Origin of the sequence: Bacillus sp. Au-Bac7, assembly GCF_021341655.1 — a bacterium.
Taxonomy (GTDB): domain Bacteria; phylum Bacillota; class Bacilli; order Bacillales; family Cytobacillaceae; genus Niallia.
Genome location: NZ_JAJTTG010000003.1, coordinates 461,372 through 519,042, shown reverse-complemented (window position 1 = coordinate 519,042; position 57,671 = coordinate 461,372). Strand labels below are relative to the sequence as shown.

The 57,671-nt window shown below is 38.3% G+C and carries 47 protein-coding genes, 2 pseudogenes and 3 riboswitches (2 of these 52 running past the window's edge); of the genes and pseudogenes, 34 read left to right on the top strand and 15 right to left on the bottom strand.

Annotation, left to right across the window (positions count from 1 at the left end; genetic code table 11):
- Positions 1-125, bottom strand: the beginning of a protein-coding gene (locus LXM54_RS15560; RefSeq protein WP_192486404.1) for an IclR family transcriptional regulator. Its footprint begins 637 nt before the window's first position; only the first 125 of its 762 coding nucleotides appear in the window; its start codon is at positions 123-125; the stop codon falls past the left edge of the window.
- 360 nt (positions 126-485) lie between these two features.
- Here LXM54_RS15560 and LXM54_RS15555 point away from each other — a divergent pair, with 360 nt between their 5' ends.
- The 4 genes and pseudogenes from LXM54_RS15555 to LXM54_RS15540 all read left to right on the top strand — a co-directional run bounded on the left by LXM54_RS15555 (position 486) and on the right by LXM54_RS15540 (position 6,614).
- Positions 486-1,868 carry an MFS transporter gene (locus LXM54_RS15555; protein WP_233316110.1) on the top strand — a complete coding sequence of 461 codons (1,383 nt, stop codon included), beginning with the start codon at positions 486-488 and terminating at the stop codon, positions 1,866-1,868.
- 5 nt (positions 1,869-1,873) lie between these two features.
- Positions 1,874-3,478: pseudogene (locus LXM54_RS15550) on the top strand (glycoside hydrolase family 43 protein).
- Positions 3,479-3,671: 193 nt separating this feature from the next.
- Positions 3,672-5,654, top strand: coding sequence for a YjhG/YagF family D-xylonate dehydratase (locus tag LXM54_RS15545; RefSeq protein ID WP_192486407.1), 1,983 nt, complete (start codon positions 3,672-3,674; stop codon positions 5,652-5,654).
- A gap of 51 nt (positions 5,655-5,705) precedes the next feature.
- Positions 5,706-6,614, top strand: a complete 909-nt coding sequence (locus LXM54_RS15540) for a dihydrodipicolinate synthase family protein (protein WP_192486408.1) — start codon at positions 5,706-5,708, stop codon at positions 6,612-6,614.
- A 200-nt stretch (positions 6,615-6,814) separates the two neighbouring features.
- Here the strand turns inward: LXM54_RS15540 and LXM54_RS15535 are convergent, their stop codons facing one another.
- Positions 6,815-7,300 carry a hypothetical protein gene (locus LXM54_RS15535; protein ID WP_192486409.1) on the bottom strand — a complete coding sequence of 162 codons (486 nt, stop codon included), beginning with the start codon at positions 7,298-7,300 and terminating at the stop codon, positions 6,815-6,817.
- Positions 7,301-7,551: 251 nt separating this feature from the next.
- On the opposite strand from LXM54_RS15535, the gene LXM54_RS15530 reads away from it, so the two are divergent.
- Together LXM54_RS15530 and LXM54_RS15525 are read left to right on the top strand one after the other, a co-directional pair.
- Entirely contained in the window at positions 7,552-8,430 is an 879-nt protein-coding gene (locus LXM54_RS15530) for a radical SAM/SPASM domain-containing protein (protein WP_233316168.1), read from the top strand.
- 168 nt (positions 8,431-8,598) lie between these two features.
- Entirely contained in the window at positions 8,599-9,420 is an 822-nt protein-coding gene (locus LXM54_RS15525; protein ID WP_233316109.1) for an alpha/beta fold hydrolase, read from the top strand.
- A 57-nt stretch (positions 9,421-9,477) separates the two neighbouring features.
- Here the strand turns inward: LXM54_RS15525 and LXM54_RS15520 are convergent, their stop codons facing one another.
- The 3 genes from LXM54_RS15520 to adhP form a co-directional block, all read right to left on the bottom strand.
- Positions 9,478-10,617, bottom strand: a complete 1,140-nt coding sequence (locus tag LXM54_RS15520) for an MGDG synthase family glycosyltransferase (RefSeq protein ID WP_192486412.1) — start codon at positions 10,615-10,617, stop codon at positions 9,478-9,480.
- 4 nt (positions 10,618-10,621) lie between these two features.
- Entirely contained in the window at positions 10,622-11,617 is a 996-nt protein-coding gene (locus tag LXM54_RS15515; RefSeq protein ID WP_233316107.1) for a metal-dependent hydrolase, read from the bottom strand.
- Between the two features lie 336 nt (positions 11,618-11,953).
- Positions 11,954-12,976: an alcohol dehydrogenase AdhP gene (gene adhP / locus LXM54_RS15510; RefSeq protein WP_233316106.1), complete on the bottom strand. Its 1,023-nt coding sequence runs from the start codon at positions 12,974-12,976 to the stop codon at positions 11,954-11,956.
- Between the two features lie 206 nt (positions 12,977-13,182).
- On the opposite strand from adhP, the gene LXM54_RS15505 reads away from it, so the two are divergent.
- From LXM54_RS15505 to LXM54_RS15490, 4 genes are all read left to right on the top strand, one after another.
- The gene (locus tag LXM54_RS15505; protein ID WP_233316105.1) at positions 13,183-14,145 is read left to right on the top strand and encodes a DUF4822 domain-containing protein; all 963 of its coding nucleotides are present in this window, start codon (positions 13,183-13,185) and stop codon (positions 14,143-14,145) included.
- Positions 14,146-14,189: 44 nt separating this feature from the next.
- Complete coding sequence (locus LXM54_RS15500) at positions 14,190-15,641, top strand: sensor histidine kinase (RefSeq protein WP_233316104.1); 1,452 nt, start codon at positions 14,190-14,192, stop codon at positions 15,639-15,641.
- Positions 15,642-15,656: 15 nt separating this feature from the next.
- The gene (locus LXM54_RS15495) at positions 15,657-16,352 is read left to right on the top strand and encodes a response regulator transcription factor (protein ID WP_233316102.1); all 696 of its coding nucleotides are present in this window, start codon (positions 15,657-15,659) and stop codon (positions 16,350-16,352) included.
- Positions 16,353-16,572: 220 nt separating this feature from the next.
- Complete coding sequence (locus LXM54_RS15490) at positions 16,573-17,979, top strand: PQQ-dependent sugar dehydrogenase (RefSeq protein ID WP_233316101.1); 1,407 nt, start codon at positions 16,573-16,575, stop codon at positions 17,977-17,979.
- Positions 17,980-17,988: 9 nt separating this feature from the next.
- Here LXM54_RS15490 and LXM54_RS15485 read toward each other — a convergent pair whose 3' ends face one another.
- Positions 17,989-18,549, bottom strand: a complete 561-nt coding sequence (locus LXM54_RS15485) for a hypothetical protein (RefSeq protein WP_233316100.1) — start codon at positions 18,547-18,549, stop codon at positions 17,989-17,991.
- Between the two features lie 219 nt (positions 18,550-18,768).
- Between LXM54_RS15485 and LXM54_RS15480 the strand changes: the two genes are divergently transcribed.
- Entirely contained in the window at positions 18,769-19,485 is a 717-nt protein-coding gene (locus tag LXM54_RS15480) for a VCBS repeat-containing protein (protein ID WP_233316099.1), read from the top strand.
- Between the two features lie 286 nt (positions 19,486-19,771).
- Here LXM54_RS15480 and LXM54_RS15475 read toward each other — a convergent pair whose 3' ends face one another.
- Positions 19,772-20,413, bottom strand: a complete 642-nt coding sequence (locus LXM54_RS15475) for a GntR family transcriptional regulator (RefSeq protein WP_233316098.1) — start codon at positions 20,411-20,413, stop codon at positions 19,772-19,774.
- A gap of 274 nt (positions 20,414-20,687) precedes the next feature.
- Here LXM54_RS15475 and LXM54_RS15470 point away from each other — a divergent pair, with 274 nt between their 5' ends.
- From LXM54_RS15470 to LXM54_RS15435, 8 genes are all read left to right on the top strand, one after another.
- Positions 20,688-21,605, top strand: a complete 918-nt coding sequence (locus LXM54_RS15470) for a phosphate/phosphite/phosphonate ABC transporter substrate-binding protein (RefSeq protein ID WP_233316097.1) — start codon at positions 20,688-20,690, stop codon at positions 21,603-21,605.
- Between the two features lie 12 nt (positions 21,606-21,617).
- Entirely contained in the window at positions 21,618-22,415 is a 798-nt protein-coding gene (phnE, locus tag LXM54_RS15465) for a phosphonate ABC transporter, permease protein PhnE (protein ID WP_233316095.1), read from the top strand.
- Position 22,416: 1 nt separating this feature from the next.
- Positions 22,417-23,262, top strand: a complete 846-nt coding sequence (locus LXM54_RS15460; protein ID WP_233316093.1) for a PhnE/PtxC family ABC transporter permease — start codon at positions 22,417-22,419, stop codon at positions 23,260-23,262.
- A gap of 10 nt (positions 23,263-23,272) precedes the next feature.
- Positions 23,273-24,046 (top strand): phosphonate ABC transporter ATP-binding protein, encoded by a 774-nt coding sequence (gene phnC / locus LXM54_RS15455; RefSeq protein ID WP_233316167.1) that lies wholly within the window; start codon positions 23,273-23,275, stop codon positions 24,044-24,046.
- Positions 24,047-24,071: 25 nt separating this feature from the next.
- Positions 24,072-24,866: a tyrosine-protein phosphatase gene (locus LXM54_RS15450; RefSeq protein WP_233316092.1), complete on the top strand. Its 795-nt coding sequence runs from the start codon at positions 24,072-24,074 to the stop codon at positions 24,864-24,866.
- A 193-nt stretch (positions 24,867-25,059) separates the two neighbouring features.
- Positions 25,060-26,865, top strand: a complete 1,806-nt coding sequence (cstA, locus tag LXM54_RS15445; protein WP_233316091.1) for a carbon starvation CstA family protein — start codon at positions 25,060-25,062, stop codon at positions 26,863-26,865.
- A gap of 223 nt (positions 26,866-27,088) precedes the next feature.
- Complete coding sequence (locus tag LXM54_RS15440) at positions 27,089-27,823, top strand: SDR family NAD(P)-dependent oxidoreductase (protein WP_233316090.1); 735 nt, start codon at positions 27,089-27,091, stop codon at positions 27,821-27,823.
- Positions 27,824-27,894: 71 nt separating this feature from the next.
- The gene (locus tag LXM54_RS15435; protein ID WP_233316165.1) at positions 27,895-28,317 is read left to right on the top strand and encodes a MarR family winged helix-turn-helix transcriptional regulator; all 423 of its coding nucleotides are present in this window, start codon (positions 27,895-27,897) and stop codon (positions 28,315-28,317) included.
- A gap of 66 nt (positions 28,318-28,383) precedes the next feature.
- Here the strand turns inward: LXM54_RS15435 and LXM54_RS28540 are convergent, their stop codons facing one another.
- Positions 28,384-28,998 (bottom strand): methyl-accepting chemotaxis protein, encoded by a 615-nt coding sequence (locus LXM54_RS28540; RefSeq protein WP_442780494.1) that lies wholly within the window; start codon positions 28,996-28,998, stop codon positions 28,384-28,386.
- A gap of 159 nt (positions 28,999-29,157) precedes the next feature.
- Positions 29,158-29,682, bottom strand: a pseudogene (locus tag LXM54_RS28535) (protoglobin domain-containing protein); the annotation flags it as partial.
- A gap of 208 nt (positions 29,683-29,890) precedes the next feature.
- On the opposite strand from LXM54_RS28535, the gene LXM54_RS15425 reads away from it, so the two are divergent.
- The 3 genes from LXM54_RS15425 to LXM54_RS15415 all read left to right on the top strand — a co-directional run bounded on the left by LXM54_RS15425 (position 29,891) and on the right by LXM54_RS15415 (position 33,079).
- Positions 29,891-30,298, top strand: coding sequence for a hypothetical protein (locus LXM54_RS15425; RefSeq protein WP_233316088.1), 408 nt, complete (start codon positions 29,891-29,893; stop codon positions 30,296-30,298).
- Position 30,299: 1 nt separating this feature from the next.
- Positions 30,300-30,953 (top strand): PspA/IM30 family protein, encoded by a 654-nt coding sequence (locus LXM54_RS15420; RefSeq protein ID WP_233316087.1) that lies wholly within the window; start codon positions 30,300-30,302, stop codon positions 30,951-30,953.
- Positions 30,954-31,153: 200 nt separating this feature from the next.
- Positions 31,154-33,079 (top strand): FUSC family protein, encoded by a 1,926-nt coding sequence (locus LXM54_RS15415; protein ID WP_233316086.1) that lies wholly within the window; start codon positions 31,154-31,156, stop codon positions 33,077-33,079.
- A gap of 38 nt (positions 33,080-33,117) precedes the next feature.
- On the opposite strand, the gene LXM54_RS15410 is transcribed toward LXM54_RS15415, so the two are convergent.
- Complete coding sequence (locus LXM54_RS15410) at positions 33,118-33,516, bottom strand: DoxX family protein (RefSeq protein ID WP_233316164.1); 399 nt, start codon at positions 33,514-33,516, stop codon at positions 33,118-33,120.
- 416 nt (positions 33,517-33,932) lie between these two features.
- Here LXM54_RS15410 and LXM54_RS15405 point away from each other — a divergent pair, with 416 nt between their 5' ends.
- From LXM54_RS15405 to LXM54_RS15395, 3 genes are all read left to right on the top strand, one after another.
- Positions 33,933-34,961: a polysaccharide pyruvyl transferase family protein gene (locus LXM54_RS15405; protein WP_233316085.1), complete on the top strand. Its 1,029-nt coding sequence runs from the start codon at positions 33,933-33,935 to the stop codon at positions 34,959-34,961.
- Positions 34,962-35,143: 182 nt separating this feature from the next.
- Entirely contained in the window at positions 35,144-36,607 is a 1,464-nt protein-coding gene (locus tag LXM54_RS15400) for a protein adenylyltransferase SelO (RefSeq protein ID WP_233316084.1), read from the top strand.
- Between the two features lie 109 nt (positions 36,608-36,716).
- Positions 36,717-37,397 (top strand): YdeI/OmpD-associated family protein, encoded by a 681-nt coding sequence (locus LXM54_RS15395; protein ID WP_233316083.1) that lies wholly within the window; start codon positions 36,717-36,719, stop codon positions 37,395-37,397.
- Between the two features lie 29 nt (positions 37,398-37,426).
- On the opposite strand, the gene LXM54_RS15390 is transcribed toward LXM54_RS15395, so the two are convergent.
- Positions 37,427-38,131 (bottom strand): DUF421 domain-containing protein, encoded by a 705-nt coding sequence (locus LXM54_RS15390; RefSeq protein WP_233316082.1) that lies wholly within the window; start codon positions 38,129-38,131, stop codon positions 37,427-37,429.
- 162 nt (positions 38,132-38,293) lie between these two features.
- On the opposite strand from LXM54_RS15390, the gene LXM54_RS15385 reads away from it, so the two are divergent.
- The 3 genes from LXM54_RS15385 to LXM54_RS15375 all read left to right on the top strand — a co-directional run bounded on the left by LXM54_RS15385 (position 38,294) and on the right by LXM54_RS15375 (position 41,874).
- Complete coding sequence (locus LXM54_RS15385; protein ID WP_233316081.1) at positions 38,294-39,556, top strand: ATP-binding protein; 1,263 nt, start codon at positions 38,294-38,296, stop codon at positions 39,554-39,556.
- Positions 39,557-39,566: 10 nt separating this feature from the next.
- Positions 39,567-40,460 (top strand): response regulator, encoded by an 894-nt coding sequence (locus LXM54_RS15380; RefSeq protein ID WP_233316163.1) that lies wholly within the window; start codon positions 39,567-39,569, stop codon positions 40,458-40,460.
- 139 nt (positions 40,461-40,599) lie between these two features.
- On the top strand, positions 40,600-41,874 hold the full coding sequence (locus tag LXM54_RS15375; RefSeq protein WP_233316080.1) for a cation:dicarboxylate symporter family transporter: 1,275 nt from the start codon (positions 40,600-40,602) through the stop codon (positions 41,872-41,874).
- Positions 41,875-41,929: 55 nt separating this feature from the next.
- Here the strand turns inward: LXM54_RS15375 and LXM54_RS15370 are convergent, their stop codons facing one another.
- Positions 41,930-43,072, bottom strand: coding sequence for a 5-methyltetrahydropteroyltriglutamate--homocysteine S-methyltransferase (locus LXM54_RS15370; protein ID WP_233316079.1), 1,143 nt, complete (start codon positions 43,070-43,072; stop codon positions 41,930-41,932).
- A gap of 140 nt (positions 43,073-43,212) precedes the next feature.
- A riboswitch (SAM riboswitch) is annotated at positions 43,213-43,312 on the bottom strand.
- Positions 43,313-43,463: 151 nt separating this feature from the next.
- Entirely contained in the window at positions 43,464-44,222 is a 759-nt protein-coding gene (locus tag LXM54_RS15365) for an SDR family NAD(P)-dependent oxidoreductase (RefSeq protein WP_233316077.1), read from the bottom strand.
- A 129-nt stretch (positions 44,223-44,351) separates the two neighbouring features.
- Between LXM54_RS15365 and LXM54_RS28300 the strand changes: the two genes are divergently transcribed.
- The 5 genes from LXM54_RS28300 (at position 44,352) to LXM54_RS15340 (ending at position 53,781) form a co-directional block, all read left to right on the top strand.
- Complete coding sequence (locus LXM54_RS28300; protein WP_282581410.1) at positions 44,352-45,176, top strand: methyl-accepting chemotaxis protein; 825 nt, start codon at positions 44,352-44,354, stop codon at positions 45,174-45,176.
- Positions 45,177-45,338: 162 nt separating this feature from the next.
- Positions 45,339-45,438: riboswitch (cyclic di-GMP riboswitch) on the top strand.
- An 84-nt stretch (positions 45,439-45,522) separates the two neighbouring features.
- Positions 45,523-50,925 (top strand): OmpL47-type beta-barrel domain-containing protein, encoded by a 5,403-nt coding sequence (locus LXM54_RS15355; RefSeq protein ID WP_233316076.1) that lies wholly within the window; start codon positions 45,523-45,525, stop codon positions 50,923-50,925.
- A gap of 165 nt (positions 50,926-51,090) precedes the next feature.
- A riboswitch (Lysine riboswitch) is annotated at positions 51,091-51,275 on the top strand.
- 104 nt (positions 51,276-51,379) lie between these two features.
- Positions 51,380-52,213 (top strand): transporter substrate-binding domain-containing protein, encoded by an 834-nt coding sequence (locus LXM54_RS15350; RefSeq protein WP_233316075.1) that lies wholly within the window; start codon positions 51,380-51,382, stop codon positions 52,211-52,213.
- Positions 52,214-52,277: 64 nt separating this feature from the next.
- Entirely contained in the window at positions 52,278-53,024 is a 747-nt protein-coding gene (locus LXM54_RS15345; RefSeq protein ID WP_233316074.1) for an amino acid ABC transporter permease, read from the top strand.
- 16 nt (positions 53,025-53,040) lie between these two features.
- A complete protein-coding gene (locus LXM54_RS15340; RefSeq protein WP_233316073.1) occupies positions 53,041-53,781 on the top strand; it encodes an amino acid ABC transporter ATP-binding protein in 741 nt (246 codons plus the stop codon).
- 46 nt (positions 53,782-53,827) lie between these two features.
- Here the strand turns inward: LXM54_RS15340 and acsA are convergent, their stop codons facing one another.
- Entirely contained in the window at positions 53,828-55,537 is a 1,710-nt protein-coding gene (acsA, locus tag LXM54_RS15335; protein WP_233316072.1) for an acetate--CoA ligase, read from the bottom strand.
- Positions 55,538-55,769: 232 nt separating this feature from the next.
- Here acsA and LXM54_RS15330 point away from each other — a divergent pair, with 232 nt between their 5' ends.
- On the top strand, positions 55,770-56,765 hold the full coding sequence (locus tag LXM54_RS15330; RefSeq protein WP_233316071.1) for a DUF3231 family protein: 996 nt from the start codon (positions 55,770-55,772) through the stop codon (positions 56,763-56,765).
- Positions 56,766-56,796: 31 nt separating this feature from the next.
- On the opposite strand, the gene LXM54_RS15325 is transcribed toward LXM54_RS15330, so the two are convergent.
- Positions 56,797-57,671, bottom strand: the 3' portion of a protein-coding gene (locus LXM54_RS15325; RefSeq protein WP_233316070.1) for a Gfo/Idh/MocA family protein. Its footprint extends 28 nt past the window's final position; 875 of the gene's 903 nt are visible here — the last part of the coding sequence; its start codon lies off the right edge, out of view; its stop codon occupies positions 56,797-56,799.

Here is a 57,671-nt window from a genome sequence, read left to right as displayed (position 1 = left end):
GAATGAAGAGTACTTTTATGAAGACCCGTTCGTTCACTTATTTCCGTAATTTTCAGTTCTGTTGTATGTTCATTGAATAAATCTAGTATCTTAAGTGCCCGTTGGACCGATTGAATAAGGGGCATAGTCAACCCTCCTTTTAGTTTTATAATATAAAACAAAGTATCGTTATTATAAAAGTAAATTATATATTAAGCAAATATTTAACTAAAAATTCAGAAATGAAATGGCTTTCTTTTTAAGAAGGTGTTATAATTTGGACGAATAATCTAAATAATAAAATGCTGTTTTATAATATAAAACAAAATAAAGCTGTTTGAACATAGCTTAGAATGGAACAGTATTTTACAAGAAAGAGGGGAACAGCAAAAGAAGTAATCATTTTGTAAACTTAGTTCGTCTAATAAACGAACTAAGTAGATTTACCTCATGTACCTAAATGTTATTTGCTTCAAGTAAAAATAAGGTTTATAAGGGGGATTAGGATGAATACAAGTCTTGCTGAGAAAATACCAGCAGTACCTAAGGGAAAAATTAAAATGAAGGAAAAGGTTGGTTATGCAACCGGAGATTTAGCTTGCAACTTCATTTATCAAACAGTAAGCAGTTACTTGTTATTTTTCTATACGGATGTTTTTGGGATTACTGCTGCAGCAGCTGGATTAATGTTCCTCATTGTTCGTATGATTGATGCAATTGCAGACCCACTTATTGGAATTTTTGTGGATAAAACGAATACGAAATATGGAAGATTTCGTCCCTACCTTTTATACGGAGCTTTTCCATTTGCAGGTGTAGCCATCCTTTGTTTCACAACTCCAGGGTTTTCTGACCCTATGAAGTTAGTGTATGCCTATATAACATATACACTATTATCAATCACGTATTCTGTAATAAACATTCCTTATGCAGCACTTACTTCAGCAATTACTCAAGACAATAAAGAAGTTGTCAGTTTAACGTCTATTAGAATGCTATTTTCAAATACTGGTGGATTAATTGTCTCCTTTGGAGTACCTCTCTTGGCTGGGATTTTTACTACTATGACTGGGAAAACAAGCAGTGGCTGGCAAATTACAATGTCACTCATGGGTATTTTAGGAGCTTTACTGCTAATTTATAGCTTCAAGAATACAAAAGAACGAGTTCCAATAAATCACTCGAAAGAAGCAAAGGTTAATGTGAAAGATATTTTTCTTCAACTAAAGGTAAATCGTCCGCTACTAATTGTTTGCTTTTTCTTTATTTTAAATTTTGGTGTTAACTCAATTGTCAATTCAGTTGGAATTTACTATGTCACTTATAATGTTGCAAGACCAGATTTAGTAAAGTGGTACGGTTTAATGGGAACGCTTCCAGCTCTTGTTCTAATGCCATTAATGCCAATGCTATACAAATGGATGGGAAAGAAAAAGTTGCTATTCACTGCTCTAGCTTTGAAGGCAGTTGGCTTAATTGCCTTATTCATGATTCCTGCAACAATGGTTCCACTTGTGTTTGCAGGGCGTTTAGTATCGGCATTAGGTACCATAACAGCAGGTGCATTTACTTGGGCATTAATTCCGGAAACCATTGATTATGGGGAGTATAAAACAGGTAAACGGGCGAGTGGTGTCATTTATGCATTGGTTGGATTTTTCTTCAAGTTTGGTATGGCAATAGGAGGAATTGTTCCGGGCTTAATCTTATCAAAGTTTGGTTATGTCGCTAATCAAGCTCAAACTTCAACAGCATTAAACGGTATTTTAATAACAATGACTGTGATACCTGCAGTGTTTGTTATCATCGAGCTTGTTGCAATTTTCTTCTATAAGTTAGATGAAAAAGAACACAAAAGAGTGCTTGCTGAATTAAATAAGAGAGGATGATGAACATGACAACGATAAAGAATCCAGTATTAAAAGGCTTCAATCCAGATCCAAGTATTTGTAGGGTTGACGAGGACTATTATATTGCAGTATCAACATTTGAATGGTTTCCTGGAGTACAAATCTATCATTCAAAGGATTTAGTCAACTGGCATATTATTTCGCGCCCGTTAAATCGAGTTTCATTAATTGATATGAAAGGAAATCCAAATTCAGGCGGCGTATGGGCACCGTGCTTAACTTTTGCCGACGGGAAATTCTGGCTTATTTACTCTGATGTAAAAATGCATTCAGGTGCATGGAAAGATACCCATAATTATTTAACAACCTGTGAAACAATTGATGGTGAGTGGGCAGACCCGATTTATTTAAATAGTTCAGGCTTTGATCCTTCTCTTTTCCATAATATAGATGGAAGAAAATATATTGTTAATATGCTTTGGGATCAGAGGACCTATAAACACTCATTTGGCGGTATTGTTATGCAAGAATACTCCCCTGAGAAAAAACGTTTAATTGGGAAGTCACAGGTGATTTTTGAAGGTACAGACATCAAGCTGACAGAAGGACCGCATTTATACTACATTGACGGTTATTACTATTTACTAACAGCAGAAGGTGGAACAAGATATGCGCATACTGCAACTCTAGCCAGGTCTAAAAATATTGATGGACCATATGAACTGCATCCAGATCACCCGTTTCTTACTTCTTGGCACGACCCATGAAACCTATTGCAAAAATGTGGTCATGCTTCAATTGTACAAACACATACAAATGAATGGTATTTAGCCCACCTGACTGGTAGACCACTGCCACATGATGATAAACCTGTGTTGGATTTTCGTGGGTTTTGCCCACTTGGAAGAGAAACGGCTATTCAAAAACTGGAATGGAGAGACGGTTGGCCATATGTTGTTGGTGGAAAACAAGGCTCAAATGACGTAGAAGCACCAAAAATGGAGGAAGTAAAGTGGGAGCAGGATTTTAAACCAATTGACCACTTTGATAGCACTACCCTTAATCATCACTTTCAGTCACTACGGATTCCTTTAACAGAAGATATAATGTCCTTGACAGATAAACCAGGAAATCTACGACTTTATGGTAAAGAATCGTTAACGTCCTGCTTTACGCAAGCAATGGTTGCCCGTCGCTGGCAGTCGCTTCACTTCAATGCGAGTACAGCAGTTTCTTTCCAACCTACTACTTACCAGCAGGCTGCAGGTTTAGTTTGTTATTACAATACCGAGAACTGGACATCTATACAAATCACTTGGAATGAAGAAAAGGGAAGAATTCTTGATATTGTTAGATGCGATAACTTTATTTTCTCACAACCGCTTGAAGGTACAGAAATTCAAGTTCCAGATACGGTTGAGTATGTTCATTTAAGAGTAAAAGTTAGGGTGCATACCTACCATTTTTCCTACTCTTTTGACAACAAAACTTGGACGGATATTCCTGCAATCTTTGAGTCTTATAAGTTGTCAGATGATTATGTCAGACTTAATGGATTTACTGGAGCATTTGTTGGTTTACACTGTCAGGACACGAGCGGGGGAAGTGTACCTGCTGATTTTGATTATTTTGTCTATGAAGAATTATAGTAGTTAGCTGGTCATTTAGGTAGAAGAAGTGATTTATCTTATCATTCTAAATATCTTAAAAAAGCAAACGAAATAAAAAATCCAATAATAGTGGTTGATTATAAAAATGCTGATTACAAAAGGTAATATAGTCATTTTTAAATCAGCATTCTCTGTTACGTTCATTAAATAAAAAAATCAGAGGAGGTTTACTATGGCGATAGATTCTATTTTCGGTACTAATAAAGCAATTTATAAAATAAGGACACATGCAGCTGGACCAGAGGGTTCCTTACCATTAACTCCTGAAATGTTAAGAGAACGTCCGAGCGGAGATATTTTTGGGATGACTATGAATGCTGGTATGGGGTGGGACCCTGCCAAATTACTTGGAAAAGAAGTATTGATCATAGGAACATTGGGTGGCATTCGTGATCAAGACGGCACACCGATTGCTTTAGGCTTCCACACCGGTAATTACGAATTAGGACTTCAAATGAGGGCTGCTGCTGAAGAAATTTCTAAGTTGGGCGGGGTGCCTTTTGCATCCTTCGTAAGTGACCCATGTGATGGTCGGTCTCAAGGAACACCAGGAATGTTTGACTCGCTTCCTTACCGTAATGATGCAGCTATCGTAATGAGACGGTTAATTCGCTCCCTCCCAACTGGACGTACTGTAATAGGTGTTGCTACTTGTGACAAGGGCTTGCCGGCGACAATGATGGCGCTCGCTTCCATGCATAACCGTACAACTATCCTTGTTCCAGGTGGTTCTACTCTCCCTCCTACAAAAGGAGAGGATGCTGGACAAGTTCAAACAATTGGTGCGAGATTTGCAAATAATGAGCTTTCATTGGAGGAGGCTGCAAGACTTGGTTGTGTAGCATGCGGATCTTCTGGAGGAGGATGTCAATTCTTAGGAACAGCAGGAACAGCCCAAGTTGTTGCAGAAGCACTGGGATTGGCATTGCCCCACTCTGCTTTGGCACCTTCTGGTCAGCAGGTCTGGGAAGAAATTGCAAAACAGTCAGCAAGAGCGGCATTGGAAATGGAAAAGAAAAGAGTTACTACGAAGGATATTATTACAGATAATGCAATTGAAAATGCGATGGTTATTCACGCTGCCTTTGGAGGATCTACAAACTTGTTGCTGCATCTCCCAGCTATTGCACATGCAGCTGGATGTAAAGTACCGACAGTCGATGATTGGGAAAGAATTAATAAAAAAGTTCCTCGTTTAGTTAGTGTATTGCCAAATGGGCCAACTAATCACCCAACTGTTCGGGTTTTCTTAGCTGGAGGGGTACCTGAGGTTATGCTTCAACTAAGAAAATTAGGACTCCTTCACGAAGGGGTTCTTACAGTGACGGGAGAAACGCTTAGAGCAAATCTTGATTGGTGGGAAACATCTGAACGCCGTCAAATATTTAGAAACCTATTATTCGAACATGATGGAGTTCAACCGGATGATGTCATCATGAGTCCCGTTCAGGCTAAAAACAGGGGCTTAACTTCAACGGTAACGTTCCCAAAAGGAAACTTAGTACCAGAGGGTTCTGTTATAAAGTCAACATCTATTGATCCAACTGTAGTTGGGGAAGATGGCGTATATCGCCATACAGGACCAGCTAAAGTTTTTACCACTGAAAAATCTGCTATAAGAGCAATTAAGTTAGGTGAAATTGAAGCTGGGGACATTATGGTTGTGATGGGTGGGGGCCCATTAGGAACAGGGATGGAAGAAACGTATCAATTAACATCTGCTTTAAAGCACTTGTCTTATGGAAAGCATGTTTCCTTGATAACAGATGCACGATTTTCTGGTGTTTCAACAGGGGCATGCATTGGTCATGTTGGACCAGAGGCCCTAGCAGGGGGGCCGATAGGTAAGTTACGCCATGGGGATATGATTGAGATTATTGTAGATCGGGAAAATTTAGTTGGATCTGTTAACTTCGTTGGAACAAAAGACAAAAGTTTGAATAATGAAGAGGCAGAAAGTCTTTTAGAAGCACGTAAGCTGCATCCAGACCTTAAACCGAATCCTGGTTTGCCAGATGACACACGTTTATGGGCTGCGCTTCAAGCGGCTAGCGGAGGTACTTGGAAGGGTAGTGTTTACGATACGAATCGAATCATCGAAGTTTTAAATGCTGGTATGAAAGCTTTAAATGAAAAGATTGAGAAAGAAGTATAAAAAATAGATGTTAGGAGTTATGGGGTTAAGAATAAGAAAAAGGAGAGACCTATGAAAAAAGCTCAGTTTTTAACACCTGTAGTTACTGCTTTTGATGCTGAAGGGAATTTGGATCATCAGGCGAACAAAAGTATTTATGATTTCTTAATTAACGGGGGAATAGACGGCTTAGTTATTATGGGGAGTACCGGGGAATTTTTCTCTATGCAGTACAATCAAAGGGTTGAACTAATTGACCTAGTGGTTAACCATGTAAGGCATCAAACAAAAGTATATATAGGAACTACTTGTATGTGCTTGGAAGAAACGATTGCTCTTTCTAATTATGCAATAGATGCTGGTGCGGATGGAGTCATGATTATTAGCCCATACTATTTTGCACTCTCAGATGAAAGTATTGAATATTATTATGATCAAGTTGCAAATGCAGTAAAAGGTGACATTTATTTATATAATTTCCCTGTAAGAACTGGTCATGATTTGTCCCCAGAGGTTACTCTTAGTCTCCTACGGAAGCATGAAAATATTAAAGGATACAAAGATACAGTTACAGAGATGGCCCATACGAGAAAGTTAATTCAAACAGTACGAAATGAATTTCCTGACTTTATCATTTATTCTGGTTTTGATGAGAATTTTGCCCACAATATTCTCAGTGGAGGAAATGGATGCATCGGTGGACTTTCAAATGTATATCCAGAAATCTTTTCAAAATGGGTAAAGGCAGTTGACGCGAATAATTTTGAAAAAATAGCCTTTATACAAAAGATCGTTAATAAAATGATGGAGCTATACGATATTGGTAATCCATTTATCCCTATTACAAAAAAGGCGATGATGATTAGAGGTATCTCCTTACAAGAATTTTGTCAGAAGCCATTAATTAGTCCTAATCAAAAACAGACAGAAGTAATTGAATCTCTAATAAAAGAAATAGATGGATTGATTACTATAGAATAAATTGTAAGTCGAATTTATAAGCCAAATTGATTATTATCAGTTTGGCTTATTTTTAACTAGTTTAGAGCCATTAGCTGTTGAAAATTATTTATTCTAAATATATTTCAATACTCAAATTAAGCATTTATTAAACAAATGGAAATCGTTTAGAGAATTAAGAGTTCAAAATCCATTTTTAAAATGTGACACTAAGTCAGTTCTTAATCATCTACACGTTTTGCTCTAGACCGTTTAAACCCGCCGTCCTGCCACAGTTGAAACAAATAGATGATTAACGAAAAACCGACCATCATAGCGACAACAGCTATTGTAGGCAAACTCGATTTACTTGAAACCATTCCTAGCCGTTGCCATATTGGGTAAACTATGTACATAAATCCCCCGTCCAAAAGGATATTAACAATCAAATATATCCAAAACTTCTCATAAGTAAAATGAAATACCCAGATAACAATCACTAAATAGGCTCCATATACCCAAGGAACCGGAATGATTTTATCCCATCCGAACAGACTAGAACCTGTCTCATTCCACCATCCATAATGATGAGCCGCTTGATAGGCCAAGGTATGAATAACGGTCATAAAAAGAGCGACCGGCATGTATCTGCGGACAGTATCCATTTTCAAAAAAAACAAGGAAAGCCAAGGCACTATCAAGAGTGACCAGAGGATGATCTGTTTCATGTTTATTTAATACCTCACACAATAGTTTTATGATTAGTGTTGCTCTCGGTTCTTATATTTATTCGGATGCATCCTTTAAAAGTAACTAAAATATAATTGTGATTCCATATATAATGGAATCTATACATAACAAAAATAATAACGCTAGTTTCCATGAATAAGTATGTTTCTATTTATGAACAAATATGCTCTAATAGGGATAGATAATAGTTCATACAGATGTGAGTAGTTAAAGAAGTGAGGAATTAATGGTGAAAAAATTCAAGAAGTTTTACTTAGAGATTACAAGTGTATGTAATCTTGCATGCAGCTTTTGTCCGCCAACAGAACGACAGAAGCAATTCATTTCTGTGGAGGATTTTTCTAAGCGATTAGACCAAATTAAACCGCACACAGACTATATTTATTTACACGTAAAGGGTGAGCCGCTGCTTCATCCTAAAATAGGCGATTTGTTAGACGTAAGCCATGAAAAAGGGTTTAAAGTTAATATTACAACAAATGGAACATTAATTAATAAAAAGAGAGAAAAATTACTAAATAAGCCTGCGCTAAGACAAATGAATTTCTCACTCCATAGCTTTGATGGCCATATTGGTTCTAAAGATAAGGAAGGGTATGTGAGAAGTATTCTTTCCTTTATTAAAGAAGCTACGAGCCAATCTGATATGATAGTTTCCCTGAGATTATGGAATCTCACTCAAGATAATACGACGAATTTGGAAAGAAAACGAAACAGAGAGTTGCTTGAAATTATCGAGAAAGAATTTGAGTTAGACTTCAAAATTGAAGAGAAGGTCACACCAGGAAGTGGTGTTAAACTAGCGGAACGCATCTTTATTAATCAAGATTACGAGTTTCAGTGGCCTGCATTACATGAGGAAGAAGATGATGGAAAGGGCTTTTGCTATGGTATGCGTAATCAAGCAGGTATTTTAGCAAACGGAACGGTTATTCCTTGTTGTTTAGATGGTGAGGGAGTTATTAACCTTGGTAACATTAATGATAATTCATTTTCTGATATTATCGAAATGGATAGAGCAAAAAATCTTGTAGAGGGTTTTTCACGAAGAGTGGCAGTAGAGGAACTCTGCAGAAAATGCGGATATCGTAAAAGATTTGGAAAATAGAGAGGCAATTGAGCAGGAGGTAGTGAGTTAGTTAGATAACTCACTACCTCCTTTAGATTTTATAGACTAAAAACAGGTGAATATATTTGGAAAAAATAATGTTTCCTGTATCCTCCAGCTCCAATTGATTAATAATAAAATCAATTGGAGCTGGAGGAGTGGAACACAATGACTGTCAGTGGATTAAAACAAACCTATCTTAAAGTATCTGGTATCAACTTATACTGTGAATACATATTGAATGATAAACCACCAATTCTTTTGATCCACGGCTTTGCATCCTCAACTTATACGTTTCGACGCATTGTACCTTTATTGCAAGAGCATTATTCTGTCGTTGCTGTTGACCTCCCTGGATTTGGGAAAAGCGAGAAATCGACTTCGTTTATATACAGTTTTCAAAATTATGCGAAGCTAATGTTAGAATGCATGGAACAGTTTGGATACTCTAATGCTCATATTGTTGCTCATTCGATGGGAGGTCAAATAGCGCTTTATATGGCCATGATGGCTCCTGAGAAAGTTAATAAATTAGTTTTATTATGTAGTTCTGGATATTTGAAACGGGCGAAAAAACCGCTCGTTTTCACTTCATATTTACCTTACTTTGAGAAGCTTGTTTATCATTATATTCAAAGAAGGGGTGTCATACATCATTTGAAAAATGTCTTTTTTGACCAAACATTAATCAATGATGAAATGATTCGAGAATTCGGTAAACCGCTGGATGATATGGGATTTTATAAGGCTTTAATCCGACTCCTGCGACATCGTGAGGGAGATTTACTGCCAAAACAGCTGAATGGTATACAAGTGCCAACATTATTGATATGGGGCGAGGAAGACCGTGTTGTTCCAGTGGGGGTAGGAAAACGCCTTGTTAGTGATTTACCCGATGCACAGTTAATTACCTATGAAAAGACAGGACATTTAATTACAGAGGAACGTCCAGAGCTTGTTTTTAAGAATATCATGATGCATATAAACTGATAAAGGCAAGTTAATGTAAAAAAGGTGCTTGATTAAGCACCTTTTTTGTTAATTCATTTAAGATAGTTTTTCTTTGGCTGCTTCATAGTAAGGGTCGCCAACCTCTAGAATAAATTGCAGAATGTCTTCTGCTGCTTTTGTATTGATAAAATTGCGTTGACTAACAATCATTTCATTTAGTTTCTCACCATTATTTTCAAGTAAACTTGTTAACGTATATTTAATTTCCTTTGGTTTTTTACAGACTACGCCTAAATTAAAGTTCTCTGCAAAGGTTGGATTATCCTCTTCCTGACCTGGCAATGCTCCCGTAATAATAAGTGGCGTATTGGTAGCTATTGCTTCAAACATGACGTTAGGACTTCCTCTAGTAAAGGCAATATCTGCTGAAAGCATGAGATCCTGGATGTTTTTCGTGAAACCATAAATCTCTACTCGATCACCATATTTGGCCTTAAGGGACATTTCCAGCTTGGTTTTTAGATTGAGATTTTTTCCAGCTACTATTTTAACGTTACAATCAAAATGGTTCAGTAAATTTTCAGCTATTTTCTTCATATTACCAACACCTTCACCACCGCTCATAATTAAGCATGTTAAAGATTGGCCTTTTTTATAAAATTTACGATGATTATAACTTTTAGGGAAAAATCGGGATCGGACAGGAAAACCGGAAACCTTTATTTTTTCATCTGGAATCCCAAATTCAATGCATTTATTTTGAGCTTCAGAGGTAGGGCTGATAATATAGTGTGCTCTTTTGTCTGCCCAAAGAGGAAAAATATTCACAAGATCAGCAATGAGAGTAAAGAAAGGAATATGAATATCCTGCTTTTCTAAAATATTTAAGATAGAACCATTAAAGTTAGGATGAACCGATAAAATCATGTCTGGTTTTACATCTTCCAGTAATTTTAGAAAATTATCTCTAATTAGTGATTCAATAAAATTGTCTACTAGATGGGGCTTCAATGCAGATAGTTTCCAAATCATTTTCCAAAGATTTTCAGAGTTTCTTGTGATAGGGCCATAGGATTGACCAATTTTTAAAAGCAACCGTTTACCGAGAGAAAATCCATCTACTACAAAAATTTTCACATCATTATGAGATTGAACTTTTTCACACAATGATTCTGTGATGCTTTTATGCCCATGTCCTGTAATATCAGAGGAGATTATCAGTAATGTCTTTTCCATAGAATCAGCCCTTCTTTAAGATTGCTGTATTTTTTAATTGTTTTATAACTTGCTTATATTGTTTCAAGGAGTACAGTGTACCGATAAAACAGTCTCTAATCTTGTGATCGGATGATACAGAAAGGATGGCAAGAATGGGAAAAAACTTATTGGTACGAAAACGCAGATCCTTCCAATAGACCAAATATCCATTCTTTCTTTTAAGAACAAATGGGTATGCATATTGGGTGCTAGAAAGAAAATCGGAAATAAGCGGGTGGCTTTTACTGTCTGTGACTATTTTTGGATATTCTATTTTCTTTACAAGAGAGTGATCGACCTTAAGACTGCCATTTGAGTAAACTCCAAATAAAAAGTCTTCTTTCGTCTCAATGATAACGTCCCAATGAAACAAGGAAATACGTGGGATTAATTTAATTCGAATAGAGTGATGAAAATGCAGATGCAACGTTCTCTTAATTAAAACGGTCGACAGAGTTCGAAAAGCAAGATATAGAATAATAAAGATATAAATAATTAAAAACACTTTGCCCATTTCATAAAACGGCAGCAGGCAAAAGCCCAGCAAATGTACGAATAGGATAGTAGGATCTACTAATGGAATGGAGTCAAAGGCAATCCATTTTTTCGAGAAGGGCAGTAAAACTTGAGTTCCATGAACATTGAATAAATCAAAAAGCACATGCAAAATAACAGCTAAAAATGTCCATAAAAGTAAATGAAGAAAGGAAGATTCCGGGAAAAAGGCATAAATAATACCTGAAACAGCGAGACTCCATAATGGCAATGCTGGGAGAGAATGGGATAAGGAACGGTGATTTCGGATATAACTTCCTTTGCCCTTCATACGATAGATGAAGTCAAAGTCAGGAGCATTTGAACCAATTACTGTTCCAAACATAACAGCTTGTGACAGGGCAGGTTGATTAGCAATAACAGGATCAATATGAGCAAGGGCAGCTAATCCAAAACCCATAATAATGTGAGAACTTGTATCCATATAATCACTCCTTATCATTTTTCAATATAAACCACTTTGTATATAGGTAAGTCCTCTTCATTATATTTGGTATGTGTTCCTTCATTCGTGATTTAATGTAAAGATTATGTAGAGATTCTGTATGAAAAATGGCTTTTTAAAGATTGATAGAAAGTAAGGATAGTATTTCAAACGGTGAGTCTATGATTTTGAATTGATAAAAGGAGTTAAATAGGGGAAGGCAGAGGTTACAATCTTTTTACTTGTAAACCGCCTGCCTTTTTTGTTGATAAATATTAGGAATATCTAACCTAAGCTTATGTCAGAATGCACGTATTCATGGTTTCAGCAATCACACTAGCACTGTTTAAAATCAATCACCATCCGTCCTTGAATCTTACCATGCGCCATTTCCTCAAAGACATCCTGTACTTCCTCTAAGCAGCGAGATTGCACAATTGGAACTACCTTTCCTTCTGCTCCGAATTGGAACGCTTCTTCTAAATCTCTGCGTGTGCCAACTAATGATCCGACTACTTCTATCCCATCAAGTACAAGGCGTGGAATATTTAAGTCCATCGTCTCTGATGGCAGGCCGACTGCGACAACTTTACCACAGGCGCGGACTGCGTTGACGGCAGAGTTAAATGCTGTTTTTGAAACAGCTGTTACAACTGCTGCATATGCTCCACCGAGTTGTGCTTGAATGATTTTATCAGCATCCCCCTGTGTGACAGGATTGATTGTCATATCTGCTCCTATTTCTTTAGCTAATGTTAATTTATCATCATTAATATCTACTGCAATAACTTTTGCGTTAAATACATGTTTAGCATATTGGATAGCAAGATTTCCTAATCCGCCACAGCCATATATTACAATCCACTGACCAGCTTTTATGTCGGAAACTTTAATCGCTTTGTAGGTAGTAACACCTGCGCACGTGATGCTGCTAGCTTGTGCAGGGTCTAGTCCTTCAGGCACTTTAACTGCGTAATCGGCTGTTACGATGCACTGTTCAGCCATCCCTCCATCGACACTGTAGCCAGCGTTTTGGACGTTGCGGCAAAATGTTTCTCTGCCTGTTGTGCAGTATTCACATCTGCCGCAGGCTTGGAACATCCAGGCAATACTGACTCTATCGCCAATCTTTAAGCCAGTGACGTCATCTGCAATTTTTGATACAACTCCAATCCCTTCATGTCCAAGGATCCTGCCTTCCACATTACCAAAATCACCAGCAGCCACGTGCAGGTCAGTATGACATACTCCGCAGTATTCAACATCTACCAAGGCTTCACCAGATTTTAGCGGTCGCAATTCCTTTTCAATAATCTCAATGTTTGCTTTAGATTTTGGATTAACTACTACTGCTTTCATAAATGTGATTCACTCCTTTAGTGATTAAGAATATTACTAGTTTCCTTTAACCTTATTACGGGTTCATCATAACACGGAAATCCACCATAAAATTGTGAAATATTGAACAATTTATGAATTTATATTTTGTTTATATTTGCGATATAAGGAGTTTAGTATTGGTCTCTAAAATAAAGGTAAGCAAATGATAAAGGAGAGGAATAAATATGGAGAAAAAATTTAAATTGGCAGCAGCAGCTTTTTTAAGCTCAATTACTATTCTTGCGGCATGCAGTGATACAACAAATAATGAAGCGAAATCAGACTCTGCAAAGACTCAGCAGACAGAACAGGAAAGTGTGGTCCAACAAACAAAAGGTCAAGAGATGGCCGATATACTAGGCAGCACAAATTGGCAGGGTACTCGTGTTTATGATAAAGATAATAATGATCTTACAAAGGAGAATGCTAACTTTATTGGCTTAGCAAAGTATGATTCAGTGACTGGACATTATGAATTTTTTAATGCCGAAACTGGTGAGACACGCGGTGATGAAGGCACGTTCTTTATGACAAATGATGGTGCAAAGCGTATACTTATTTCCAGTACAATGAATTATCAGGCAGTTGTTGATATAACAGAATTGGAAGCGGATATCTTTACTTATAAACGCATGGGGAAAGATGCGGATAACAATGATATAGAAGTTTTTGTTGAGCATATACCGTATGATGAAAATAAGCTAACCTTCACAACACCAGCGCGAAATTTAACGGCTTCTACAGGGGATATTGTTACAGAGGAAGATGGAGATAATATTCTTGGCAGTACGTTATGGCAAGGTACAAAGGCTGTTGATGAAGAAGGCAATGATGTTACTTTGTATAATGAAAACTTTATCAGCTTAGCAAAGTTTGATAAATATACAAATCAATATGAATTTTTTAATCTGGAAACAGGGGAAAGCCGCGGCGATTTTGGTTACTTTGATGTAACCAATGATAATAAAATCCGTGCACATGTTTCAATCGGTGAAAATAAATATGGTGCAGCGTTAGAGCTTACTGAGTTGAATGAAAATAGATTTACTTATAAACGTGTCGGGAAGGATGCTGAAGGAAAAGACATTACCATTTTTGTAGAGCATGAACCATATAAAGGAGAATCAAAACCGTCCTTTAGCTTTTAAGAAAGCATTGACTATCTCCTTTATAAATGGAGAAGGGAATCAAGATGACCATTAAAAATCGGTTTTTAATTTCATATATTGGCGGTATTGTGATTGCGAGTATCTCTATTCTCGCAATCCTATGTATTTTGTTTTATGTAACGACAGGTACTGTTCCGACACCGAAAACATGGTATCAAACCTTTACGAAGCAGCGCTCCTTGAGTCCGGAAGAGGAGCTTGCTTACGTTGAGCTGCGCAATATTGCAAAAACAGATCCAGACCAGCTTTTAGTAGAAGATGTGCAAACAAATTTCCAAGATATTGAGAAAAAGTCACTCGGTGTTGTCATACGCCATGATAAGGATATTTTGTATTATTCCAAAGGCTTAGTTGAAAAATCGCTAGTTGTTCATTTTCCAGTTTTTGATGCAAATAATATTGAAACAAAAGGAACAATAGATAACGCAGGAAGATTATATCGTTTTATTAAGTTTGATTTTTATTATAGTGATCAGACAAAGGGAAGTATTCTCGTGTTAAAAAAGGAAAATAATCTATTAGAGTTTTTTACTAAATGGGGAATTGCTATTATTATCATTATCCTACTTGCATCATTTGGAGCTGTGCTGTTTTTGAATCAGCTATTACGCAGGACTATTATTAAGCCTTTAGAAAATTTAGGACAGTTCATGTCTGAGCTGCGCGAGGAAAACTTAATAATTGAAACACCAGCCTTACCGGAGAGTACTGCAAAGGAAGTGCAGCAGCTGAAAGAAAATTTTGAGAGTATGCGCGCAACACTTTTAGCCTCTAAAAAGGAAAAGCAAGGTCTTGAAAATAATCGAAAAGAATTAATTGCGAGTATATCTCATGATTTAAAAACTCCAATTACATCTATTATCGGTTATATAGAAGGCTTGCGAGAGGGGGTTGCTGATACTCCTGAAAAGCAGGAAAAGTATTTGAGAACAATTCATTCTAAATCACTTGCTTTGAATCAGTTAATAGAAGAGCTCTTTCTGTACTCCAAGCTTGATGCAGAAGCAGTTCCTTTCCAATTTGAACGTATTCAGCTTTCCGATTTTCTTGTGCATATGGCAGAAGAGTTTCAATTATACAACCAAGATGTTAAGTTCCAGATAAATGCGGCTGATGAGGTATATGTTTCTATTGACCGTATGCAAATGAATCGGGCATTTAATAATCTATTTGAAAACAGCTTAAAGTTTAAGAAGCTAGCAGAGCCATTATCTATAACAATAGAAGCATTGGCAGCTGCTGATAATGTTGAGGTATATGTCACAGATAATGGACAGGGAATTGCAGATTTTCAGCTTCCTTATGTATTCAACCATTTTTACCGTGGAGAAGCAGCGCGTACAACGACGACAGGAGGCAGCGGCTTAGGGCTTGCTATCGTTAAGCAAATCGTCGATAAACACCATGGAAAAGTGCAGATTCAAAGTAAGTTGCAATTAGGCACGACTGTAACAATAATATTGGCAAGGGCTTAAAGGGAGGTGTCTATCATGCTGTCACCAAGAGTATTAATTATTGAAGATGATATTAGTATTGCTGAGCTGCAAAGAGATTATTTAGAGATACATCAAATGGAGGCTGAGATTGTAGTAGATGGTTTAGAAGGTGTAAATCGGGCATTAAATGAACCCTTTGACTTAATTGTTATTGACTTGATGCTGCCTTCTTTGGATGGTTTTGAAATCTGCCGGCGGATTCGTGAAAAGAAAAATATTCCTCTTATGATTGTTTCGGCGAAAAAGGAAGATATTGATAAAATAAGGGGACTCGGCTTAGGTGCAGATGATTATATGACCAAACCATTCAGCCCGAGTGAGCTCGTTGCACGTGTACAGGCCCATATAAAACGGTTTAAGCAGCTGACAGGTGCTGGATATTCACAGGATATTCTAGAAATGAAGGATATTCTAGTCGATAAAGGTGCACGTAAAGTATTTATTTTAGGGCAGGAGTTTATTTTTCCTACGAAGGAATTTGATTTACTTGTGTTCTTTATGGAGCATCCAAACCGCGTATGGACAAAGGAGCAGCTTTTCAGGCAAGTTTGGTATATGGATAATTTAGATGGTGATGTATTTACAGTTGTAGTTCATGTTGGGCGTATTCGAGAAAAGTTAAAAAAAGGGAAATTATCAGAGTTGCCGATAGAGACTATTTGGGGAAGTGGTTATCGCTTTAATAGCTAGCAGAAATGTTTCACATGAAACATTTTAACTTCTATTATTGCTTAGTTTCATTAGACAGCTTGGTTAAAATGAGTTCGGTATATATCGAACTCATTTTTTTTGTTTAGAGGAGGTAGCTAAGTGCGATCCTTTTTCTCATAAAATCTCTCATCTTAATTTAGTACTTATAAAACAGCTCAAAACATATTCTTATAAAAGAAAATGGGGGAGGTCAAAGCAGTTGAAAAAAGTTAAAGTTGGTTTACGCCCGATTGTAAGTAAGATAAATTTGCCCACTGTAATGAAAACAGCTGTACTTCCAGGTGATTCTGTTGAAAGTTTATTTATTGCAACCCAGGTAGGAGAAATCTTTTATGTGGGTAACGGGAGGATTAACACTTTTTTAGATATTCGCCCGCTCATCATACAATTAGGCACTAGTGGCGGATATGATGAAAGAGGATTGCTTGGGCTAGCTTTTCATCCTAATTTTAGGTATAACGGTTTGTTTTACCTTCATTATTCTGCAGCTGGAACACAGGGGCCAGGTGTTCAACTAGAAGATTTTAAACCTGACCCATGCAAGCCTGAAACTTTAAAGTTAAGGTGGACGAATCGAGAATCTCAGTATGACCATATAGATAAGGTAGAAGAATGGGGTTTACAATCTAGTGGCCAACCTAAAAAAAGACGGACACTGCTTAACTTAAGAAGGCCTTTTTCAAATCATAATGGTGTCAACAGCTTAAACTTTTCACCTGAAACAGGCAAACTTATTTTAACAACTGGGGATGGTGGATCAGGTTATGACCCATATAATTTAAGTCAAGATGATATGGAAATCGCCGGTAAAATTATTGAAGTGGATATAAATAAGTATACATCTACCAATAATCAACCTGTCGTTACTCGTTTTCATGAACTGCCTTCAGACATTCAGGAGATGCTCACTGTTATGGCAAAAGGAGTTCGAAATATAACAGGTATTTCATTTCAAAGTTATTATCAACAGTTTATTAAATATGCAGGAAATGTCGGACAAGATTTGGTAGAGTCTATTTTTGCATTTGTCCATTATAAGCCAATAGCGGTTACTCAGCTTGTTAAAGCTTATGATAGAAATATCAAATCAAGCCAAAAAGGACTGATAAAATTCGGCTGGCGGGGTTGGGAAGGAGATTTTCCTACATCCATTATAAGAGATTGTACGATTAACCCAGAAACTAAGGAGCAAATATGGAGCTTTTATAAGGAAGCTGTGACACTCTCAGGGAGTCGACTTCCGCCTTTAACCAGTTACTTTCATCAAGACCCTAGACCGGATAAATTTAGTGGAACAGCACTAACTGGAGTTCAGCCATACTTAGGAAATGAAATTCCTAGTTTAACGGGAAGAGTTATCTTTACTGATGTTATGCGGAAGAACTCTGCACGAAAAAGAGGTGCTTTAGCATATACAAGTGCAAGACCAGATGGGAAACAAAATGACTTTCACGTGATTGATATTAATTATGACTTTGGGCCGCAGTCAGCATACTATGTTAGCTTAGGATCAAATCTAAATCAAACTACCTTATATTTAGGAGTATATGGGTCTATGAAGGTAGCTGATTATAACCAAGGCACTGTTTTTGAAATAATTCCATAACCTTTATAGCTAGCTAGCAAACACTTTTAATCGTTTAAAAATAATTAAGGCAATTTCGACCCATATCCAGCTGTAAAGGAAGCAACAGAAAAAAATAAGGCCAATAGTAAGATAGGAAAGGGAGTTTGAGAAGGCTGGCCCTAGAATAGGATAGTGCAGTAAAAACAACAGAGTGCTTATGCCTAGCATTAAAGACAAAGTTCCAGCAGCAATAATACTTAATCTGTGTTTAAAGAAGTAAAAGGCTGCCCCAATGCCAAGCCCTAATAATCCTGTTGTAAAAGGAAATACAATCAGTTCTGTTGGCTGAAGGATGAATAGCAATAAAATTGTTTGAAAATAAGCCAGAATTCCAAATGGAGTAGAAAGCATCGAATATAACAGAATAGGTGCTGTGGCAAGGGGGCTTAAAAGATAGCCTATTCCGGGAATAAAGCCGCCCGCAGATTGGAGAACAGCTGCTATACAAGCAAAAATCGCTCCTAAAATAAGCTTTTTCGTCTTTTTATAGGTTTTAAATGTTTTTTGAGCTAAACGAACTTCATTAGAAACAGGTTTGAAATGGTACACAAATTCACCTCATTTTATATTCGTCTATACATTATATAGAAGAGGTGAATTTAATATTAATAAACGAAACTAAAAGGAGACATTTGCCTCCTTTTAGTTTCGTTATTTTAGGAGATATATTTTATCGTACAGACTCTATTGTCATCAAACACCATAGACTGTAGGAACGAAGTAAAAACGGGATATATAAGGAATCGCCAAGCTGAAAAGAGGGATAGTATGTATCATTATTATAGGACTGGGGTTAATCAGCCGGAAGTTGTTTCCTTTGCACGTGGTGATGTTAATGGGGATGGAATGCCTGATAATGTCTATTTAACTGGAACGAAGACAGCAGACAGTCCATTTATTCAAAATATTACGCTTCATGTTCAAGATGGAAGAACTGGCCATGTAATAAGTGTTTCCCTACGTGAAAATGCAGGCTACAATCCTGTGTTATTTTTAGGAGATTTCACTGGAGATGGCATCGACGATATTTTTATAAGTATTGCCACCGGCGGCAGCGGTGGAATTATGTATCATTATATATATTCTTTGGAAGGGAATACTGCAAAACTGTTATTTGATTTCAATGTCTATAATGAACAATACCAGTACGAGGTTACGTATTTAGATCATTATAAAGTGAAGGTTTTCAGCAAGTTTAATAATCAAAATTATATAATCGATATATCAACAAGAGATGCAGATTATTTAAATGAAATTTATGATCCTAATGGTAAATTGAAGAGTCCTATCACTGGTTTTGTAAATCCTTTAAGCGGTTTGTATCCTGTAGATTTTGATTTAAATAATGTTTATGAACTATTAGCCTATCAAAAAGTCGCAGGCAGATATAATGCCGATTCTTTAGGTTATGTGCTGAATACTTTAGGCTGGTCAAATAATAGATTTGCGCTGCAAAATCAGTATGTTGCTATTCTGGGATTTTAAACTAGCATCTCTCCCTTCTTTTTACAAACAATTTACCTCCAATTAACACAACCAACTTGGCACCAAGTTACCCTTAAAACTGTGATAATAGGAGTGGTTGCTTTTATAAGGGCTGTGCCGACAGTATTATAGGTGTTAATCTTTGCAGTTGCAATTCGATTAAAGAGAAAGCTGAAGGTTAATGGGTAAAACTAAAAAGTGCCGTACAAGAGAAGCTAGAATAGCTTTTCTTTTTGTTTGTTCCAAAATAAAAATAAACAGCCGCAACAACGGCCGTTTCCTGATTTTACTGAATTCCAGATCGAATAAATCGTTCCCGATTTCTCCCATAAGCCTCTTTACATAACCGCTTGACCTCCGCATAATTCTCGGCACAAACCGCTTCATAAATAGCCTTGTTTAGTAGATTGGCAGAGTAATGTTTTTGATGAGGTGTCAGCTTCCAATTGATAATGCCGAAATGGATAAGCTTATCCTTAACAGAATCCATGATTTGCAGCATTCTGTGGTTATTAGCTGAAGTGATCATACTTCGTGTGAACATCATGGATGAGTGCACATAGGAAGGATAATCATCTCTTTCTTCCGCTTCAAGTTGCTGATCTAAATGGGTTTTTAATTCTTCTATATTAAAGGTGAGGCCTTTTTCCTTAACGGAATCCACGGAAAACTCTTCTAAAAATAGGAATACTTCCATTACATCTAACATTTCTTTGAAAGATATTTCTTTTACGAAAATGCCCCTGTTTTTTAGTGAGGAGACGAACCCTTCTGTTTCTAAACGGGAGATGGCACTTCTAATAGGTGTCCGGCTCATGTTCAGCAGTTCAGCTAGTTCATTTTCTGATAAAAGGGATCCAGGCATATAAATACCAGTCATAATGTTTTCCCTGATTTTGTTGTAGGCGATGTCAACTAAGGAGGACATATTTCCATTTCCTTTCAAAATAGGATTGCACACTTATCTTACCTGATACTTTATGCAACCGCAACAAACAAAAGCTAAGTGATTTACTTACATTAACTTAATAGTTCGTTAATATGGACTTTACGTTAAGGCGTTATTCTATTATTGCATTCAAGTTGTATACAAGTTGCATTCAAAGGAGGTTTTCTTTCCGGTAGTTTGATGTGATGTTCTTAGTCCTTATAAAAATAAAGATGTGGCCATACAGGAAAAAAATCGATAATTTCAGGAGGAAATGATGAAAAAACTTCTTTCATTTTTAGTGTTCATGCTTATCATATCGGGGATTTTAGCTGGCTGTGGGACAAGCAGTTCGTCAGGTTCTGCAAAAAAGGATAAGTTTGTTATTGCTTATCTGCCACAGGAGTCTGATGAACAAATGCAAAAAACATACAGTAATTTTGAAAAGGAACTCTCTGAAAAAATTGGCGTTAAAGTGGAGGCTTATCAGGCCAACAGCTATAATGCTGCAATCGAAGCGATGAAGAATAATAAAGCAGATATGGCTATGTTTGGTCCGTTCTCCTACATAGTTGCGGAGGAAAGAGCAGATGCAGAGCTTATTGCTAATCTAAATAATCCAGAATTAGAAGGACAGGCGCCATCTGTTATTGTTGTTCCTAAAGATTCAGACATTCAAACAATTGCCGATTTGGAAGGCAAAACAATTGGATTTGCTGATCCAGTATCCACAACAGGGCATTTGCTTCCTAAATCAACGATTGTTAAAGAGCTGGGCATTGGTGTAGAAGATCTGGAAAAAAGTTTCTTTAAAAGTGTGCAATTCGCTGGAGGACATGATAAGGCTCTTATAGGTGTTGTGCGCGGCCAATATGATGCTGCCGGGGTTTCTGCGATGATGCCGGCAATGCTTGAGGAAAAAGGAATAATTGAAAAAGGTTCCTACCGTGTTATTGCAGAGTCTGAAGCAATTCCTGTTGGAGCACCATTTGCAGTAAGAAGCGGCTTAGATCAAGAAATGAAAGACAATATTAAAGAGTTTTTATTGAGCTACGATGATCCGCAGTATTTTAAAAATATTTTGGGTACGGAAAATGCAAAGTTTATGGAAGCATCTGATAGTGATTATGACCAATTGCGTGATATAGCTGAAATGCTTAACTTAAGTCCTGAGCAACTATTGGAAAGCTAAGGAGGAACTGATATGCCAGCACACAATAACCCTGCGCTGAAAACAGCTGAAATGCGCAAAATGAAAGGGACATTGTCCCTTATATTCTTCGCTATCCTGATTGCTTTTTCCGTTTGGTTTGTAGAAATGGATATATTTGAGCTTATCCAAAGCATCCCTTTATTTTTTCAGTTTTTATTTACAGATTTTTTTCCACCGAATATTAGTGATCTGAGCACATACCTTGGTCCTGTTGTCGATACACTTATTTTTGCGGTAGTGACAACATGTTTGTCTTCCGTACTGGGCATTGTCATTGGATTTTGTATGGCGCACAATACGACGCCGCATTCAGCTGTTCGGCTGTTTTTCAGAGGGATAATTGCCTTTTTAAGAAATATTCCCTTCTTAGTATGGGCATCTATTTTGGTAGTAATATTTGGGGTTGGAACAATGCCAGGGCTGTTTGCGCTAGTCTTGTTTGGGACAAGCTTTTTATCCCGTGTCTATGCAGAATCGATTGAAGAGCTGAACAAGGAAGGCATCGAGGCTCTTGATGCTTGTGGTGCTTCCTATTTCCAAAAGATTAAACATGGAATTATTCCGCAGTTCCTGCCGGGCTTTTATTCATGGACGCTGTTTATGTTCGAAATTAACATCCGCGCTTCCGCCATTCTTGGGCTGGTAGGAGCAGGGGGAATGGGAAGCATCTTAAAGCAAACGATGGATTTGTTTCAATATGGCAAAACCTCTACCGTCATTGCCATAATGGTCATCCTGATTTTAATGGTCGAGTATGTAACAAACCGGGTAAGGGAGAGATTAATTTAACATGTCAAAAAGCCAAATGCCGATCCCTAATACATTAGTAATGAAAGAAAGTATGCTAACGAAGAAAAAAATACCAATAGCACATAAACAGACTAAGAGGCAGCAACAATACTTTTTCACAACAGTCGGTATCTTATTTATTGTTTGTGTTTTTCAGATAGATATAAGCTTCTCCCAGTTTCAAGAGGGAGTAGCAAGAATTCCATCTGTTCTGTCCATGATGCTGCAAATGTCTTTTGCCGAATTTCCTGAGCTGGCAAGTGAAATGGTAGTTTCCTTAGTAACAGCCTTTTTAAGTCTTGTTCTTAGTATTATCTTTGCAGTTGTACTTGCATTTCTCGCAGCAAGAAACACTACTCCGAACAGATACTTTGGAATGATGCTCCGTTTCCTCTTTATGGTTATCCGTGCTATCCCAGCAACTGTGTGGGTCTTAATTGCTGTAGCCAGCATTGGGTTTGGAACGATGGCAGGTGTGTTAGGTCTTATTTTTCCAACCTGCTCTTATTTAGTGAAATCCTTTTCTGCTCAAATTGAAGAAGTGGGCCAAGAAACAATTGAAGCACTGCAATCAGTTGGGGCAACATGGTGGCATATTGTTTTTAGAGGCTTAATTCCTACACTTCTCACTAGCTTTCTGGCTATTACAGCCTTTCGATTTGAAATGAATGTAGCTGAATCTGTTATTTTGGGAATGGTTGGTGCTGGCGGTATAGGACTATTAATTCAAGGATATATATCCTTCTATGATTTCAGCAGTCTAAGCTTAGGAATAGTAATGGTCTTTATCACAATGTTTATGCTTGAATTCATGACAACTCAAATTCGCAAGCGCATGTCTAATTAGGAGGAATATGATGGAAACCATCCTTAAAATTACGAATCTAGCAAAAACATATAATGGCGGCACATTAGCGTTAAAAGATATTAATCTTGAGGTGAAAAAAGGGGAATTTATAGCCGTAATTGGACCAAGCGGTGCTGGAAAATCAACTTTACTGCGCAGTATCAATCGTTTAATTGAACCGACAGAAGGGACGATTGAGTTCCTTAATCAGCATATTGAAAAAGTAAATAAAAATGAATTGAGAAAAATCAGATCAAAAATGGGCATGATTTTTCAACATTATAACCTGATTTACCGATCAAGTGTCCTCGAAAATGTTCTTCATGGCCGATTAGGATATATGGGTTCACTGGCAGGAGTCTTTAACCGCTATAAGGAAGCGGATAAAAGGGAGGCAATCATGCTCCTTGAAAAGGTAGGATTAGAAGCTGAAATTTACAAGCGGGCGGACGAGCTGTCAGGTGGCCAAAAACAGCGCGTTGGCGTATGCCGTGCTTTGGCGCAAAATCCTGAGCTTATCTTGGCAGATGAGCCAATCGCTTCCCTAGATCCTAAATCATCAACTGTTGTGATGGACGCTATTTATAAAAACTGTAAGGAGCAAGGAATTGCCTGCTTAGTAAACCTCCATCAAGTCGATGTGGCCAAAAGATATGCAACTAGAATTGTAGCAGTAAAAGCAGGCACCATTATCTTTGATGGAGAGGCAAGTGAATTAACAGATGCAATGATTAAATACCTTTATGAAGGAAAAGAGCAAGAGATGTTGGAGCGAGCCAATTAAGCTAAAAGAAGGGGTGTAGTTGTAAATGGAGAAACAAGGAGTAACAGCAAGTCCAAAAAGCAGAATTATTCCATTTGAAGGAATCCGCAATTTTCGCGATATGGGTGGTTATAAAACCACGGATGGAAGAACAGTTAAATATGGAGTGTTTTACCGTTCAGCCGAATTGACGGGAATGACGGAAAGAGATAAAGAGATTTTCAGCACACTGGGAATAAAGTATATATTTGATTATCGTGATGATGGAGAAGCTTCCGTCAAACCAGATCCTGTTATAGAGGGAATCATAAACGAGAGAATTCCTGCAATTGCTGGAGAAGTACAGGGGCTTGTTCAATCAATGGAGGATATAGTAAAAAGTGAATTATTTAAAAATATAAATATAACTGGATTAGCTGAAATGTACGGAAAAATGACCTTAAATAATTCTTCCTACAAAAGATTGTTCGAAGTTATCCAAAACCCTGAAAATCTAGGGATTGTTCATCATTGTGCAGCAGGCAAGGACAGGACTGGGGTAGGAGCTGCTTTGATTTTATCAGCATTGGGTGTTCCTAAAGAAACAATCATAGAGGATTACTTAATTACAAACGAAACCATGCGAGAATTCCAGGAAATAATCAAAGCAGAGCTGTCTGGACAGCTGACAGAGGAAGAACTCTTGTTGTTTGATGTAATGATGGCGGCGAAAGAAGAATATTTACAAGCAGTATTTACGGTTATTGAGGATACTTATGGAAACATGGACATTTACTTTGAGAAGGAATTGAACTTGACTGCAGCAGACCGAGTAGCACTGCAAAATCTATGGTTAGAATAAGAGTTTCTGAAAAAAGGCGCTTTAAAAGGGCCTTTTTTTGTTGATTAGTTATTCTGTCTTAGCAGTCTTAAGTCCGTTTGTCCTAATCCCTAAAATATGACAATACTCGATATTGAAATAAAAAATGAAAACGTTTACTATAAGGTAGTATATACATGTAATAGCAATAATTACTGAAGGAGGCTGAAATGAAATGAATGCAATTACGATTGTAATTGGGACGATGTGTTTCTTAATGATTGCGTATCGTTTATATGGTACTTTCATGGCGGTTAAGGTAATGAAGCTAAAGGAAATGGAAGAAAGAAAAAAGACTCCTGCTCATGAGCTCAATGATGGGAAGGATTATGTGCCGACAAATAAGTGGGTTACCTTTGGGCACCATTTTGCGGCAATTGCGGCAGCTGGCCCCCTTGTTGGTCCCATTTTGGCTGCTCAATTTGGTTATTTGCCAGGACTGCTTTGGCTGTTAATTGGGGCAGTTATCGGGGGAGCGGTTCATGATGCAGTTGTGCTTATGGCCTCCATGCGTAAGCAAGGAAAGTCTTTGTCCGAGGTTGCCAAAGAGGAGCTAGGTCCAGTTGCCGGCTTCTGTACAGGACTTGCCATGCTGTTCATTATTACAATTACGATGGCAGGTCTTTCAATGGTTGTCCTTCATGCTCTTGAGAGAAATCCGTGGGGAACATTCGCAGTAGGTATCACTATTCCGATTGCGATGGGTGTTGGTTTATTTTATAAAAAGACAGGAAATTTAAAGCTGGCCAGCACAGTGGGCTTTATTCTCCTTATGATCGGTGTTTTTATCGGTCCCTCTATCCAAGAGACTGCATTAGGAGAGTTCTTGACATTTGACTCAAAAACATTGGCAATCATCCTGCCGATTTATGCTTTTTTTGCAGCTGCTCTGCCAGTATGGCTGCTGTTGGCTCCAAGGGATTATTTAAGCAGCTTTATGAAAATTGGTGTTTTTATCGCTTTAATTATCGGTGTGTTCATTATAAATCCAGATGTACAAATGCCTGCCTTTACTGAATTTATTCACGGCGGCGGTCCAATCATTGCAGGACCTGTTTGGCCGTTTATTTCTATCACCATTGCTTGTGGTGCCATATCCGGTTTCCATGCCTTCGTAGGTTCTGGAACGACTCCGAAAATGCTTGATCGCTGGCAGGATATAAAAATAGTCGGGTTCGGCGGCATGCTTGTTGAATGCTTAGTAGCAATTATGGCTTTGATTGCAGCCGTTTCCCTGCATCCAGGAGATTATTTTGCCATTAACTCAACACCAGAGGTTTTTAAAACATTAGGAATGTCTGCCGTTCATTTGCCAGAATTGAGCCAGGAAATTGGTCTGGATTTGGAAGGCAGAACGGGAGGGGCTGTTTCGTTAGCTGTCGGAATGACCTATATTTTCACCAGCATTCCTTGGTTTGATAATTTAGCACCGCACTTTTTCCAATTCGTTATTATGTTTGAAGCGGTATTCATTTTAACCGCTATTGATGCTGGTACTCGTGTGGCCCGCTATTTAATTCAAGACTTTTTCGGTGAAGTTTATAAGCCGCTGAAAAGGGTCGATTGGATGCCTGGAAATATCTTTGCCAGTGCATTAGCATGTGTAGCTTGGGGGTACTTATTGTATTCAGGGGATATCGGTTCTGTTTGGGCATTATTTGGTGTGTCTAACCAGCTGATGGCATCAATTGGCTTAATTGTTGGAGCTACTGTTATCTTGAAAATAGCTGATAAACGCTCTTATATGCTTACATGTCTTATCCCGCTTGCTTATCTTTTTGCTACAGTAAATGTGGCAGGCTACTGGATGATTACTAATGTCTATTTGAATCCAGAAGCGGCTGGTTATAATGTCGTCAACGGTGTTTTGTCGATTATTATGCTTATTCTCGGAATTATAATTGTAGTGGCAGCCATTAAGAAGTGGGTGGAAATTTGGAAGACTCCAAGTTTAAGAGGAGATAAATACCTTTCTGCTTAATTTAGAGGAGAGCCTGCATTCATTTAAGCAGGCTCTCTTCATTTTATTTGGCTAGTTTAAATTAATTGCTGAAGAAAAGTCATTCTGTTATTATTTAGATGTCTATTATTTAGATATCTAAATAATAATACGGAGGCAGTTAATCTCCGCTGTTAAAGAAGATTAGAAATAATATTTAGATGTCTAAATAAAAAACGAATGACAGTTAGGAGTGTATATAAAGATGGGAAGATTAGAAAATAAAGTAGCAATCATCACTGGTGGAGCATCAGGCATTGGTGAATGCATGGTCGATTTATTCCAGCAAGAAGGTGCGGTGGTAATTGCTGCAGATATTAATGAGGCAGCACTAGAAAAGGTAAGCCAAAAGGAAAATGTGTATGGGATGAAATTAAATGTAGCTTCCGATGAAAATTGGCAAGCGTTGGTGAAAGAAGTGATAACCAAGTTTGGAAAGATTGATATTCTCGTAAATAATGCGGGTATTTCTTCTGAAAAAATGTATAAGGATATTAATTTTGAAGACTGGCATAAAATGCTTTCCATTAATGGATATGGTCCTTTTGCAGGGATTAAGCATGTTGCTCCATACATGGCAGCTCAAAAGAAAGGTTCTATTATCAATATCTCATCCTATACAGCTCAAATTGGTCAAGGCTTTAATCATTATTCTGCATCTAAAGGGGCAGTTCGTGCTTTCTCTAAAGCAGCGGCTACAACCTTTGGACATGATGGTGTACGTGTAAATGCACTTTTTCCGGGCATCATTGAAACACCAATGACACAGTCCTTGAGCACTTCTAGAGAATTGCTTGACCGATTAATCCAGGCAACACCTCTTCAACGGCTGGGACAGCCTAACGATATCGCGAAAGCCGCATTGTTCTTTGCCTCAGACGACTCGGATTACATTACAGGTGCAGAATTAGTGATTGACGGTGGATTCTCAGCTCAGTAGTAATGTATGATAAGAGAGTTCCTGAATAAATTCAGGAGCTTTTACACTTATCGAAAGCAGGGATATGATTGATGGAAGAACAAACTATTTTCGAGATTATTCATAACATGGACAAGGTTACCAATAATTTAATCATTCAGTGGAATAAAATGTTTAATGAGGATCTTGGCATATCCCATATTCTTGTTCTCAGCCATCTGGAGAAAAAGGGAAATAGCCGTCCATCTGATATTGCGAAGGCTCTAGGTTTGACTCCGCCCACCTTGACACATTTATCAGAAAAACTAGTGCACAAAGGATTGGCCATAAGAATTGTAGATGAAACGGATCGCCGAATCATTTATTTAGGAATTACAGATAAAGGCAGTGAGATAGTAGTTAAAGCCCACCAAGAAGGGCAAATGCTCCGCCGAAACTTGTTTGAAAAACTGACAGAAGAAGAACGATTACAGATGTTAAAGATATTTGAGAAGCTGAATGACGCACAAGCTTAGAGAAAGGGAAAAGACGAATAAAAGTCAATTATTCGTCTGCTGATTTATTCCTTTTGTTTATATAGATTAATACCCTTGCATTGTCTGGTTTAAATCATCTGCCAGTTCAGCTACTTTAGAGCCGGCTTCGCCAATTTCTTTTAAAATATTAGAGAAATTACTCATTTCTTTATTGTTTTGCTCATTTTTTTCGGTGCTTACGATGCTTGCTGACAGAATTTCATCAAAGCTGTTCACTGTCTCTTGAACATTCTGATTGGCTGATAAGGTTTTAGAGTTTACTTCATTTATTTGTTTCACCACATCTTCAATCTGCTTTGTAGTAGAAAGAACTAAATTAGTAATATTGCTTGAAGATAATTTAGTCTGCTCAGCAAGTTTTCTTACCTCTGCTGCTACGACAGAAAATCCTTTTCCATGTTCCCCAACTCTTGCAGCTTCTATGGCAGCATTTAGAGCAAGAAGATTTGTTTGCTCTGCAATGGATGTAATTACGGCCACGATATCACCAATTTCCCTTGAGTTAGCTTCAAGTGAACCTACACTAGTCTTAATTTCATTGACACTATCTTTCAATGCCACCGTTTCTTCTATAACTTGATCGAGCTGCTTTCTTCCTTTTATAGAAGATTCGGATGTAATGATAGAGGATTTCAAGCCTTCATCCAGTTCTGTTTTCATGTTTTCAGAGCGGACAACCACATCGGCAACAGATGCGCCAACTTCCTCTGACATTGCTGCAAGCTCCTCTGTAATAGACCCAATTGTTTCTTTTACTTGCTGCTTTGCTTCCATTTCCTTCTTCACAGAAGCTTCGTTTTGCAGCTCTTGTAGATAAGAAAGGCACAGCTGCAGCTCCAGATTATAAATTTTTGTAGTGACATTAGCAGCTAAGATAAGGCTGTCTACATCATCTTTATAAACTTCCTTTAAAAGGTCAAGAATGGTGCTAACAAAGACAGCATTTGTACAAAGATACCAACGAGCCTCTACACCTACCGCTAAATAATATTTTGAGATGTTCATTCTTCGTTCTGCGAATTGGTCATCTATGATTCCATCAAAAAAGCCAATTACATATTCTTGACATCCAGCCAAGTCTACACCGATTGAAGTCATGTCCACTACCTTGCGTATGCCTGGATTAGCATGATGATAAATAGGATTATAGATGGCCTCAATATTTTCTCGAATGAAGGGCTGCAGTACTCTTGCTACTGCTAAATCGTCTAATGTGAGATTAATTACTTCCAGCTGCTTAAGAAGATTAGCTTCTTTTTTTATATCTATTAAAACATTGTCCCGTTCCTGCTCAGCAGCCTCTCTTAAACTGCTTGCTTTTTGTTTTTTTGCAAAAATATTCATGTATACCACCCCTGTGAAAATTAAATGTGTCCGAACTATTAGGAATTATTTACATGTAATATATCGGTAAAAATAATTATTTTTAAATAGTAGCTCGTTGCTCCTGTCTATCAACGAAAAAACTTTTACATTCTTTTTTGCTTTCACCGACTTTTCACCAAAGACTATTAAACTACAAACTATCAACAGGAAAGGTGGAAAGAAAACAATGAATGCTAGAGTTAAAAAAAGTATTTTCTGGGGTGTGTTAATTGCCTCCATCCTATTGGCAATTAGCATCATCAAAAATCTGATTGGAGGGGCCGCCGCACTTGCACACGGTTATGGATTCGGCGGAGGCATGAGACAAGGCGGATTTGGTCATAGCCAAATGATGGGTGGTTTCCACCATGAACCAAGTTTTTCTTGGCTGGGCATTTTATTCTTTGTAATCATAGCAGCTGCAGTGATCACATTTGTGATTAAACTTTTCAAAAAGAAATCACAATCATCATCTGTTGAGAACTTCATTAATACATCAGCTATGAGTACACCTAAACCGTCAGTGAACGTTAATAATGCTTCTATCTTAGATGAATGGGAAAAAAATAACACAAACTCAAAGGAGAGACTATAAAATGGGTATTTTTAAAAGAATAAAAACAATGGCAAGTGCTGATATTAACGGATTGCTGGATAATATGGAAGATCCAATAGCAATGTTAAATGAATATACGAGGGAAATGGAGCAGGAGCTTGGCAAGGCGCAAGCAGCACTATCCCGCCAAATATTCGTAGAAAATAAACAAGCAGCACTAATTGGACAAACGAAAGAGTTAATAGAAAAACGAACACATCAAGCTAAGCTTGCTCTTGAAAAGGGAGAGGAAGGGATTGCGAGGCTTGCTGTACAGGAAAAAATCAACCATGAGCACCAGCTTAGTGTGTATGAGCAGCAGCTAGAAGCAATAAAGGAGCAAACAATTATCCTCAAAGACAAGTACAATGAACTGCAAGTAACATATAATGAGCTTCAGCATAAAAAGATTCTGCTGGCATCCCGTGCAAATGTGGCAAAATCAATTAAGCAAATCCAACAGGTGTCAAGTTCCTTTAACGCAGACAATGTAGTTAGAGGCATTACAAGAGCGGAGGAGAAAATCCTGTTTATGGAAGCGGAAGTACAAGCAGGAGGCTTTACAAAAGCTCCGCTTAACAGCTTTGCTGCAACAAGCTTCACAAATGTCAGTGATGAGGAAGTTTCAAAAGAACTAGCGAAATTAAAGGCATAAAATAAGGAAAGACCTCTTCATTTTGAAGTGGTCTTTCCTTATTATTTTGGAATATCGTTCCTGTTAAAAGGAATACTAAGCTCATGGCGCAAAGCTTTCACCCATATGCTCGCCGCTCATTATGATACACTAAATATAACCTCTTTAATCCTCTAATAATCCTTTCTATATGTATTTTTACACAAAGGAGTTTTGCAAAAATGAATAATTCTGATGAAAAAGTTTCTTCTAAAATCTATTTTCAGAAGGTGTTTGCAGTTTTTAAACAATCCTTTAAGGTGAGCAAAAACCCATTTCCATGGCTGAAGGCTTTTTGTGCCGGCTTGGCCGCTTCTTTGCCTGTATTCATTGGTGTTCTTTTCGGCAGTTTTGAATATGGTTTACTGGCAGGAATAGGGGGATTCACCTATTTATATGTATTTGATATTCCATATGTCCAGCGAGCAAAAAAAATCTTTTTTGCCCTGTTAGGAATCACATTTTCCGTGTTTATCGGTACCATATTAGCACCATATCAAGCTTTGTCTGTGCTAATGCTGGGAATAATCGGTGCCGTTTCTGTCTTTATTTTTGGTGCACTGAAAATAACCGGACCATCTGCGCTGTTTTTTGTACTTTGCTTTGCGATGGCAACTGGCATGCCTGTAGATCCGTCTTTAGCTCTAATGCGTGCAGGCTTTGTATTTTTAGGAGGTGCTTTATCGTGGGCTATTGCAATGTTTGGCTGGTTCTTTCAGCCTCATGACCCTGAAATAAAGGCGGTGAAAAAAGTTTATAGTGCACTTGCAGAATTAATGGAAGCTGTCGGCACAGGTGGTATTAATAATGCCAAGCATAAAGCTGTTACTGCTTTGAGCGAGGCGGAATCCGTCCTGTTTGCTGGTTATTCTTCTAAGACGGCGACATTATTGTGGAATCAATTATTTCTATTAAATGAGCATGCCAACGCAATTTATTCCCATCTTGCCAGTATATCTACACAAACTAAAATTCCACCTGAATTTAGTGCAGCGGTGCAGTCTATCTGTGCAATGATAGGTTCTGGGAGAAGCAGCAATAATTTAGATTTTCCTGATTATAGGAATCAAGAGTTCGAGGAATTAGTACATAAAATTAATGAGGCCAATAGTATCCTTAATCGAACAGTTGAAAAGTTACAGCATGACGTAAAGCTAGTGAAACCACCTTTAAGGACAGTACTTTTAGGAGCCTTTGATAAGAACTCTATTGTATTTCTATCCTCCATAAAATATGGAGCAGTCTTGATGATAGCAGCGCTTATTGCTTATGCTTTTCCTTTTGAAAGAGCTTATTGGATTCCACTGTCCTGTGCAGCAGTCATGTCAGGTCCAACAATAATTGCGACATTTCATCGCGCAGTCCAAAGAATGATTGGAACAGTCCTTGGTCTGTTTATTGCAGGAAGTATTCTCTTGACGGTCCATAATGGCTATATAGTTGCTCTTCTTATCCTCTGTCTGACCTTTTTAACAGAACTGTTTATTGTTCGTAATTATGGATTAGCTGCCATATTCTTTACAGCTTCAGCTCTGACTATGGCAGAATATTCTTCCCAAATGTTTGATTACTCCTATTTTGCAGTTGTAAGAGCCACTGATATTTTAATCGGAAGTCTTATTGGTCTTGCTGGGGCACTGCTGATTGGCAGGAAATCAGCTTCAAATTTATTGAATCACTTTATTGCCAAAACAATCAGAAGCCAAAGTCAATTACTGGTGGCACTGTTTGCTGAAAACAGCGGGCTTGAATATGCAAACAGCAAAGAGAGAAGTAAAATGCAGACAAATCTTACAAACTTAATGACAGTTTACCAGTCGGCATTAGGGGAAGTGTTTATAAACAAAAGTAGGCTGGAAGCATTATGGCCTGTCATTTTCTCTATAAAGCAGATTAGCCATTATTTAATTGTATGTTTAAAGTCTGAGCAGAAAGAGGATTTTCCTGAGAAGGAGCTCGCTCAATGGCTTTATGTCATGGAAACAATGGCAGTGTCTATTGAGAATAATATGGTGCCGGCAAAAAAGCAACTTCCTGTTGTTGCAGGCTTTGCTCAGCTGCGCAACGAAATGCTTGATTTACAGAAGGGGCTTCAACATATTGAGTAATAAATAAAAAGCTGGCGGCTGCCAGCTTTTTTTATGTATTATGGTTGATAGAATAAAACGTAGTCACCAGGTCCAGTTAAAGCTACACCAATAGCGACTGCAATTAAGACGAAATTGTATTCAAATCCACCTTCCGTCATCCAGTAGCCATTTTTGCCATGAACAGCGATTATGGCATCAATCATAACGATGACAATCATTGCTGCTCCGAGCCATGTAAGAGCACCTGAAGCAAACAGGAGTCCGCCGATAAGCTCGAACAATCCTGCCAAGGTTGCCCAAACTCTCGCCCCTTTTTCAAGACCAATCGTCTTCAGCCAGTTTCCAGTTCCAGTGATGCCAGTACCGCCAAACCAGCCAAACAGCTTCTGGGCACCATGCCCGACAAAGGTCAAGCCAACTACAAGGCGAATAATTAAAAGCCCGATATTTACCATTGCGATATTATGAGCCATGCCTCTACCTTCTTCCAATATATGTTTATCGTTATAGAATGATCTGATAGCTTAGTATATGGACAAATGGTCAAGATTATACGACTAATAGACCGGAGAACATTATTCTTCTAAAATATGTTCCGCCAGTTGAGAAAAGCAATCCATTCACCATTCTTTTCCCTAATAAGCCTTAATCTAATCACATTAATACCCATAATCAAAAAGCTATTTAAATAACCAGTTGTAATTATAAACATTCCTTTTTTTGAAAGTAAATAAAATTAGTCGGAAATAGATACATTTTACTAATATATTATCAAAACGAGTAAAGCACACCTCTTAAAAAAAATGCATACTTCCTCCCTTAAAGGGTAAAGAGCTTCTATGAGCAACTTGTTTGATTGGAGGTAGCAACAATGAATACAGAAACTTTAACAGGAAAATTAGTAAAGGGAATTGCACCGAATGTTGATCCGCAAGCTTTGTTAAATGACAAAAGAAAGGTGTTCTTATTCGGTTCACCAAGCTATACAAACATTGGTGATCAGGCGATTGCTTATGCGGAGGAAAAGTTTATAAAAAATCATTTCCCTTATTATGAGTATATTGAAATTATGGATTATGCAACAGAAGAAGGGATAGAGCTAGTCAAAGAGATAATCAAGGAAGATGATATAGTTTGCTTTACAGGCGGAGGAAATCTCGGCAGTCTGTATTTGGAAATTGAAGAAGACAGACGGAAGGTATTTGAAGTATTTAAGGACTATAAAACCATTTCCCTTCCACAATCTGTTTATTTTGAAGACAACGAGGCAGGTAATGAGGAAAAGAAAAAATCCCAAGATGCCTATCATCAAAACCGAAATTTAACGATTGCGGCAAGAGAGTCACAAACTCTTGATGTTGTTAAAGAAACATTTGATTCGAATGTTATTTATACACCAGATATGGTTCTTTCCCTTGATATCGTGCCGAAAGAGCTGGACAGAGATGGAGTATTGTTTATATTAAGGGCAGATAAGGAAAAAGTGACCGATGAGAATTTTATTACTGAATTGATGGCATGGGCAGAAAAAAAGGGTCCTGTGGAGCGAACAGATACTGTGCTCTCAGAAGTAGATATGATTGATTATGATGAACGAGAGAAGTATTTTCTGAAAACACTCGAAAAAATCGGTTCGAGCAAAATAGTAATAACAGACCGATTACATGCGATGATTTTTTCCATCATTACCAAAACCCCATGCTTAGTATTCGGTAATAGTTACGGCAAAGCAAAGCATTCCTATACAGACTGGCTTCATGGGCTAAACTTCATTGAATATACAGATACACAGAATATTAGTGAGCTGGAAAAGCTGGTTGAGCAGCTTATGCAGGCAGAGCCGAATCGTGTTCAGCTAACAGACGATTTCCAGCCTTTAAAGGATTTCTTCGCGAACTAACATAAAAAAGGGGGCTGCCAAAAGGCGGCCTCTTTGGTGGGTGAATTATAGGAATAAAGCATCCGTGTAAGTTATTTCAATTAATAAGCCAGAATCAAAGCTAACACTCCTAGCTAACAGTATAATAAGTGTATGGATGTAAACATTAGTAAAGAATATTACTTCGTTAAAAAGGAGATATCATGACAAAAAGCAATGAAGCTGGATGGAACTTAGATAATAGCTATGCTCAACTGCCAGAAATGTTTTTTACTAGAACAAAGCCGACCCCAGTAGCAGCTCCCAAGGTTATCTTTTTCAATGAAAGACTAGCAGCAGATTTAGGATTAAATGTTCAAGAGCTTCAAAAACAAGAGGGCGCAGAGGTTTTCGCCGGAAATGTCAATCCTGACGGTGCAGATCCACTGGCTCAAGCTTATGCAGGTCATCAATTCGGCTATTTTAACAGACTTGGAGATGGTCGTGCCATCCTTTTGGGAGAGCAGATTACTCCAGCTGGAGAGAGGATTGATATTCAGCTGAAAGGCTCAGGCCGGACACCGTATTCCCGCGGTGGGGATGGTCGTGCAGCAGTCGGACCAATGCTTCGGGAGTATATTATCAGCGAAGCAATGCATGCGCTTGAAATCCCGACAACGAGAAGTCTGGCGGTAACGAAAACAGGTGAGCGCATCCTTCGTGAAACAAGGCTACCTGGTGCCATTTTAACGAGAACGGCAGCAAGCCATCTTCGTGTTGGGACCTTCCAATTTGCTGCTCAGTGGGGAACTGTAGACGATATTCGTTCTCTTGCTGATTATGCAATTAAACGACATTACCCTGAGCTGGAACAAGAAGAGAACCGATATCTGGCTTTGCTTGAGGAAGTGATTAAGAGGCAGGCTAAGCTTATCTCTCAATGGCAGCTTGTCGGTTTCATACATGGTGTCATGAATACAGACAACATGACAATCAGCGGCGAAACGATTGATTATGGACCTTGTGCGTTTATGGATGTTTATAATCCTAACACCGTATTCAGCTCGATTGATGTAGAGGGCCGCTATGCTTATGGAAACCAGCCGGTAATTGGCGGCTGGAACTTAGCCCGGTTAGCAGAAAGTCTGTTGCCGCTCCTTCATGAAGATGATGCTGTTGCACTTGAGATGGCGCAGCAAAAAATATCAGGCTATATGGATATGTATAAAGAGAATTGGCTTGCTGGGATGAGGGCAAAGCTTGGAATCTTTAATGAGGAGAAGGAAGACGAAGCTTTAGTTAACAGTCTTCTTGATTTAATGGAGAAATATCAAGCAGATTACACAAATACATTCCTGACACTTACCTTTTCTAAAAAGGATGATTCTGCATTGCTGGTAAGCGAGGAATACGAGCAGTGGCATAAGCGCTGGCAGGAAAGGCTCAACAGGCAGGAGGAAACAAAGGCTCAATCAGATGAGCTGATGCGAAAAAGTAATCCGGCTGTTATTCCTAGAAATCACCGGGTGGAGGAAGCGTTAGAGGCAGCGGTTGAGCGTGGTGATTACACAGTTATGGAGAAGCTTGCGGCTGTCATTACCAAACCATATGCGCATACTCCAGAGCAGGCTGAGTATGCAGAGCTGCCTGCGCTGAAAGCACCGTACCAGACTTACTGCGGCACTTAAAACATCTGTAATGCCTTGCATATATGAAGTGATGCTGCCTATAATGAGGGCAGCATCACTTCTTTTGTTTAATTGTAGTTATTCCCATAAGTAAGGAGTGTAGAAAGCAGTGGCTAAATCGATTACAGATAAACTTAACTTACATAAATACGAAAAAAAAGCAGTGCTGCATATGCCTCAAGATAGCGCGTATTTGGACGAGCTTAAAAATTATGGGACAGAGCTGGTGCCTGAGGAATCTTACGACTTGATATTTGCCTTCGTATTTAATATGGATTCCATGAAACAGCTTGCTTTGGAAGTTGTAAAGAACAGCTATCTTAACAAAGGCGGCTACTTGTTCTTTGCCTATCCAAAAAAGGGCAATAAGCTTTACTCAACCTATATTCATCGTGATGAAATATTGGGCGGACTTGGAGCGGATGCGGATGGATTTATCGGCAGCAGCAATATTAAATTCAGTCGGATGGTTGGCATGGATGAAACATTTACTGTCGTTGGCCTTAAGGAAGACTCTAAAATAAAAAATAAACCATCAACAAAGGCGAGTCAATGTGTGGATGATTATATAGAGGATATGGCACAAATTGAAAAAGACTTAAAGGATGATCCAAATCTGCTTGCGTTTTATCAATCTCTTACACCTGGATACAAAAAGGATTGGGCCCGCTATGTTTATAGTGCAAAGCAGGAGACAACAAAGGAGAAGAGACGGGAAGAGATGAAGGTCATATTAGGTGCAGGATTTAAAAGCCGTGACCTGTACCGAAGGGATAAGGCGAGCAAATAAAGATAGATAAAGGCAGTATAAGCTGGCCTTTATCTATAGAAGAAGATGGTTAAGTTATCCTTATTATCAATGGTAGCAAGCAGGATGTCTTTCACCTCTGCTTGATATAAGCTTTTTAAATTGTCCGTCAGCCAGTCTTCGTTCTTTCCGTGTATTTCCAGTTCCTTTTCACAAATGTGACCATCCCGTATAATCGTTTTAGGCAGGTCAAAAGAAGCTGTTGTCATTTGGAGAGAAGCTTGGGTAAGAGGTACGTATAACGGTTCAAGAAACACGGACATATTTCCGTTAGGCTCCCAGACTGCTAATGCTACTTTTTTTATGTTTTCCACTTGCTTTCCACGCAGTTCTTCAAGAAGGACATCAATGGAGATTCTTGCTTTTTTCAACCCTTTATAGACGATTTCTCCATTTTGAACAATTACAATGGGCTCTTTGTTGATTATTTTTTGAAACCATTGCCATTTCAGTATTAATTTTGTTCCGCCGAGATAAAGGACAGCAAGAACGAGCGTTGTCAGCATGGAACCTTTAAGTCCTAGTTTTTCATCTGAAAGAGGATGGGCAACTATATTTCCAATCATCAATGCAATGACAAAATCCATCAGCCGTAATTGGGATATAGTACGCTGCCCTAAGATTCTTCCAATTATCACTAAGAATATAAATGCAATAATGGCGCGGAGTATCCATTCAATAGCAGTTAGTGTTTCTTTCCCTTGGTAAAAATCCATTAATTACACTTCCTTATGGTTCATATTCTTAGTGTTACACGGATGTCTCCTTCATAATCAGAGACGTAAAAAAATTCCATAATAGCAATAACAGCAAAGATATTGGAGAATGCTATAATTAACATTTTCAAAGATAAATTAGATATATTTTAGGAGATATCCATGTTTGGAACTAAACTTTTCAGCAAACCCCCATCTAATTGGGCAGTAGTGGCACTTATCGCGATTTTTACTACAATAGCAAGTGAAGTAAAAGTTGTCCCTTTCCAAGGAGAAGCATTTCGTTTCGGTTTAGGCAGTATTACTTTTTTTATGCTTATTTTAATATGGTTGCCTAAAAACATTTTGAAGGCGGGGGCAATTACAGGATTAACAGTTGTAATTATTAGGACATTGGAAGATGTTGTTTTTCGAGATGAGCTATTTTTCCACAGCATAATTAGCCATATTCCTGCTTTTCTTTTTTATTTTACCTATGCTTTTGGCTTTCATCTTATAAAAGTGGAAAGATATAAAACAATGCCCTTCCATTTGGGGGCATGGGCCTTTCTTTTTGAATTTCTAGGTAATGGCGCTGAACAGCTTCTTCGTCATGAGATGGAAACAAATATCAATGTCGATTTTTGGAGCTGGGCACTCATGAGTGGAGTAGCTTTATTCAGAAGTTATTTTGTTGCGGGGTTAATTGCGTCCATCACTGTTTCTGAACAAAAAAAGCGAGTAGAGGAAATGCTGGGTGTCGGTTCAGAGTTATATGCAGAAGCATTATACTTGCAGAAATCAATGAATCATATTGAAAAGATAACCGCATCAAGCTATGAACTTTACCAGAAATTAAAGAAGAAGGAAGAGCTGTCATTAAGTATTCAAGCATTGAAAATTGCCCAGGAAATCCATGAGGTCAAAAAAGACTCCCAGCGAGTATTGGCAGGAATCTCGAAAGTTACTTCTCAGAAAAAGGAAACGAGTCTTACCCTTTCCGAGTTATTGCGGCTAGTTATTTTGGCAAATGAAAAATACGGGGAATTTTTAAAGAAAGCAATAAGCTTTCAGCTTAAGCTGTCTTCAGACTATGAAACAGATAAGCATATCCCTTTGCTTGCGCTTTTAAATAATCTTGCAGCAAATGCCGTTGAATCAATTGAAGGCAAAGGTGTTATTAAAATTCACTTATATGAAGCAGAAGGACAAACCTGCTTCGTTATTGAGGATACAGGAATAGGCATAAAAAAAGAGGATATCCCTATTCTTTTTGAACCAGGTTATACAACAAAATTCAATGAAAAGGGAGTAGCTGCTACAGGAATCGGTTTATCCCATGTTAAAGAAATAGTCCAAAAACTGAATGGACAAATACAAGTAGAAGCACCGGAAAATGGCGCGGTTTTTCGGGTTTCTATTCCAACGCAATGTTTAAGAAAGTGAGCTGATATTTCTGCGTTATTATATTGTTGACGATGACAAGGCGAGCAGAACCATGCTAAAGAATATTATTGAAGAGGAAGATCTCGGTGTGGCAATCGGTGAGGCTGATAATGGAAAGGAATGCTTGACTGCTATTATGACCATGCATCCAGATGTTGTTTTAATAGACTTGCTGATGCCGGAAATGGACGGAATAGAAACAATAGATCAACTTAAAAGAGAAGGTTTTGAAGGACAGTTTGTCATGATATCCCAAGTTGTAAACAAAGAAATGGTTGGTGAGGCATACAAAAAGGGAGTAGAATTTTTCATACATAAGCCAATCAACAAAATTGAAGTGCAAAGTATATTGAAGAAATTAGTTGAGCAGTGCAAGCTAAAGGAATCTCTGCTAACAATACAGGAGTCTTTAGCGAATATTGGCCTTGCGAACACATCCTTGCAAAAGCCGCAAAGCGTTAACCAAATCGTTTTATCTATTTTGAACTATATGGGCATTATTGGAGAAGCAGGCAGTGATGATATCGTTTCTATCATTGAATATTTGGTAAATGAAAGAGGACATTCACCGCAGCTGCCGCCTTTAAAGGAATTATATGAAAAGATTGCTGCAAGAAATGCAGCCGGCATTGAGGTTAAGAAAGAAACAAAGGCGATTGAGCAGCGTATCCGCAGAACCATTTTAACGGCTATTAATAATTTGGCATCACTTGGCGCCATTGATTATACGAATCCAGAGTTTGAGTATTATGCTCCCCGCTATTTTGATTTTCAGGAAATACGAAATCATATGATTCATATTCAAGAAGGAAAAGGCGATTCAGCAAAAGTGAAGGTTAACATAAAGAAATTCCTTCAAGTGCTGTACTTAGAAACTTTGGAAAAATATAATAAAACTCACTAGAATATTTAATAATTTTAAAAATTTAGATAGATTAAATTTACGATTAATTTAGGATTTTGTCGGATTTTATAAGTAGCCTTTATAATGTGTAGTATCCTGACTGTTTTCGTTAAGGTTAACACAAAAGAGGTGAAAATTAATGAAGAAAAAGTTTAAATTTACTTTAGCCTACCAGATTCTTGTTGGTCTGGTGCTGGGGATCATTGTTGGGGCAGTTTTTTACGGAAATCCTGGTGTAGAGAAATATTTACAGCCAATCGGAACTGTCTTCCTTAACATGATCAAAATGATTGTTGTACCTATCATTATCTCTACATTAGTAATAGGAGTTGCCGGCACTGGTGATCTCAAAAAACTAGGTAAGCTTGGCGGAAAATCCTTAATTTACTTTGAGGTTGTTACAACAATTGCTATTATCGTAGGTTTGCTTGCTGCAAATATCTTCCAACCAGGTAATGGTATTGATATGTCTTCCCTTTCAAAAGGAAATATCGACCAGTATGTGGAGACGACGGAGGAAGTGCAAAGCCATGGTATGCTGGATATCCTTGTCAGCATTGTTCCAAGTAATATTTTCCAAGCGATGGCAGAAGCTGATATGCTTGCGGTTATTTTCTTCTCCGTTGTATTCGGCTTAGGTGTTGCTGCAATCGGAGATAAAGGTAAACCTGTGCTTGCCTTCTTCGAAGGTGTAGCAGATGCGATGTTCTGGGTAACAAACTTTATCATGAAATTTGCTCCATTTGGAGTATTTGCATTAATTGGTGTTACTGTATCCAAGTTCGGTGTTGAATCACTGCTCCCGCTTGGAAAATTAATGATTTTAGTATATGCGACAATGATATTCTTCATCATCGTTGTACTGGGCGGAATCGCAAAATTAGTTGGTATTAACATTTTCCATCTTATGAAAGTATTAAAGGATGAAATGCTTCTGGCTTATTCAACATCAAGCTCAGAAAGTGTTTTGCCAAAGGTTATTGAGAAGATGGAAAAATTCGGATGTCCAAAAGATATTGTATCATTTGTAGTACCGACAGGCTATTCCTTTAATCTGGATGGATCTACTTTATACCAAGCATTGGCTGCCTTGTTCATTGCCCAAATGTACGGGATTGAATTGAGCATAACAGAGCAAATTACATTAGTGCTCGTTTTGATGGTCACATCAAAAGGTATTGCTGGTGTACCAGGCGTTTCCTTTGTTGTCTTGCTGGCAACGTTAGGGACTGTCGGCATTCCATTAGAAGGTTTAGCATTTATTGCAGGTATTGACAGACTTCTTGATATGGCCCGCACTGTTGTAAACGTAGTAGGTAACTCTTTAGCAGCGGTTGTCATGTCCAAATGGGAAGGTCGTTTTGATTCAAAACAAAAAGATAAGTATTATGCTACTTTCAAAAAAACAGCATAAGTTAGATAAAAACAGGTCTCTAAAACAGAGACCTGTTTTTTTATTATATATATTTTTATGCTCTGTCTGCATTTGCAGCAGCAGTTAAATTCTCTTCTTTATCTTCCCAAACTTCCTTAGCGATTTGAGCGATAAACTTCAGCTTTTCCCATTGCTGTTCTTCTGTCAGCTCATTACCGTGATGAGTTGATGCAAATCCACATTGCGGGCTTAAGCACAGCTGATCATGCGGGATATATTGCGATGCTTCTTTAATGCGGGCTTTAATGGCCTCTTTGTCCTCTAGCTCTCCTGTTTTTGAAGTAACAAGCCCTAGCACGACTTTCGGGCCTTCTTTAGGGATATGGCTTAAAGGCTGGAATGTTCCAGAACGCTCATCATCATACTCCAAGAAGAAGCCGTCAACCTTTTCCTTAGCAAGCAAGGTTGGGGCAATAATATCATAGCTGCCCGCAAAAGCATGGTCAGAGCGATAGTTTCCGCGGCATAAATGAGTAGTTACAGCTAAATCCTCAGGTTTTCCTTCTAATACCTCATTGATAACATGAAGAGCAAGTTCAATAAGCGTTTCCCGTGAATATTCACCATCATTGAAAGGAATATCTGGGGAAGAAAGTCCTGCTATGTAGACATCATCAAGCTGAAGATAGCGGACACCTGCATTATAGAAGGCTTGAATGGCATCTTTATATGTCTGAATAACATCCTTTGCAAATTCCTCAATAGTAGGATAAGTTTCCTGATCGCGGATACCAATGTTAAAAAGCTGGTTCGGACTAGGAATAGTTTGTTTTGCCACCGCACGTCCGCCAACAATCTCATTGAAAAGAACGAAATCCTTAATTTGAGTATGATCTGGATTGAAGGAGATTTTCCCTTTGTTACGAATAGTATAACGCTCCGTTTCCCCTCTGCTGAAAGGATATCCTTTATCAGGAATAAAGCCTTCAACTCCATTAAGCTGCTCTAGGAAGTCTGTATGCCAGAACCTGCGTCGGAATTCACCATCTGTAACAACGTCTAGTCCAGCTTCAATTTGCTTATCAACAATTCGTTTAATTTCGTTTGTTTCAATTTCATACAATGCTTCAGCTGTAATTTTGCCATCCTGGAAATCTGCTCTTGCTTGAAGAAGTGTTTCCGGACGAAGTAAGCTACCAACATGATCTGCACGGAATGGGATTGTTTTATTTGACATATAATTACCCTCTTTCTTTTATGATTCGTATTTTTTATAACGGTTGAACTCTATCAGATAAGGAAACTGCATAATAAAAATTAGCTAGTAAAAAACCCTCTTCTTATCATAAGAAGAGGGTTTGAATGAACTCATGTCTCTCCTTATCTTCAAGCATTGCTTTCTGGAATTAGCACAGTGTTAAAGTAACCTGTTGCTGAGGCTTCAAAGGGCCAGTCCCTCCACCTCTCTAGATAAGATGTTTTGCTATTCACTTTAAATAGATTAACTGTTTGCTAATCTTGTATATTAATTTAAATGGAAAAGGGGTATTTGTCAACTGAATTTTCAGAATAAATTTAAAAATATTTTACACACCAAAAAAGGAAGGAGCTACCCTTCCTTTCATTCATTATAGTGCAGTTAAACCGCCGTCGATTGGATAAACAGCCCCATTGATAATGTTTGCCTCATCGCCTAGCAAGAATACAACTAGGGCAGCAACTTCCTTAGCAGTTCCGTATCTTCCAGCAGGAATTCCGGATTCAACAGCTGCTTTTGCTTCCTCAGATCCTTGTGTAAAGCGCTCCATCATGCCAGTTGCTGTTGGACCAGGAGCAATTGCGTTGACACGAATGCCTTGTGCTGCATATTCGCCAGTTGCTGTTTTAGTTAATCCGATAACGCCATGCTTAGTTGCTGCATATGGACTAACACCTGGAGAGCCAACTAGGCCTGCATTTGATGCAGTATTAACGATAGAACCGCCGCCATTTTTAAGCATGACTTGCAGAACGTATTTCATGCCGTAAAAAGCACCTTTTAAGTTTATGTCCACAACTCGCTCAAACATATCCTCTGGATAATCTGCTAAAGGTGTAACAGTTCCTTCAATTCCAGCATTGTTAAAGAACATATCAATTGTGCCGAATGCCTCTACTGTTTTATCAACATAGTTTTTTACATCCTCACGTGCTCCAACATTTGCTTTAATGAAGATTGCTTCTGCACCTAAATTTTTAACAAGGTCTACAGTCTCGTTACCGCCTTGCTCTGAAATGTCGACTACGGCGATACGAGCTCCTTTTGCAGCAAGTAGAAGTGCTGTTTCACGGCCGATGCCGCTGCCTCCGCCTGTAATTATTACTGCTTTATCTGTGTAATTTGTCATATGTAAAAATCCCCTTTCATAGTTAATTATGCATAAAAACTTTTTATAAATAAACAATTCTGCTTTATTATTGGGTAAATTTACCGATATAATACATAGAATTTGTTTAAATAAAGGGGTTTTATATAATTGGATAACGTACAGGCATTTATAGCTTCTATACCATACTGGAAAATTATTATGAAAGAAGAAGTAATGATTACTGTTTTTGATCATGAAAAATACTTATACTACTCTCCGAGTTCTGATTTAAACTTTCATCACAAACCAGGGGATTCCTTGCCACCGTCATATTTAAATTATGCAATGGTGAACAAGTCAGGTACTACAATAGTGAAAGTACCAGAAGCTGAGTTTGGTATTCCTTTTGACAGCATTTCTTTTCCAATTAAAGATGATAATGGTACAGTTGTCGCAGCGGTAAATGCCGCAATCAGCACGAAGAAGCAAGAAATGTTTAAGCAAATAGTCACGGACATGGATACTATTGCTGATTCCTTATTAGGGAAAGTTCAGCAGATTGCTGCTCATTCAGAAGAATTATCAGCAACAGCTGAACAAATCTCCGAGAATACAAAGGAAACAGTAGAGCAGTCCACACAAATTACTGGTGTTACTGGAATGATTAAAGGAATCAGTGAACAGACAAATCTGCTTGGACTTAATGCAGCAATTGAGGCTGCAAGAGTAGGCAGCGCTGGTGCAGGGTTTGGTGTTGTAGCAACAGAAGTGAGACGTCTTGCTATCGATTCAAAAAATGCAACTGTCAACATTGAAGAGACATTAAACAAGATCAAAGAATCAATTGAGCAAATGCAGGATGACTTTACTGATATAGCGAAATCCTCTCATGAGGAAGCAGCTCTTGTTACAGAATTTATGTCAGAAATCGAGAATTTGACGGCTACATCTAATAAACTGAAGAAATATATGGAAGAATTTATTATGCAATAACCGCTGGCTTGGGACTTTATAGTTCCAGGCTTTTTATTTCTTTTAATCTGCTGAAAAATTTTCTTGTATTATTTAATAGTCCTATTATACTATTTAGGTGAAGAGGTGGTAAAAAAGTACTGGTTAACAAACTTTTTTAACATTTTAGTAATAAAAAATTAAAAGTGAAAAGGGCAAATCATGGGAAACTGTGAGACGCAAAGCTATGGGCCTAATACATATCATTTGTTCAAAATTGATATGATGGCAGCCGGTTACCACAAGAAGTCATAGTTGGCATTTTTCTATGGACCTTCTGCGGGTCTTTTTTTATTGTCCTTTTTTACAAGAAGGGTAGGAATATCGGATGAGGGGAAAATCTATATTTTTAAAGTCTTTTTTATTGTTAACGCTCCTTGTATACCAGTTGGCTTTTCCAGTTGGAGCAATAAAGGCAGCCGCAAATGAAACCATCTTGCCTCCGAGCAATCTTGCTTATCAATCATCTTCACCAGATGATGGGAAATTGACATGGAGTGCAGTATACGGTGCAACTGGATATAAAGTTTATGAAATTAAGGACGGTCAGTTAACATTGCTTGGCACGACTTCATCAGTAAATTACAGCGTAAACGATCTTCCTGAGGGAGCATACAGGTACGTTGTTGCCACAGTAACGAATGATGGCGAGTCAGGGCCTTCTGCACCAGTGAGTACAGAAATAATATATCCAGATATGCAGACTCCGACAAACATTGTGTCAACAGTGAAAAATGGGAATGATATTGTGCTTTCTTGGCAAGCAGCAACTTATGCAGAAAAGTATAATATTTATATAACAAAATCTGGACAGAAATCTTTGCTGACATCAACGACAGCAAGGTCATATACAATTGAAAAGGCAGAAGAAGGAGCATACTCTTACTCTGTGTCAGCTTATAATTCCCTTTATGGAGAATCTCCAGAAAGTGAGCCGGTGAGTGTTGAGTTGGTTCATCCTGAGTTAAAGGAACCAGAAAATCTGACATTTACTATCACAAATGGAACAGATGTTAACCTAAAATGGCAAGCATCAGATTATGCAACAAGTTATAAAATTTATGAAGTAAAGGACGGTCAGCTTGAACTGCTGAAGACTGTTGCTGGTACAAGTGCTTCTTTTACAAATTTGCCAGCGGGAAATTATATTTATAAAGTTTTTGCATTCAGTGACCGATTTGGGGAATCGATTGAGGGCAGTCAAGCAGAGGTAGAAGTGAGTTCTATCGTTATGACAGGTCCTGAAAATGCTGCCTATAAAATACAAAATACAAATGATGTTGTCTTTAGCTGGAATACAGTTCCATATGCTAATGCTTATAAAATCTATGAAATAGTAGATGGTGAAAAAATATTAAAGACAACGGTAAAGGGCACAACAGCAACATTATCAAAGCTTGCTGGTGGCAGTCACGAATACGAAATATATTCATACAGTGATAGATTTGGTGAGTCTGAAACAGCCTCAAAACTATCATTCAGCATAGAAACAGTAGCGGTGAATCCTCCGGAAGGACTAACTTATAAAGTCCAAAATGGGAACGATATTGTTTTAAATTGGTCTGCAGCAGAGAATGCAACTAATTATAAAATTTATCAAATCATAGACGGAGAAAAAATAGTAAAAAGCACTGTGACAGGAACAACTGTTACCTATACGAATCTAGCAGCGGGAAGCTATCAGTTTGAGGTCCATACAAACAGTACAAGATTTGGTGAATCAGAAAACGGAACATTAGTGTCGATACAGCTAGATGAAGTGAAGCTTGCGGCACCTGAGGAGCTTTCTTATGAACTGAAAAATGGAAATGACGCTGTGCTGACTTGGAAGCAGGTTGAAAATGCAGCCAGCTATAAAGTCTATCAGGTCATTGATGGGAAGAGAACATTAAAAGCAACGGTTTCCAACACAACAGCAACAATTACGAATTTGCCTGAAGGAGACAATTCGTTTGAGGTATATGCTTACAACAGCCGCTTTGGTGAGTCAGAAAAAGCAGCAGTGCTCAGCATTCCGGTTATTTATCCGAAGCTTGCGCCACCATCAGAATTAGCGCAGACAATATTAAATCCTTCTGCCTTCACACTCAGCTGGAATCAAGCAGAATATGCCTCTAGCTATCGAGTCTATCAGCTCATAAATGGCGAGAAAGTATTGAAGAGCAATGTGAACGGAACAAGTGTAACCTATTCTAATATTCAGCCAGGAACATATAAGTATGAAGTTTATTCCTATTCATCTCGTTTTGGTGAATCAGAAGAAGGAAAAGTACTTGAGGTGACGCTTAGCGGACAGGTACTCGCAGCTCCTGAGGATGTCACTTATACTATTGCAAATGGAAATGATCTTACTCTGAAATGGAAATCGGTTCAATATGCAAATGGATATAAGATTTATAAATTATTGGACGGAGAAGAGACGTTAGAACGCACAGTAACAGGCACAAGTGTAACCCTCACTAATGTATCAGAAGGGGATTTCCATTATGTTATAAAAGCCTACTCCAACCTGTTTGGAGAGTCACCTGTTGGCGGAGAAGCAAAGGATACACTCAACTATCCAGAAATGGCACAGCCCCAAAACGTGACGAAAACTGTTACTAACGGAAATGATATTACATTGAAGTGGAATGCTGTTACTTATGCAAAGGGCTATAATATTTATCAATACAAAGATGGCGAGAAAGAGCTTGTACGCACAGTAACAGGCACAAGTGTTGTATTTTCCAATATGCCTGAAGGGGAGTATCTATATATTATTCATTCCTTCAGCGATCGTTTTGGAGAGTCAGCAGAAGGAAGTACAGCGGAATTTAACCTAACTTGGCCGATTATGCAGGCACCAGGGAATCTAACAAAAACGATCAGCAATGGAAATGATATTACATTAAGATGGAATAGTGTTACTTATGCAAAAGAATACCGGATTTACCAAATAGCTGAAGGGGAGAAAACCTTAGTCAAAAAGACAACAGGTACATCTGCGTCCTTCACAGACATGCCAGAGGGCGATTATGAGTATGTTGTATATTCATACAGTGACCGCTTCGGGGAATCACCAGAAGGAAGCACACTTACATTTAATGTAGTGTGGCCGATTATGCAGACTCCAGAAAATTTAACGAAAACAATCGCAAACGGCAATGACATTGTTCTGAAATGGAATGCATCTGCCTATGCAAAAAATTATAAAATCTACCAAGTTATTGATGGTGAGAAAGTGTTGCAAAGCACAGTAACAGGAACATCAGTAACATATAAAGATATGGCTGAAGATGACTATACATTTATTGTGCAATCGTACAGCGACCGTTTTGGAGATTCACCAGAGGAGAGTACGCTTACGTTCAATTTAACATGGCCGACTGTGCAAGTACCAGTGGTCAGCGGCAGTGTCTTTAATGCAAACAATATCACTCTCTCATGGAAAGCAGCGGATTGGGCTAATAGCTATAAAGTATATGAAGTGATAGAGGGGGAAAGAAAGCTTTTATACAGCGGAACGGCGCTTACGTATAAAGTTTATAATCTCTCAGAAGATACGCACACTTTTGAAGTGACAGCATACAGCAATCGTTTCGGTGAGTCTTTACCGTCTGAATCGTTCGTTCAGACAATTGTCTATCCAGTAATGGAAGCACCAAAGGCATCACTAACATTGCTGAGTGAGACAAGTGCGAGAATTACTTGGGACTTTGTCACATATGCTAATGGCTATAATATTTACGAAATTATAAATGGCAAGCCAGTTTTGCTTGTTGAGAACTTGAATAATTTATCGTACGAACTGAAAAACCTGACTCTTGCTAATCATGAATATTATGTCACTTCATACAGCAATTCCTTTGGAGAGTCTAAACCTTCAGAGACGGTTATCGCAAAGCTTATTGTAGATACACAGGCACCTGAGACAAAGAGCAATGCACCTGTTCATTGGATTAATGAAAATTTTTCTGTCCTTTTAGAAGCTGAAGATGATGAAACCGGAGTAGCGAATACTTATTACTCCTTAAATGAGGGCATTATTCAGGCAGGTACATCAGTCTATATCGACCAAGAAGGCGTTAATAAGCTTAGCTTTAATTCATTGGATAAAGCAGGAAATATGGAAGAAGTGAAAACTGTCTATATTAAACTGGATAAGACGTCACCTGTAACTACAATTAGTGAAATGCCTGCATATGCACAAATAGTAGATGTGCAGCTGACAAGCTCAGACTCATTGAGCGGTGTTGATAAAACATACTATTCAATCAATGGCTCTGATTATGTTGAGGGAACAAGCTTTTCGGTAGAGAAAGAAGGAACAAATGAAATCTCCTATTATTCTGTCGACGCTGCAGGCAATAAAGAAGAAGTAAAAACAGCACAAGTAAAAATAGATAAGTCAGCACCAGCTACTGAAGCCAATATAAAAGACGGTTGGGCAAATAAAGAGGTGGCAGTCACATTAACTGCAAAAGATGAGATGAGTGGAGTTGTAAAAACATACTACTCTATCAACGGCTCAGAGTATGCGGAGGGAACAGCCTTTACAGTGGAGAAAGAAGGAACAAATGAAATCTCCTATTATTCTGTCGATGTTACAGGCAATAAAGAAGAAGTAAAAACAGCACAAGTAAAAATAGATAAGTCAGCACCAGCTACTGAAGCCAATATAAAAGACGGTTGGGCAAATAAAGAGGTGGCAGTCACATTAACTGCAAAAGATGAGATGAGTGGAGTTGTAAAAACATACTACTCTATCAACGGCTCAGAGTATGCGGAGGGAACAGCCTTTACAGTGGAGAAAGAAGGAACAAATGAAATCTCCTATTATTCTGTCGACACTGCAGGCAATAAAGAGGAAGTAAAAACAGCACAAGTAAAGATAGACAAGTCAACTCCAGCCACTGAAGCCAATATTAAAGATGGTTGGGCAAATAAAGAGGTAGCAGTCACATTAACTGCAAAAGATGAAATGAGTGGAGTTGTAAAAACATACTACTCTATCAACGGCTCAGAGTATGCGGAGGGAACAGCCTTTACAGTGGAGAAAGAAGGAACAAATGAAATCTCCTATTACTCTGTCGATGCTGCTGGCAATAATGAAGAAGTGCAAACAGCAGAAGTCAAGATAGACAAGTCAGCACCAGACCTTACAATCCATAAACAATCTCTTTATGAACTTGGCACAAAATTTGTACTGGATTATGATGCCAGTGATGATCTATCAGGAATAACGACTGAAATTGCTGTTATTAATGGGAAAACGTATAAAAAAGGTGATGCCGTTCAACTTAACGAGCCTGGCGAATATAAGATAAGTGTAAGTTTGACAAACGGTGCTGGGCTGACAACTGTAAAGGAAGAGACAATTAAAGTTTATGTCCCTATATCACTTGAAGTGTTGCCAAAAGTGATTAAAGGGAATAAAGGTACCTTTACGGTGAAGGCAACTTTGCCGAAAAAATATCAATCCTTAAAGTTTGATGTATCATCGATTAGACTGAATGGAATTGCTCCTAAATTAGACAGCAAAGGCCTAATATTGCAGGCAGAAAAAGGCCAGTTCAAATTTGATCGAGAGGATTTTGACTGGGAATCAGGGGATGTAGAACTTGTGCTTAGCGGCTATCTAAATAATAAGATTTATGTAGTTGGCCAGACAACAGCAGAAGCGAAAGATTGCAGCTATAAGGGCAATTGTCTTTTCGGTTGTTTCTTCGATTGGCTCTGGTGTATAAAGTAGGTCTTTAGATGTATAAATCAAACAGAAATGGATATAGTAAAAAAGGCAGAAAACGCGTTCTGTCACAGAATTTCCAATATATTCACGGGAAAACGAGGTTGACAGATTTAGCAGCATCATGTAGCCTAAAAGATATAACTGAATGAATTAGACCTCACTTTTTTTCAGTGAGGTAGAGGCGCGATATTTAACAGTCTTTAAGCGGAGCTTGAGAATGCAATGATGCTAAAGAGAAGGAAATATCGCCGAAGTGAGCAATAGATCTCAGGTATTGCTTGCTGGGTCTGCAGTTAATAGCTGCAGGACTGTCTCAATAAACTCCCAGTTTATTGAGTTGTGCTATCTCAATTGGAAACAAAGAGAGGACTTTAGGGCAACTATAATATTGCGACCTGAGTGTATCTCAGGTCGCTTTTTGTTTAGGCGCCTAACAGACCATGTGGAGGGAAAACAAATGAAGAAAAAAGCACCATTTTTATTTTTATTGTTGCTTTCAGCTATTATTCTCTTAGCTGGGTGCGGGACAAGCAATGGGTCCGGATCCGGGGATGATGCAGATACATTTAAAGTAGGACTAGAAGCAGGCTATGCACCATTCAACTGGACACAAAACGATGATTCCAACGGAGCAGTCAAAATAGACGGCACTTCAGAATATGCGGGCGGCTATGATGTAGAAGTTGCGAAAAAAATCGCTGATGGTTTAGGCAAAAAACTAGTAATTGTCAAAACGGAGTGGGATGGACTTGTTCCAGCACTTACTTCAGGTAAAATTGATGCAATTATTGCAGGTATGTCTCCTACCGAAGAGCGTAAACAAACAATTGACTTTACAGATAACTATTACAAGTCCAACTTGGTGATGGTTGTTAAAAAAGGTGGTAAATATGATGGCGCAACATCTATCCAAGATTTTAAAGGCGCCAAAGTGACAGCACAGCTGAATACTTTCCATTACTCTGTTATTGACCAAATTAAAGGTGTTTCTAAACAGACGGCAATGGATAACTTCCCGTCAATGCGTGTTGCTCTTGAGTCAGGTGTAATTGATGGATATGTATCAGAGCGTCCAGAGGCAGTTAGTGCTTCCAATGCAAATGATAACTTTGCAATGGTTGAATTTAAAGATGGCTTTGAAACATCAGAAGATGATACAGCCATTGCTGTAGGGCTTAAAAAAGACAGTGATCTTAAAGATAAAATCAATGAAATATTAAAAGGCATCTCAGAAGAAGACCGTACGAAAATCATGGATGATGCAATTGTAAACCAACCTGCAGCAAAATAATGATAACATAAGACCGGCTGTCTTTTTGTGCAGTCGGTTTTATGATGAATAATGGAGGAAAACGATGAGTTTTGAATGGATAGTAAAAATTATTTCCGAAAACTGGCCAATGTTTCTTCGCGGTGCAGGCATGACGCTTTACATCGCATTAATAGGTACAATTATTGGGGCAGTTATCGGTTTAGTCGCTGGAATTGTCCGCACAATACCTGTGCCGGAGCGCGGCTTTAAAAAATTTATTCTAAAAGTTATTAATATCATACTTTCTATATATATTGAGATTTTCCGCGGAACGCCTATGATTGTACAAGCAATGGTCATTTACTATGGTTCTGCATTAGCTTTCAACATCGATATGAATGTAATGTTTGCAGCGGTAATTGTTGTATCCATTAATACGGGAGCATATATGGCAGAAATCGTCCGCGGTGGAATCGTGTCTGTTGAGAAGGGACAGTTTGAGGCAGCTCAAGCAGTCGGCATGAATCATTTCCAAACAATGATGAATGTTGTCTTGCCGCAAGTAGTCCGCAACATCCTGCCGGCAACAGGTAACCAGTTCGTCATTAATATTAAAGATACGTCTGTACTAAACGTTATTTCCGTTTCCGAACTGTTTTTCATGACAAAATCTGTTGCAGGCAATAACTTTAGATATTTTGAATCATTCTTTGTAGCATGTATCATCTACTTTGTGATGACATTTATTGTTACGAGAATATTGCTTTACTTCGAAAGAAAATTAGAAGGACCAGATAACTACAAAATGCTTGGCGAGGAATTGGATGCACAGCCAGGAATGAAGCAATAAAGAAGGAGGAGAGACAATGGAAAAAGTCATAGATATTCAGCATTTAAGCAAAGCCTTTGGCAGCCATGAAGTGTTAAAGGACATTGACTTCTCAGTAAACAAAGGAGAAGTTGTCAGCATTATTGGCTCTTCAGGTTCCGGAAAATCGACCCTTCTTCGCTGTATCAACATTTTAGAAAAGCCAAGCGGTGGTCAAATCATCTTTAATGGAGAGAATATCCTTGATGATAAACATGATATATTTGCTTATCGAAGAAGATTAGGAATGGTGTTCCAGCAATTCAATCTCTTTAATAACCATAATGTTTTAAGCAATTGTGTGGTAGGTCAAATCAAGGTGTTGAAGCGTTCAAAGGCGGAAGCAGAGAAGATAGCGATGAAGTATTTGAAGGTCGTTGGTATGGATCGCTATATAAATGCCAAACCAAAACAGCTGTCAGGCGGACAGAAACAGCGTGTTGCTATTGCTAGAGCGTTGTCAATGGAGCCAGATGTTCTGCTTTTTGATGAACCTACTTCAGCGCTTGACCCAGAAATGGTTGGAGAAGTATTGAAAGTAATGAAGGAGCTTGCTGAGTCAGGACTTACAATGCTGATCGTAACACATGAGATGGAGTTTGCAAGAGAGGTATCTGACCGTATCGTATTTATGGACAAAGGGGTTATTGCAGAGCAGGGAACTCCTGAGCAAATCTTCCTGAACCCAACTCAAGAGCGCACAAAGGAATTCTTGAAGCGCACATTAAAAGAAGCCTAAGAATCAAAAATCGCACCCCAATTGCAGACAATTGGGGTGCTTTTTATTAATCATCCAATGTTGATAAATCACCAGTAGGCAAACCAAGCTCCCAAGCTTTCAAGACGCGGCGCATTATTTTACCGCTTCTTGTTTTAGGAATCTTTTGGCAAAATTCAATCTCTCTTGGTGCTGCATGTGCTGCTAAACCGGTTTTTACAAACTGCCGTATTTCCTCTTTTAGCTGATCTGACTCTGTATATCCATCGGTAAGGGCAACAAAGGCTTTAATGATTTCTCCTCTAATAGGGTCAGGCTTACCGATAACACCCGCTTCAGCGACAGCAGGATATTCAATCAGCTTGCTTTCAACTTCAAATGGCCCGACCCTTTCTCCAGCAGTCATGATGACATCATCCACACGACCTTGGAACCAGTAGTAGCCATCTTCATCTACGTAAGCACTGTCGCCTGAGATATACCAATCGGAGACAGGGAAATAGCTGTCGTACTTTTCCTGGTTGTTCCAAACTGTGTGCATAAGGGAAGGCCATCCCTTTTTTATTGCCAAGTTGCCCATCTGATTTGGAGGGAGGATGTTGCCTTCATCATCAAGAATAGCTGCTTCTATGCCAGGAAGCGGCTTCCCCATTGACCCTAGCTTTATTTCTAGGCATGGGTAATTACATATAAGCTGTGCTCCAGTTTCCGTCATCCACCAAGTATCATGAATTCTTTGCTTGAAGGCTGTTGCCCCCCAGCGGATTACTTCTGGATTTAATGGTTCTCCCACGCTTAAGACATGCCTTAAGGAGGAAAGATCATGGCTAGGTTCACCTGCAGCCATCAGCATGCGAAAGGAAGTAGGTGCACTGTACCAAACTGTTACACCAAAAGTTTCAATGGTTTTATACCAGCCCTCAGGACTGAAGCGGCCGCCAACCACAATATTTGTTGTCCCAGTTAGCCAAGGACCAAAAATACCATATGATGTACCTGTTACCCAGCCCGGGTCAGCTGTGCACCAGTAGATATCATCCTCCTGTAAATCTAACACCCATTTTGCTGTCTGATAGTGCTGAATCATTGCATTATGGACATGCAATATACCTTTAGGTTTACCTGTCGAACCAGAAGTGTAGTGAAGTATTAAGCCATCCTCGCGGTCCACCCACTCAATATCAAGTTGATCTGATGCTTCCTGGAAATACTTTTGGTAATCAAGATAATTATTCTGCTCCTCCAAATTTTCTCCAACGAGAAAAATCGTTTCTAAGGCAGGAAGGTCTTTGACAGGCACCCTTTCAATTAACTCTGGGGTTGTGATGAGGACTTTCGCAGAGCTGTCATAAAGGCGGTCTTTAACTGCATCTTCCATGAATGCCTCAAATAAAGGGCCGACAATTGCACCGATTTTAATTGCTCCTAATAAGGCGAAATAAAGCTCTGGTGAGCGGGGCATAAAGATGAAAACACGGTCACCCTTTTTTACATTTGCTTTATCTCTTAAAACATTGCCAGCCTTATTGGTCAGCTGCTTTAAGTCGCCAAATGTGTATGTCTCATTTCGTGTGCTGCTGAGGTAGCAAAGGGCTGGTTTATCCTTTTTTGAACCTTCTGCGTGTCGGTCGACCGCTTCATAAGCCAAGTTGACTTTTCCTGTTGTATGCCATGAAAAATGCTCTTCTGCTTGTTGCCATTGAAATTGTTCATACATCACATCATAGTTTTCAAGATTATAATTGCCTTCAACAGGTGGAAACGCTTCTATTTTCATAGGATAAATCATCCTTCCTCTCAAGTCTTGGACTTACTCGGAAATGCTGTTTAAAACCATATACACAATTTTAATGATGAAAACGCTTTATTATGACTATTTTATAAAAAAGTATCAAAATGATTCAATAGCCAAATTAACTAGTTTATGTATTTTTTTAGCTCAACAGCAAACAATGATAGTAATTAAGAATGAGTACAGCAGGCGGAAACTAAATAATGGAGGAATGGAAATGCAAAATAACCCTTCGATTACGTCATCAGAAATTGGCGTACTTTGGATGACATATCAACAAAAAACAATGATTATCAGTATGCTGGAATATCTCATTAATAAAGCAGAGGATCCAAAGGCAAAAGATATAATGACTGATTTATATAAGGAAACAAAACCGTATTGTGAAAAAATAAGAAAAATTTACGAAAAAGAAAAGCTGCCTGTACCGGTAGGGTTTAACAGTGAAGATGTGAACCCTGAAGCCCCAAAGCTGTTCGATAATGGGTTCGACATTATGTTTATCAGACTCATAAAAGAAATCAGCATGGGCATGCATACACTCAATCTGACGATGGCTTATCGGAGTGACATCATGCAGCTGTTTAGAGAGATGACGATAATAACACAAAAGTACTATGACCGGTGCACATCTTACTTGCTTGAAAAAGGTCTGCTTCCGCGCGCCCCATATGTAGCTGTCGAAGAAGGGGTCGAATTTGTAAATGAAAAGAGTTATTTAAGTGGAAGCAATTTGTTTAATGAAAAAAGATCGTTAAATACAGTGGAAATTTCCCATATGTACCATGCAGTTGAAACAAACTTGATTGGAATGCAGGTAATCAACGGTTTTTCCCAGTGCGCGAAGGAAAAAGAGACTAGTCAGTACTTTGCTAAAGGAGGGGAGCTTGCCAAGGAAATTGCCACAAGCCTGGGAGATATTATCTTAAAGAATGACACCCAGCTTCCTGGGCTTTCAGGAGGGAATGTGACAACATCTACGGTAGCGCCTTTTTCAGATAAAATCATGATGTATTGTATCAGCTTATTTTGCAGTTTTTCCTTAGGTGGGAATTCACTTGGAACTGCCTTTAGCTTAAGAAATGACCTGCCTGTCAAGTTTTCAATTGTCATGAAGGATGTATTTGAATATGCCCATGAAGGTGCAAAGCTTATGATTAAATATGGCTGGATGGAAGAGCCGCCGCAAACAAGTAAAATAAAAACAAAATAATTAAAAGCAGACAGCTGGCAGCTGTCTGCTTTTAATTATTAATGCGTTGAACAATTTGCTCGCAAATAAGATGTGTTATAAGAGAATCCTCTATCGACGGATCAGGTATCTGTTCATTTGCTACACAGTCAAGAAAATGATCGGTAATTTGGTAAAAACCCCGTTTAAATAATGTAGGCTCCCAATCGCCAAATTTCGTCACATTCATTTGTTTATGATGATAATGAACGGTTTCAACAAGACTGCTAACAACATATTTGTGAAGACCAGTATGATACTCGATTATTTCCTCTGTTACTCCACCATTTCGATTCATGATTCCGATGGCAATGCAGTTTTTGCCGATAAGCTGAACGATGAGCTGGTTGAGGGTTTCATCAGTCTTAGAGCTCTCGACATTAACTGCAATGACTTCTTCATCCATTAAAAAGCGCAAGGTATCAACAACATGGATGAAGTCTTCTACCACCACTTTTCTTGGGATATCGGGCAATGCAAAGCGGTTTTTTTGCATTAATATTAAATTAGCTTTGCCTTTTTCCTTTAAGCTTGCCACCATAGGAATAAATCGGCGATTAAAGCCGACCATGGCAATTAGTCCATATTTATGTGCAAGCTCGACTATTCTCTCTGTTTCATGCAGATGTAAAGACACTGGTTTGTCTATATACACATGGATTCCGTGCTGAAGCAATAGTTCGGCTGTTTGGAAATGAGTCTCTGTTATTGTGGAGATAAAAGCAGCTTCTATGTTTTTTAATAGCAGCTCCTCAACTGTTTGCACTCTATCCTGAATTCGATATTTTTCAGCAAGCTTTTGGAGTACAGCTTCATTCCTAGTGCAGAGTACTAATTCTATATTTTCTCGTTCTGTCAGAACAGGCAGATAAGCCTTCTTAGCAATAT

Coding starts and splice junctions, on each gene's coding strand:
- LXM54_RS15405 (WP_233316085.1), top strand. CDS start 33,933: ATGAATACAGAAACTTTAACAGGAAAATTAGTAAAGGGAATTGCACCG.
- LXM54_RS15375 (WP_233316080.1), top strand. CDS start 40,600: ATGAAGAAAAAGTTTAAATTTACTTTAGCCTACCAGATTCTTGTTGGT.
- adhP (WP_233316106.1), bottom strand. CDS start 12,976: ATGAAAGCAGTAGTAGTTAATCCAAAATCTAAAGCAAACATTGAGATT.
- LXM54_RS15340 (WP_233316073.1), top strand. CDS start 53,041: ATGGAAAAAGTCATAGATATTCAGCATTTAAGCAAAGCCTTTGGCAGC.
- LXM54_RS15525 (WP_233316109.1), top strand. CDS start 8,599: ATGACTGTCAGTGGATTAAAACAAACCTATCTTAAAGTATCTGGTATC.
- acsA (WP_233316072.1), bottom strand. CDS start 55,537: ATGAAAATAGAAGCGTTTCCACCTGTTGAAGGCAATTATAATCTTGAA.
- LXM54_RS15330 (WP_233316071.1), top strand. CDS start 55,770: ATGCAAAATAACCCTTCGATTACGTCATCAGAAATTGGCGTACTTTGG.
- LXM54_RS15350 (WP_233316075.1), top strand. CDS start 51,380: ATGAAGAAAAAAGCACCATTTTTATTTTTATTGTTGCTTTCAGCTATT.
- LXM54_RS15415 (WP_233316086.1), top strand. CDS start 31,154: ATGAATAATTCTGATGAAAAAGTTTCTTCTAAAATCTATTTTCAGAAG.
- LXM54_RS15475 (WP_233316098.1), bottom strand. CDS start 20,413: ATGTCCTCCTTAGTTGACATCGCCTACAACAAAATCAGGGAAAACATT.
- LXM54_RS15420 (WP_233316087.1), top strand. CDS start 30,300: ATGGGTATTTTTAAAAGAATAAAAACAATGGCAAGTGCTGATATTAAC.
- LXM54_RS15345 (WP_233316074.1), top strand. CDS start 52,278: ATGAGTTTTGAATGGATAGTAAAAATTATTTCCGAAAACTGGCCAATG.
- LXM54_RS15370 (WP_233316079.1), bottom strand. CDS start 43,072: ATGTCAAATAAAACAATCCCATTCCGTGCAGATCATGTTGGTAGCTTA.
- LXM54_RS15440 (WP_233316090.1), top strand. CDS start 27,089: ATGGGAAGATTAGAAAATAAAGTAGCAATCATCACTGGTGGAGCATCA.
- LXM54_RS15390 (WP_233316082.1), bottom strand. CDS start 38,131: ATGGATTTTTACCAAGGGAAAGAAACACTAACTGCTATTGAATGGATA.
- LXM54_RS15535 (WP_192486409.1), bottom strand. CDS start 7,300: ATGAAACAGATCATCCTCTGGTCACTCTTGATAGTGCCTTGGCTTTCC.
- cstA (WP_233316091.1), top strand. CDS start 25,060: ATGAATGCAATTACGATTGTAATTGGGACGATGTGTTTCTTAATGATT.
- LXM54_RS15365 (WP_233316077.1), bottom strand. CDS start 44,222: ATGACAAATTACACAGATAAAGCAGTAATAATTACAGGCGGAGGCAGC.
- LXM54_RS15470 (WP_233316097.1), top strand. CDS start 20,688: ATGATGAAAAAACTTCTTTCATTTTTAGTGTTCATGCTTATCATATCG.
- LXM54_RS15435 (WP_233316165.1), top strand. CDS start 27,895: ATGGAAGAACAAACTATTTTCGAGATTATTCATAACATGGACAAGGTT.
- LXM54_RS15355 (WP_233316076.1), top strand. CDS start 45,523: ATGAGGGGAAAATCTATATTTTTAAAGTCTTTTTTATTGTTAACGCTC.
- LXM54_RS15520 (WP_192486412.1), bottom strand. CDS start 10,617: ATGGAAAAGACATTACTGATAATCTCCTCTGATATTACAGGACATGGG.
- LXM54_RS15410 (WP_233316164.1), bottom strand. CDS start 33,516: ATGGTAAATATCGGGCTTTTAATTATTCGCCTTGTAGTTGGCTTGACC.
- LXM54_RS15555 (WP_233316110.1), top strand. CDS start 486: ATGAATACAAGTCTTGCTGAGAAAATACCAGCAGTACCTAAGGGAAAA.
- LXM54_RS15540 (WP_192486408.1), top strand. CDS start 5,706: ATGAAAAAAGCTCAGTTTTTAACACCTGTAGTTACTGCTTTTGATGCT.
- LXM54_RS15425 (WP_233316088.1), top strand. CDS start 29,891: ATGAATGCTAGAGTTAAAAAAAGTATTTTCTGGGGTGTGTTAATTGCC.
- LXM54_RS15515 (WP_233316107.1), bottom strand. CDS start 11,617: ATGGATACAAGTTCTCACATTATTATGGGTTTTGGATTAGCTGCCCTT.
- LXM54_RS15460 (WP_233316093.1), top strand. CDS start 22,417: ATGTCAAAAAGCCAAATGCCGATCCCTAATACATTAGTAATGAAAGAA.
- LXM54_RS28540 (WP_442780494.1), bottom strand. CDS start 28,998: ATGAAAACAGAACTGGATGAAGGCTTGAAATCCTCTATCATTACATCC.
- LXM54_RS15545 (WP_192486407.1), top strand. CDS start 3,672: ATGGCGATAGATTCTATTTTCGGTACTAATAAAGCAATTTATAAAATA.
- LXM54_RS15480 (WP_233316099.1), top strand. CDS start 18,769: ATGTATCATTATTATAGGACTGGGGTTAATCAGCCGGAAGTTGTTTCC.
- LXM54_RS15500 (WP_233316104.1), top strand. CDS start 14,190: ATGACCATTAAAAATCGGTTTTTAATTTCATATATTGGCGGTATTGTG.
- LXM54_RS15450 (WP_233316092.1), top strand. CDS start 24,072: ATGGAGAAACAAGGAGTAACAGCAAGTCCAAAAAGCAGAATTATTCCA.
- phnE (WP_233316095.1), top strand. CDS start 21,618: ATGCCAGCACACAATAACCCTGCGCTGAAAACAGCTGAAATGCGCAAA.
- LXM54_RS15495 (WP_233316102.1), top strand. CDS start 15,657: ATGCTGTCACCAAGAGTATTAATTATTGAAGATGATATTAGTATTGCT.
- phnC (WP_233316167.1), top strand. CDS start 23,273: ATGGAAACCATCCTTAAAATTACGAATCTAGCAAAAACATATAATGGC.
- LXM54_RS15385 (WP_233316081.1), top strand. CDS start 38,294: ATGTTTGGAACTAAACTTTTCAGCAAACCCCCATCTAATTGGGCAGTA.
- LXM54_RS15400 (WP_233316084.1), top strand. CDS start 35,144: ATGACAAAAAGCAATGAAGCTGGATGGAACTTAGATAATAGCTATGCT.
- LXM54_RS15505 (WP_233316105.1), top strand. CDS start 13,183: ATGGAGAAAAAATTTAAATTGGCAGCAGCAGCTTTTTTAAGCTCAATT.